Origin of the sequence: Sporosarcina sp. 179-K 3D1 HS, assembly GCF_047228905.1 — a bacterium.
GTDB lineage: Bacteria > Bacillota > Bacilli > Bacillales_A > Planococcaceae > Sporosarcina.
In genome coordinates this window covers 1-57,671 of sequence record NZ_JBFEGI010000005.1, presented here as the reverse complement: position 1 = coordinate 57,671, position 57,671 = coordinate 1, and the positions used below count along the sequence as shown (strand labels likewise).

Here is a 57,671-nt window from a genome sequence, read left to right as displayed (position 1 = left end):
AGCAATGGACCCACCTACATTCTTAAAAAACGGCGACGTAGTACGAATTGAAATCGACAAAGTTGGTGTACTTGAAAACCGTGTAGCTTTACAAGAAAAAGCAAGCTTAGTGTCGACAGCTACAGATTGATCCTATTTTGCTTGGGTCAATAACAATTGAAAATGGAAAGGAATGTGAAGAAGATGGCAGAACAAAGCGTGGATGTTCAAGAGTTCATGAAGAGTGATACGGTGAAAGACTTTACGAGAGATATCCAGCAATATAATCTCGGCCCCTTGTGGGAAGCAATTCCTGAAATTATGAATAAAACCCCGAAGCCGCATGCAGAAGCGTACCTATGGAGCGCGGAGCTATTGCATAAAAAATTGATGGAAGCTTCGGAGATCTTTACGCCAGATCGCGGAGGAGAACGCCGTGCAATTTATTTCCAAAATCCGGGCTTGACGTATCGCCAGCCGTGGGGATGGGCATCGACGACCCAAACTTTGTATGCGGCAGTCCAATTGCTTCTTCCGGGGGAGGAAGCGCCATCCCACCGCCACTCGCAAAGCGCCCTCCGTTTTATCTCGGAAGGGGAAGGGGCGTATACAATCGTTCAAGGCGAGCGAATTTATATGCAGGAAGGGGACTTCCTCATAACGCCGAAAAACTTGTGGCACGGGCATGGCCATGTGGGTGACAAACCGATGATCTGGATGGACGCTTTGGATATTCCGACGATCTATTCAATCGGTGGAACGTTCTTCGAGCCGTACGAGGATGGCCTCCAACAACCGAATGTGCCGGACAACTTCTCGGAACTCCGTTATGGCGGCGGCATGGTCCGCCCAGTCGGCGATGACAAATATACGGTGGCACCGCTTGCGAATTACAAATGGAGCCGTACGGTAGATGCGATCAAAGGCTTGATGAAGTTTGATCCGGATCCGAACCACGGTTTTGCAATCGAATATATTAATCCATCAACCGGGAAATCGGCAAATCCGACGATGGGCTCGCGGATGCAGTTCCTGCCGAAAGATTTTCACACGAAAGCTCTTCGCCATACGCATTCAACGATCTATCATGCTCACCAAGGTTCCGGTTACACCGTGATCAACGGCATACGCTTCGACTGGAAAAAAGGCGATTATTTCGTCGTGCCAAACTGGGCTTGGTATGAGCATGTTGCGGCAGAGGATTCCTATCTATTCTCCGTCAATGACTTACCGATCATGGACCGGTTCGATCTGGAACAAGAAGAAGTGTATGAAGCGAACAATGGTTTCCAAGAAGTGACGGGCGAATTCAAAGCAGCATTCCGATAAGGCATTCTAGATTCCCCGGGGAGGTCCCTTGTAAAGACAGGTGGACCCCCTTCTTTTTATTCAACATTTAGCATGGTAACTAATTTTAACAACTTGGAGGTTAACCCCATGGGAAATAGTAAAAGCAATCCATTCATCGTAGTCGGGGGAGGAATTGGTGGACTGGCCACTGCACTTGGTCTTGCGCAAAATAATCAATACGTGAAAGTGTTGGAACAAGCGCCTGGTTTTTTGGAAATCGGAGCAGGGATCCAGCTGGCGGCAAATGCAACCAATGTGCTGCAGCGCCTCGGTGTAATGGAGCGTATTCACGATATCGCAGTCTTCCCGAAAAGGCTCGTATTGATGGATGCGTTCACTGGTGAAGAACTATCCGCATTGGATCTAGGGGATGTATATAAAGAGCGCTATGGTGCTCCGTATATCGTTTTGCACCGTTCGGACCTTCATAAAGCACTGTATGAAGCTTGCTTGGAAAACCCTTATATCGAATTGCATACAGACCATTCCATCGTTAAAACCGAGCAGGACGGCGAGCAAGTGACTGTCACAGCGGCAAACGGCAATGTCCATACGGGAATGGCAGTTGTCGGCGCAGACGGCATCTGGTCCAAAGTTCGCCCGCTGTTCAGCGATGACGAGCCGGTCTGTTCGGAATACGTTGCATACCGTGGTGCTATCCCAATGGAAGAGGTGACAAATATAGGAAATTTGGACGATGTTTATATGTGGATCGGACCGAATCTTCACCTCGTTCAATATCCGGTTCGCCGCGGCGAGCTGTATAACCAAGTGGTTGTGTTCAAAAGTAAACAATACCGCAAAGAGATCGAGAAAACGGACGACTGGGGCACGCCGGAAGAAATGGACGAAGTGTTCTCGGGAACTTGCGAGCTTGTGCAAACCGCGATTTCCTTCATCCAACGTCAGAGAAGATGGCCGATGTATGACCGTGTTCCGATCAATGACTGGACAGATGGCCGTGTGACGCTATTAGGCGATGCTGCACACCCGATGCTGCAATACTTGGCGCAAGGCGGTTGTCAAGCGTTGGAAGACGCTGCCTATCTAGCTGATATGGTCGAGGAAAGCAGCACTGTGGAGGAAGCTTTTAAGAAATATCAAGAGGAGCGTATTCCAAGAACAGCCTACGTTCAGAACAGCGCCCGCATGTGGGGCGAAATCATCCATGCGGAACAACCGGAAACGATCTTGCTGCGCAATACCATTTTCGAAAACCGCACGTCTCAAGACTTTACGTTTATCGATCAATTCCATGGCTACAAAAACTATAAAACAAAAGTGAACAACAAAGGATAGCCAAAGCTTAGTACTATTCCTGATTCGAATCATCGGGAATAGTCTTTTTATTATTCGGAAACATGTTACACTAAATTGTGAGAATAGACGGAGAGTGGTGACTATTTCATGTCTGGAATTGTCAGGAATAAAGTCATACAACGATTAGAAAATCATTTACGGACCACTTCACGGCAATTAATCAAAATCGATACGGAAGAAGAAGCGATCCAGTTCTTGCTCAATTCATTCAAAACGGAATTATACTGTGATTTTGTCGGCGTCATCCTCGCCGAATCGGGAGAATTCATTCCTAAAGCATGGGCGGGGGAAGTGGGGGATATCCGGTTGTCGTTCCCGCTTCGGATTGAAGACTGTTCGTCCCGGCTGCTTACGCATAGTACGAAGGATAAGGAAACGGAAGGGCCGGAAACTTGTGCCTTGACCAAAGTGTTGAATGGATCGGAAGTGAAAACTTGGTTCACCGTCCCTTTGATTGATGGGACCAATAAATACGGGTTTTGCATCATCGGTTTTTTTACATACATTCCCCTCTTGGAAATGGATACGATTTTCGACGAATTCGGAAAGGATGTTGCCGTCTCGATCGGGCTGGCCAGAGCCAAGGACCACCAACTGAAAAAAGTGGAAGGGATCGAATGGATCAGTAAGAACTTGTCCATTAATAAGTCTTTGGAAGACAATATCCTGGAATTTACACTCCGTGCAGCGAAAGGGACGGATGCCGCCTCGGCCTGCATTTATTTATACAATGATAGTGAAGGGTGTTTCGATCTCCAATATCCGGTTTTTGGATGTTTTGCCCATACGAAGAAAATCGATATACGAGATAAAAACTTCTTGAAAGAATATTTTCCTTTTTTGGAGCAAGTGGGCGGATTGCAGCTGAGTATTCCAATCGTTGTCGATTTAAAGACAATCGGAGTCTTGCACGTCGAACATAAAAAAGGGGACTTGCTGTTCACGGAGGACGATGTGCAATCATTGAAGCTCCTAAGCGACCATATTGCCATCTTGCTCAAAAACGCCCAACTGTACCAAACTGAAAAAAATCATCGGGAACGATTGCAAGTCCTGCTGGATTATCAACAGGCGCTCGTCAAGGAAACCGTAGTCAATGATGGTTTCCAAGGCGTCGCGGATATGCTCGTCCAGTTATACGAGGACTCTGTCATATTATTGGACCGATTTTTCCGCCCGTTGTTTTATAGAATGGAAGGTTCTTCTGAAGAGGTCTTGGAACAATTTATGGAGGCGGCGGAAAGCAGACGGAGCACGGTGGAAGGTTTCCAGGTGACTCTTTCGGGTGGAGAGCATTTTTCCATTTGGCCAATCAATGGCGTCAATGCGTTATTGGGATATTTGGCGATTCAGATGGAGGGACAGGAGCTGGATGAATTCGACCAATTGACCATTGAATTGGCTCGCAATATCTGCTCCATTCAATTTATTAAACAAAAACTCGTCCTGGATGCCAATGAACAGGCGAAAGATACATTCATGGGCAAGTTATTAGTGGAAACGATTGAAGACGAAAAGAGTATCTTGCAATATGCGAATCTATTTCAATGGGATATGTATCAGCCGCATCGTGTCGCGACTTTGTCGATCACATTGGACGAGGATGAATTGGAAGGTTCTAATCTGCTGGAACAAAAAGCGAAAAAGACGTTGGCGTGGGAATATATCATGGATCGGGTTACGGCTAAATACCGGGGCATCCTGACCGCCACGTTCCATGAGAATTATTTATTCATCGTCCCGGTGGCGGAAGAGGACAACCGCAAACGATTTTGGAGAACCTTCTATAATAATGTAGAAGAAGCGGCTGCCAAAAGTCCGACCCACTGCACAGTCCATTTGGGAGTCGGAAGCAAAGTGTCCGAGGTCGAACAATACTACATTAGCTATGAACAGTCTCTCCAAGTGTTGAATGTCGTCCAGAATCGTTTCCTGTCCATTGGCTATTCGCTGTTTGAGGAGTTGGGGTCCTACACGCTTCTTTATCACCTCGACCATCCCGTCGTCGATATCTTCATGGACAGCCAACTCGGTGTTCTGCTCGACTACTCGGAAAGCAAGAATATCGACCTATTGAATACGTTGCGCGTCTATTTGCAAAACAACGGCAACGCCAAAAGCACTTCCGAAGAACTATTCATCCACCGCAGCTCGCTCATCTACCGGCTGGAAAAGGTGGAGGAGCTCCTCGGCGTTGATCTGAACGACTCCGAAGTCCGCTTTAACTTAATGATGGCGTACAAATTGTATGACATGAAGCGACAGGCGCTTTAGGAATACTAGACAGGCCTCTCTATGCGATGGCATTTCGGAGCATGCCTGTCTTTTTTCGTTGAAAATGACGGGAAAGCGAGATTGTATTCCTACACTTTGTAGATACTATTCGAATTGATTGAATTTTATAATGAGTATACAAATTAGAAAATTGAGGTGTATATCATGGCGATTCAAACAATTGGGATAGTCGGAGCAGGTTCCATGGGAAGCGGTATTGCCAACTTGGCAGCGCTGAATGGTTTTAATGTGATTTTGCGGGATATCGAAGACCGCTTTCTGGAAAATGGCATGAAACGGATCGCAGGCTTCATGCAGAAGAGTGTAGAGCGCGGCAAAATGACGGAAGACGAAAAAGAAGCGACGCTTGGTAGAATTCGAACTACTACAAACATGGAAGATTTCAAGGATGCTGATCTCGTCATCGAAGCCGTCATCGAAAACATGGACTTGAAAAAAGAGGTCTTTCAGCAACTGGATGAAATTACGCGGGATGAGGTCATTTTGGCAACGAACACTTCTTCCATGTCCATCACGGAAATCGCGGCGGCCACGAAACGCCCGGACCGTGTTGCCGGCCTTCATTTCTTCAACCCTGCACAATTGATGAAATTGGTCGAAATCGTTCGTGGCTACAATACAAGTGATGAAACAGTCGAGCAGTTGAAAGCGGTTGCAGAACAATTGAAAAAAGAATCTGTCGTGGTGAATAAAGACACACCGGGATTCATTGTGAATCGAGTCATGATTCCTCACTTCATCGAAGCTATTCGTCTGTTGGAAGAAGGCGTCGCCTCCGCGGAAGATATCGACAAGGCCGTAAAATTTGGATTGAACTATCCGATGGGACCTTTCGAACTTCAAGATTACGCGGGTGTGGACATCGGTTATTACGTCATGGAGTATTTCCAAAAAGAATTTGACGATACCCGTTTCGCACCGCCGTTGTTAATGAAGCAAATGATGCGGGCCGGCCGCGTTGGTAAAAAAGCGGGAGCCGGATTCTACGATTACGAATGATAAAGGAGTGCAGAGAGATGACATACGAACATTTATTGGTGGAAATCAAAGATTATGTGGCAACAATCACGATTAACCGACCTCCAGTCAACCCGTTGAACAGCGCGGTATTCAAAGAACTAGGTGATTTGATTGACCAATTGGATCAGAACGACGAGGTACGGGCTATCGTCTTGACAGGTAGCGGGGAAAAAGCGTTCGTCGCGGGTGCCGACATTAATGAAATGGCATCGTTGGACCTCGCGGGTATCAATCAAATGAATAAAATCTCACGCACCGTCTTTACGAAAGTCGAACAATCAACGAAGCCGATCATCGCGGCCATCAATGGATTGGCACTCGGTGGGGGCTTGGAGTTGGCACTTGCCTGCGACCTCCGCATCTCGACGGAACGCGCAAAATTCGCATTTCCGGAAGTGGGCCTCGGTATCATCCCGGGAGGGGGCGGCACGCAACGTCTCCAAAAAATCACGGGCATGGGTGTCGCAAAGGAAATGCTGTTTTTCGGTGACATGATCAGTGCGGAACGGGCGTATCAATTGAATCTCGTCAATAATGTCGTCCCGCAAGAAGAGCTACTCGCGACCGCACAAGAGTGGGCAGCCAAATTGGCTGCGAAGCCGCCGATTGCGCTTCAAATGGTGAAGGTGGCGGTGAATACGGGGAGCAATACCGATATCGACTCCGGATTGATCGTGGAAGCAGCTTGCTTCGGCAATGCCTTCTCGACCGAGGATCGGAAGGAAGGGTTGACGGCCTTCGTTGAAAAACGCCAACCGGTATATGCGGGTCGCTAATTAATCTATCGGCGGGTGACTGTGCTTTTGGATATCCAGCCGCCCGCCGTGTTTCATTTATAGCAAGCCTTGGACCAATAGATCTGAAAAAGGGGCTGGTACCGTTGGAAAAACGAGATGATGTAAGTGTATACGGTTTACTCGAATATGTAAGCAACGCAATGCCTGATGTCGAAGCGATCTATGATTTCATTACTCCCCGCAAGACATATAAGGAGCTCAAACAGGACGTTGATCGGTATGCGGCTGTATTAGTGAAAAAAGGAATCGAAAAAGGGGATCGCATCGCAGTTTCTTTGCCAAATTGGTATGAGACGGCTGTCTTGCTGTTCGCAGCCGGAAAGGTCGGGGCGATTACCGTGCCTTTTAACCCGGGGTACCGTTCGCATGAAATTACATATATTTTAAGAAACTCCACACCGAAAATTCTTTTTATTACAGATAAATTCCAAGATAACATGTCATATGAGGACGCGTATAAGATTGTTCCGACCATTGTGGGAGTGAAATTCTGGGACGAACGCATCGATTGCCTTGGGGACTGGCTTCAGGAAGAAATTCCAACTGTTCCGGAAGTGCCGATCGACCCGGCGGAGGATGTCTATCTCATCCTTTATACGTCCGGGACGACCGGCGATCCGAAAGGCGTCATGCTGACACATCGCTCTTGCGTCATGTCGGGTAATGTCGGGGCAAATCAGCTCCAATGCACAGAGAAGGATGTCTTCATCATTTCAGCACCTTTGTTCCATATTTTCGGCATAGCCATGAATTTATTCACCGCGACGGCGGCAGGGGCCCGGATGGTGCTGATCGAAAAATATAATCCGAAGCTCATTTTCGAAGTGACGGAGAAGGAAAGAGGAACCATCAAGCAAGCGGTGCCGACCATGTATTTGAAAGAGCTGGAATTCGAGGAATTCGACAAATACGATCTGTCTTCGTTACGGGCGGGCGTCGTGGCGGCTTCCCCCATTTCTCCAGATAAAGTGAAAGAGATCCGGAAAAAGTTCAATATCAATCTAATCCAAGCATTCGGCACATCGGAAACGGCCACAACGACAGTAGGTGCACTGGATGATCCGGAAGATAAAATCCTCAACACGTTAGGTCGTCCGATCAAGGGTGTGGAGATTAAAATCGTCGATGCCAACCGTGTGGAAGTCCCTGCAGGCGAAGTCGGTGAAATTGCAATTCGCGGCGTGACGAATATGAAAGGATATTACAACATGCCCGAACAGACGGCCAAGGTGGTGGACCACGAAGGCTGGTACTATTCAGGCGATTTAGGTAAGGTGGATGAGGAAGGCTATCTCACTTTCGTGGGACGCCAGAAAGAATTGATCATCCGTGGAGGGTTCAATATTTACCCGCAGGAAATCGAGAACCTCATCATGCAGCACCCCGCAGTCGGCACAGCCATTGTCATCGGATTGCCTGATAAAGTGCTCGGAGAAGTGGTTTGCGCAGTCATTAAATTATTGCCGAATGAAACCTGCACCGAGCAGGAGATTTTGGATTATTTGAAGAGTAAAATCGCGACCTATAAGCTGCCGAACCATGTCCGTTTCACGGACGAGTTTCCGCTGACCCCGAGTGGGAAAATCCAGAAGATGCGTGTGAAAGAGCAGATCTTGAATGAAGGAAGCATCCGCGTATAAGGAGGAATGAAAATGGCGATCGACTATAGATTTAAAGTGAGATGGGGAGACACCGATCCGGCAATGATCGTGTTCTTTCCTAATTTTTATCGCTGGATGGACGAAGCGACCCATGAATTTTTTGAGGCCATCGGTTATCCTACATTGGAATTAATGGAAACAGAGCAAGTCGGCGTTCCGTTGCTGGAGTCCAAATGCCAATTTAGAACACCGCTCCGTTTCGACGATGAGGTTGTCGTGAAGACGGAAGTGGCGGACTTGCAAAACCGGATTTTTAAGCTGTCGCACCGTTTCTATAGAGGGGAGACGTTCATCGCGGAAGGCTATACATTGCGTGCCTGGACATCCTTTGCGGGAGAAACTCCGAAGGCCGTCCCGATTCCTGACTCCATCCGTGAGAAGCTGGCTGCCCATCTGGAAGGAGTGGAATCCATATGACCACCGCTTTAAAGCATATCAATGATTTCATAATAACTGATGAAAACACACCAGCCTTCTTTACCCCGGAAGATTTCACGGAAGAACACCAAATGATGAGAGATGCCCTGAATAAATACTTGGAAAACGACCTGGTCCCTATCCTGCCTCAAATCGAACAGCAACAGTTCGAAGAGACGAAGAAAGCGGTCAAGAAAGCGGGCGATGTCGGCCTGCTTATGGCGGACATTGAGGAAGAAGACGGCGGCCTGGGTCTCGGGAAAATCACGGCGGCCATCATAAATGAAGATATCGCCCTCGGACGCTCCTTCTCCATTACATTCGGCGGCCAGACAGGCATCGGGGCTTTGCCAATTGCGTATTTCGGCAATGAAGAACAGAAGGAGAAGTACTTGCCGGGCTTGCTATCAGGCGAGAACATTGCAGCGTATGCACTGACAGAACCTTCTTCGGGAACAGACGCAATGAGTTTACGGACCACCGCCAAATTATCCGACGACGGAACGCATTATATTTTGAACGGGGAAAAGCAATGGATTACCAATTCCGCATTTGCTTCCGTCTTTATCGTCTATGCCAAAGTGGATTCTGAAAAAATCACGGCCTTTATCGTCGAATCGGACATTGAAGGCGTGTCCACCGGAGCAGAGGAAGACAAGATGGGCTTAAAAGGCTCTTCCACGCGCTCGCTCATTTTGGAAGATGTGAAAGTGCCGGTTGAAAATGTCATCGGCGAAATCGGCCGCGGCCATATTATCGCATTCAATGTCCTTAATCTGGGACGCCATAAAATTGCATTGACTTCGCTCGGAACGGCAAAACGGGCTTTGGAATTAGCGATCACGTATGGAAATGAGCGGAAGCAATTCAACCGCCCACTGACGCAATTCAATTTATTGAAAAATAAGATTGCCGATATGACCATCCAGTCCTATGCAAATGAAAGCCAGCTATACCGAACGGCAGGCACCATGAATGAAGCATTCGAACAGCGCAAGAAGACGGGCGGTTCCTATGCCAAAACGATTGCACCTTTTGCTGTCCTCTGCTCCATCAATAAAGTGTTTTCTACGGAAGTGCTTGATTTCGTAGTGGATGAAGCGGTCCAGATCCACGGCGGTTACGGCTATATGGCTGAATATGAGGTGGAAACCTTATACCGGGATTCCCGGATCAACCGGATTTTCGAAGGGACGAATGAAATCAATCGGATTCTCATCGCTTCCACTCTATTAAATGGTTGCGAGAGCACAGAGGAAACAGAATTCGGGTCGGATGGCATCCTGGCCACTGAACGGCAAAAGCTGAAGTTGTTCCGGAAGCTATTCCATGAAATGGTGAAAGCCATTAAGGCCACGGGATTGGAGCAGTTAAATGAAGAGCAGGAAATTGCCGCATTCCTCGCAGATTTGGCGATTGCCATTTACGTGTCGGAAAGTGTCATCTTGCGGACGGAAAAGGCGATCCATGCGCAAGGCGAATTGAAAAATGAACAGAAAATCGATTGCACGAAGGTTTTCATTCATGAAAAGGCGCAGGAGATCGGGACGGCGACATTGAATATCGTGAATTTCTTTAAAGACGGGGAGGTTTTCTCCAATATTGTGTCCCGTCTCATTACAAGCAGCCCGATTCATATCGTAGAAACGAAACGGCGCGTGGCGGATCGGGTTATCGCGGCAGAAAAGTATATCGTATAAATGAGGTGTAAACATGAGAGAAGTAGTTGTCCTGCAAGGGGCAAGAACACCGTTTGTGAAGTTCATCGGGGCGTTTAAGGATGTACCGGCTTCTGAACTAGGGGCTATTGCTGCAAAAGGAGCCATTGAAAGATCAGGCATCCCGGTGGAGGACATCGACCAAGTCGTATTCGGGAATGCGCAGCAATCCTCCAAGGATGCACACTATTTCGCCCGCCATGTCGGGTTGAAAGCCGGTCTTAAACAAGAAACGCCGGCTCTCACCGTCAACCGCATTTGCGGAACGGGAGTCGAAGCGATTTTGACAGGTGCCCGTTATATTTTGACAGGCGAAGCCGATGTCGTATTGGTCGGCGGCGCGGAAAGCATGACGAACACTCCGCATGTATTGCCGGGCGCACGCTCCGGTTACTCGCTTGGCGGTCCTCAGGTGGAAGACTGGCTTTGGGATGGATTGTACGACACATACGCAGGCTGCACAATGGCAGAAACCGCCGAAAATTTAGCAGCAAAATACAAGATCCCGCGGGAAGAAGTGGATCAACACGCGCTTTCCAGCCAACAACGAGCCTATGAAGCACGGGAAAAAGGCTATCTGGCCGAAGAAATCGTGCCGGTTTCCGTGAAAACCCGCAAAGGCATGGTGGAAATTGCGGAAGATGATCATATTCGGGAAACGAACCTGGAACAACTGGCGAAACTGCCTGCCCGGTTCGTCAAGGACGGGGTCGTCACACCGGGGAACGCCAGTGGAATGGTGGACGGGGCAGCGGCGCTCGTCATCGCGTCAAAAGAGTATGCGGACAAGCACGGACTTAAACCGATTGCGCGCCTTGTTTCTTGGGATGTGGTCGGAGTGGAGCCGAAGTATATGGGTATTGGACCGGTCCCGGCCATCCAAGGGGCGTTGAAGAAAGCCGATTTGACAGTGGAAGATCTTGATTTGGTTGAAATCAACGAAGCCTTTTCTGCACAATACTTGGCTTGTCAGAAAGAATTGGGCTTCGATTTGGAAATCGGGAATGTCAACGGTGGGGCCGTGGCAATCGGCCACCCGCTAGCCGCTAGCGGGACGCGCATTTCCTTGGCTTTGATCAATGAATTGCGAAGACGCAATAAAAAGTATGGGGCTGCCGCGGTATGTATCGGTGGCGGACAAGGAATAGCCGCTATCTTTGAAGCATTGTAAGGCGGGGGACCGTATCTCGGGCATAATTGCAGCTCGGGGTACGGTTTTTTATTGCAAAGAGGGGGTGGAACGCTCATAAGGCTTACGTGGGCGCTCATAATTCGAGAGGAACGCCCATAACCTGCCCGGACCGCTTATAACTATGGAGGAGCGCTCATATTCCTCTGCAAGCGCTTATATTTCACGAGAACCGCCCATAACCCTCCGGGCGCGCTCATAATTCGTGAGAAACGCTCATATCCCACGAGAAGCAACCACTCACCCACCCCTCTTAATATCAATTTCCTATGATTTTTAGACATATAGTGATGTAAACTAGATATAGTAACTGGAGAAGGGGTGGATAAATGAGGAAATATAGCAAGGAAGAAAATAGCTGGATGATGTATGACTGGGCGAACTCGGCGTATTCGGTCATCATTACGACAGCGGTATTTCCGCTGTATTATAAGTCGGTTGCGACGAAAGCGGGAGTGGGCCTTGCTGATTCCACGGCGTATCTCGGGTATACGGTCGCCATTGCGACGTTCATTTTGGCGATGATTGGCCCGATTTTGGGTACGATTGCGGATTACCAGGGGATGAAGAAGAAGTTTTTCCTCTTCTTTTTCGCCACGGGAACGATTTCTACTGCATCGCTTGCTTTGGTGCCAACCGATAAGTGGCTGCCGCTACTGATTATTTATACGTTGACTGCCGTCAGTTTCCACGGGGCGAACATTTTCTATGATGCTTTTTTAGTGGATGTGACGACTGAACAGCGGATGAATATGATTTCATCCCGCGGCTTCGGATTGGGTTATATCGGGAGCACGATTCCATTCATTATCAGTATCGCCATCATTATTCTAGCGGGGGCAGGGATGATTCCGATTTCCACATCAGGAGGCAGTCGTATTGCTTTCCTCATTACCGCGGTATGGTGGTTCATGTTCACTATTCCAATGGCGAGGCATGTACACCAAATCCACGCAATCGAGCGGGAACCTCGTTTGTTGGCGGGGAGTTTCCGCCGTCTCGGGAATACATTTAAAGAAATTCGTGCGTATCGTTCTGTCTTTTTATTTCTGCTCGCTTACTTCTTTTACATTGACGGTGTCGGGACAATCATTTCCATGTCGACTGCGTATGGTACGGATCTCGGGATTGGCGCGACGAGTCTGCTGATCATTTTATTTGTCACGCAAGTGGTGGCCGCCCCGTTTGCCATCCTCTACGGAAAATTGGCGCAGAAATTCACCGGGAAGAAGATGCTGTATGTCGGGATAGTCGTGTATATGATCGTTTGTTTTTATGCGTTCTTTATGAAGACAACGCTGGATTTCTGGATATTGGCGATGTTGGTCGCCACGTCGCAAGGGGGCATCCAGGCATTAAGCCGCTCCTATTTTGCAAAGCTCGTACCTAAAGAGAAGTCGAATGAATTCTTCGGATTCTATAATATTTTCGGCAAGTTTGCTTCGGTCATGGGGCCGTTGCTCGTTGCCATGACCGCCCAATTGACGGGAAGCTCTGCGTACGGTGTGTTCAGTCTTGTCATTCTTTTCATTATTGGAATCATTGTGTTGAAATTTGTGCCGGAACCTGCTCCGGAGATGGTCGGGCCAGATGGAAGCGGAAACGCTTGACGATGTGTCTGACTGTGCCCTTTCATCCTTTATTGTGAAATTACATTGTGGTAGGGGGAGGATCCAGCTTATGGAGATGCTTAGCGTAGATGCATTGTTAGACGTGATCGGAGAGTTGTTTTCAGATGAAATCTCGATCGCGGTTTCCAATACGGAAGAGTATGTTTATTATCGGCCTAGCAAGCGGATTGATTTGAAAATTAGACCGGGTGACCCGGTCCGGGAAGGGACGATCGCCTACAAAGCGATCCGGGAGAAGCAAAAAGTCTCCGAGTTCATCAATCGGGATGTATTTGGAGTACCGTATCATGGGATGGCGGTGCCGTTCCAGCAGGATGGTAAGCTGGAAGGCTGCGTCACTGCCATCTATCCGGCGTATACGGAAGGCAAATCAGTCATTACGGTGAAATCCCAAGATGGCTGGGTTCCTGTGCCTTTTGCGAAGGTGCAATATATAGAAGTGAAGGATCGAAAAACGCTTGTCGTGTCGGATGAAATCGTCGGCGTCCATAAAAATTCACTGCAAAGCTTTGAGTATTTATTACCACGGGATTCCTTCGTGCGTTGCCATCGCTCGTACATCGTGAACGTCAATCATATTAAAGAAATCTATCCGGACACTCATTCCACGTTTGTCCTGTCGATGGAAGACGGCACCCGGATTCCGGTCAGTCAATCGTACTCCAGTTATTTTAGAAAATTATTAGGCTTTTGACTTCAGTCAGCGTAATTGATTAAGAACTGTCCCAAACCCAGGAGTTGCTGCCTCGGTTGTGATTTGTCCTTTTTAATTCATGAATTGTCTTTTGTGAAAGCGTTTTAGATAGAATTGTCTAAACAATACAAACGAAAGAGGCAGATAGCATGGACAAGCAACTAGAGCGTATCCAATGTAAAGCGTTACAAAATTTGATTGTCACGCCCGAAGAGGCAGCTTCCTGGATTGAGGATGGCATGACGTTGGCGTTAAGCGGTTTCACGCGTGCAGGTGATGCGAAGGCGGTTCCGATGGCTTTGGTGGAACGTGCGGAACATGAAACCTTTCAGGTGAATGTATATACAGGCGCATCCCTCGGCTCTGATATCGATAAACTCTTTGCAGAAGCCGGCATCGTCCATAAGCGGCTTCCTTTTCAAGCCGACCCGACGATGCGTAAAAAAATCAATGAAGGCGCCCATTTATTTGTAGATCATCATCTATCCCATACGGCGGAGCTGCTCCGTGCGAAAGTGATTGATCCGATTGATTTCGCCATTCTGGAAGCGGTTTCAATTACGGAAGATGGAATGATCATCCCGACAACTTCCGTCGGAAACTCGCTAACGTTTGCCCAACATGCAAAATCGATTATTGTGGAAATTAACATGGCCCACTCTGAGCTCTTGGAGGGCATCCATGACTTATATGCACCGGGACAGCAAGGTGAACGCGACCCGATCCCATTGACAAAAGCGGACGACCGAATCGGCACGACTGGTATTCCGATTGATGTGGAACGAGTGAAAGGCATTGTCTTTACGAATCAACTCGATTCTCCGTCCACAATCGTTCCGCCCGACGAGGAAACGGAAATTATGGCACAGCATTTGTTGAGTTTTCTCCGTGCGGAAATCCAAGCCGGCCGCTTGACCGAGAAATTAGCACCTCTACAATCCGGTATCGGATCTGTTGCCAATGCGGTTCTCCACGGCATGGTCAATTCAGAGTTCGAGGATTTGGAAGTCTATTCCGAAGTGTTGCAGGATGCGGTATTTGACTTGATTGATGCAGGTAAAGTGCGCTTTGCTTCCTGTGCGTCTATTACGGTGTCCGAGGAAAAATCAAATCAGGTGTTCCAGAACTTTGAAACTTACCGGGACAAGCTAATCATGCGTCCTCAAGAAATTTCGAATCACCCGGAGATCATTCGCCGGCTCGGCTTGATTTCCATCAATACGGCGTTGGAATTGGATATTTACGGCAACGTCAACTCGACTCATGTGTCCGGAACGAAAATGATGAATGGCATTGGCGGTTCCGGGGATTTTGCACGAAACGCCAGACTTGCGATTTTCGTTACGAAGTCTATCGCCAAAGGCGGGGTGATTTCAAGTGTCGTCCCGTTCGTCACACATGTCGACCATACGGAACATGACGTCGATGTCATTGTAACGGAACAAGGTTACGCTGACTTGCGCGGGTTAGCTCCACGGGAACGGGTGGAGTTGATCATCGAAAACTGCATGCACCCGCTGTACCGCGAGCAAATGCGGGAGTATTACAATGAAGCGCTGCAACGTGGCGGTCATACGCCCCACGTTATTGAAAAAGCGTTCTCTTGGCATACCAATTTGGCGACCCAAGGAACGATGCTTCAAAAGGTGGCACAGCCTGTTTGATTTAAATAAAAGCTGCCCTCTCTGTCTTGAGATGACAAGAAGGGCGGCTTTTTTCTTGAGTTAACGCTGGAAACCGGTATCGTTAAGGGAAGAAGGAGGCGTTTATTCAATGAAAATTGCATTATTTGGCGCAACCGGCCGGGTCGGGAGCGAAGTGTTGCGACTTGCCCTTGCTGACGGGCATGAAGTAACGGCGCTCGTCCGGTCACCTGAAAAATTGGCACCCCATGAACGGCTTCAAGTGAATGAAGGGGATGTTCGTGATTGGGATACGGTGAACCGTACGATAGAGGGGGCAGACGTCGTTTTCAGTGCTCTCGGCACCGATCGGACGACAACTTTGACAGAAGCGACTCCCCATTTCATCCGGGCGATGGAGCAGTCGGCAGTCCGGCGAATCGTCACCATCGGAACGGCGGGCATCCTGCAAAGTCGGACGACTCCCGATTTACTCCGCTACGAAGCAGGGGATTCCAATCGACGGTTGACCTTTGCAGCGGAGGAACACCATAAAGCGCTTGAGCTGTTGCAAAATTCCGGGCTGGATTGGACGATTGTCTGTCCTACCTACTTACCTGATGGCCCGCCCACCGGATCCTACCGCATCGAACGGGATGTGTTGCCGGATGAGGGCAAGCAAATATCGGTCGGTGACACGGCAGAATTTGCTTTTGCAGAATTGTTGGCGGGCAGCCATATCGGTTACCGGGTCGGCATCGCCTATTGATTCAAGTCAATTTGGACAGGAACATCGTGGCAATTCCAAAATAAATGAGAAGAGATAAAATGTCGTTGACCGTCGTGATCAAAGGCCCCGAGGCCACCGCTGGATCGACTTTGAATTTATTCAAAATCAATGGGATGACTGTTCCGGCAAGTGTCCCGATAATTAACGTCGCCAATAGCGAGGCACCTACGACGAGACCCAGAATGAAACTGCCTTGCCAGACGTAGGCGATGATGGAAATGACAACTGCACAAGTGATTCCAATCAATACACCGACAACCAACTCACGAAATAGCAATTTCAGCGATTTTTTCATATCGACATCTTCCGACACAAGCCCACGGACAACGACGGCCAGTGACTGGGTCCCGGTGTTCCCGGTCATTCCCGCAATCATCGGCATGAAGAAGGCAAGTGCGACGACCGCTTCCAACGTCTCTTCAAACTTCGAAATGATACTTCCGGATACGAGGCCGATAAAGAGTAGGAGAAGGAGCCATGGCAGCCTACGTTTGGCCGCCACAAGCGGTCTCGTTCTGAAATCAATCGATTTACCCGATGCCAAAAGCATTTCTATGTCTTCATTCGCTTCCCGTACGACGATATCCAAGACATTCTCGACGGTGATTGCGCCAAGAAGAACATTGTTTTGATCGACGACCGGGACCGATTCGAAGTCATATTTCCCAATTAACCGGGCGACCTGTTCCTGTTTCATCAAGACGTCGGCTTTCACGAGTTTCGTCGTCATAATCTCGCTGATCCGCGATTGGGGATCGGACAATATCAGGTCGCGATATGAGACGACTCCTACTAACTTTCTGTCCTTATTGGTGATATAAATATAATTCAGGTATTTGGCGAGTTGCTGGAATTTTTTCAGCTCTTGTTCCGCCTCTTCCACGGTAGCGTCCGGCCGCACCGTGATATAGCGGTTGTTCATAGCCCGCCCGGCCGTTTTGGGCGGATAGTCCAGAATGTGCAAAATCTCTTCCATCTGCTCTCGTTTCATATGGGCGATCAACCGGTCCACCTTGGACTTGGAAAGCCCGGTAAAAAGAAATGCGAGCTCATCGCTCTGCATTAATTCCAAAATGTCGGTAGCACGTTCGTACCCGATCATTTCAAGGACACTCAATTGTTCATCTTGGTTTAAATACTTTAATAAAGTGGTCAATTCCTCTATCGTCAAAAACTCCAAAAACAAGGGACGGCGTTTTTGGGGCAAATCTTTATACTGCCTTGCGATCTCATAAGAATCCAGCTCTTTTATAATATCGTGGAAGGTATCTTTTTTTCCTTCTTTCAGTACTTGTATCAGTGCACGTGCTACTTCAACTTCATCCATTTTAGGCTCCAATGAATCCACCTCACTCGTCAAGTAAACAAGATTCCCTTAATAGGTCACTCTCTCTTTGTATTCCCCTAAATTGGTTGGAAGAAAACAAAATAGACGAAGTTAAACGATTTTCCATGCCATGAGAGTTTCGGGCGAAGCCATGACAGTTCAGGTATTTGTCCTTACAGTTAGCAGGATTGCCCTTAGAGTTTCCTCGAGCCCTTACAGTTTTGTCCCGGGCCATGACAGTTCGGGAAGTTGCCCTTACAGTTCGGGGGATTGCCATTAGAGTTCCCCGGGGCTCTAATAGTTCCACTATGGTTCCATAAATAAAATGAGACCTCTCCCAATGTAACAGGAAAGGTCTCATAATCAGCTATCTTTTTGGCGTATAGTTCAACATTTTGAACATCGTATCCAATTCCGCTTTTGTCAGATCCCGCCATTGGCCTACGGGCAGGTCACCGAGATGGATATTCAAGACCCGGATCCGCTGCAGCTTTTGCACATGATAGCCCAACGCAGCACACATGCGGCGGATTTGGCGATTAAGCCCCTGTGTCAGCGTGATGTTGAACATGCGGGGGCCGAGTTTTTTCACTTTGCATGGTTTGGTCGTTGTGCCGAGAATTTTGACGCCCGACTCCATTTTCTTAATGAATTCCGCCGTAATGGCATGATCTACGGTGACGATATATTCTTTTTCATGCCCATGTTCTTCCCGCAAAATTTCGTTGACGATGTCGCCGTCATTCGTCAGCAGCAGAAGGCCTTCCGAATCTTTGTCCAGGCGGCCAATATGAAAAATCCGCAACGGATGGTTGACAAAGTCGACAACATTGCCTTCAATATGCCGCTCGGTCGTGCTGGTGATGCCGACGGGTTTATTCAGCGCAATATAGACCAGCTGCTCTTCCGTTTGAACCGGCTTGCCATCCACCCGTACTTCGTCGCCCTCTTCCACCCGACTGCCGAGTTCGGCTAGCTGCCCATTGATCATCACGCGGCCGTCCTCGATCCACTTATCCGCTCCACGTCGGGAAACGATACCCGCTTCGCTTAAAAATTTATTGATTCGCATGCCTGTCATCCTATCTGTGATGGTTTAATCCCATTGTACCGGCACTTCTGTCCATTTTCAAAATGGAGCAATCGGGAAATCCCTGCATATTGATGCCGAGTTATATTGCCTGCCGAATTGTGTTAGGACAATTCATACCAATGAGTAAATTGAATGATTATTCATTCAATTATATGTTACGATAGATGTAAAGAACAGCAGGGAAGAGGAGAGTGATTCAATTGTTTCAAGTATATGATAGAGAAGACGTTACCTGTGTGGAAATGACTACTTTGAGGAAGAGCAAAGTGTTTACTTTCTTAGTGGACGGCATGTTGATCGACACCGGACCACAACGATTTGAATCTGAATTAATTCCCTTCTATCAAAAGGCCTCGTTTGACTTAGTAACCTTAACCCACAGCCATGAAGACCATTCAGGCAATGCTCCATGGATTCAAGAAAATCTCAAAGTTCCAATCTATGTCCATTCTAATGGGATCGCTGTATGTTCACAGCCGACTCCATATCCGAAATATCGACAAGATACTTGGGGGACCCGAAGGGAATTTAAAGCGTTGCCTGTCTCGTCGTCCATCCAGTCCCGGGAAAAGGAATGGGAAGTGATTTATACGCCTGGGCATGCAGACGATCATATTTCACTGTTTCATCGTGGAACGGGAACACTGTTTACAGGTGATTTATTTATCTCTCCCAAAACTAAAGTGATTATGAGAAGCGAATCGATCCCTCAGACTATGGCTTCCATCCGGAATCTCCTCACCTACGACTTCGGTTCGATGTTTTGCTGCCACGCCGGCTATTTACCGGATGGGAAAATGAAGATGAAGGAAAAACTCGAGTATTTGGAAGGTATTTGTGAAGAAGTGAAAACACTTTATGAAAAAGGACATTCCATCACAGAAATCGACCAACTAATATTCGGCAAGAAATATCCGATTACTGCTATTTCCGAGGGTGAGTGGGATTCATTGCATATAGTTACTTCTATTGTTTTGGATATATAGTTTTAGAAGGTCAGACGATATCCAACTTGAAGGACATCATAATAATGGATTCAGTGTTTATAACTCTTCTATAATCAAATTAAATTGAATAACAGAAGAGGTTGACAATTGCGGCATTTCATAATAAGATAAGTACAACTTTTTTGTTCGGTCAACGGGTAGAAGGTGCCGGGAGCGGTGCCGCCCACAGAACAGATGAGTCGAGATGAGAAGAGCATAGCTGAGAAATTGATGAATAAGAAGAGTAGCACCAGTATGCGCTTGTAGAGAGTCAGTGGGTGGTGGGAACTGATACGCAGCGGGTGTGAATGGACTTAGGAGAGTCACCGATAACAACTGGTTTCGGTTTGTTAAAGGTGGACGTTGATCCCGCGTTACGGGATACGTGCACGCTTTTTCAGCGATGCATTCGAGAGGGAGCGAATCGGCTCCAATATGAGGTGGCAACGCGGTTAAATCCGTCCTCTGCTAATGGATATTTCTGTCCATTGGCAGGGGGCTTTTTTATTTCCATTAATTGAAGAGCAGAGGAGAGACGATGATGAGTGCAGAAAAGACGAGTTTGCGGATGACGATGAAGAAATTGGAGGGGGATTCACTGACGCCCATCCTTATTTTTAGGAGATTGCAAGGCAAGCGGAAGTTCTTGTTGGAAAGCTCCTCTCTCCATGACGGACCGGGCAGATATTCCTTCATCGGAGTGGAACCGCTGAAGTCGTACCGAGGCGGGGACGGGCTAATCGAGGAAGTCATTTATGGATCTGATAAACAATACGTTCACGAAGGAGAGTTATACACCCTATTAAAAAGACTGATGCCCCGGGTGACCAATGATTTGGATTTTCCTTTTACCGGTGGCGCGGTCGGTTACGTCAGCTACGACGCCACGCGGCAGCAGGCGAAACCAGGGCTTGGGACCCCGGATGTCAACTTCAATATTTATGACACCGTCGTCATTTTCGACCACGTATTGAATGAAGTGACACTCCTGCATACGCAAATTAATCCCGAGCATGGAACGCCTGACCTGGAGGCGCTCGCTGAACAGATTTTGACGGGGGCGGTCGAAGAGGAGACGGGGTTTTCGCTATCGGAATACCAGAGCGATACCTCTCAGGAAGAGTTCGAGGAGCTGGTCCGCCAATCCATCACGCATATCAAACAAGGGGAAATAGAACAAATTGTCCTATCAAGGAGGATGGAAGCCGATTTCGAAGGGGATCCGTTCTCCATTTACCGGAAATTAAGAAGACGCAACCCTTCGCCCTATATGTACTTCATGGAATTCGACGATCATACGGTGATTGGTACGTCACCGGAAAGCCTGGTCAGCGTATCAGGCGGTACCGTGATGACAAATCCGATTGCTGGTACGCGTAGACGGGGCCGGGATGAAGCGGAGGACCTCGCGCTTGAAAAGGAATTACGCAATGATCCGAAAGAGCTGTCCGAACATGACATGTTGGTGGAACTGAGCAAGCGGGAGATGGTAGATGTATGCGACCCGACGAGCATTGAAATCGCAAATTATATGAAGACCGTCCGCTATGAGCACGTCATGCACCTCGTATCGGAAGTGGAAGGCAACTTGGCGCCGGGATTGCACGCGTTGGATGCGTTGAAAGCGACATTGCCGGCTGGTACGGTTTCGGGCTCGCCGAAGCGACGGGCCATGGAACTGATTGATGAATTGGAAAGCACGAGCCGCGGCATTTACGGAGGGGCGATCGGGTACATCGGCCTCAATGGAAACATCGACTTCGCTTTGACGATCCGCACGATGGTCATCAAGGACGGAAAAGCGTATGTCCAAGCGGGGGCTGGTATCGTGGAGGCTTCCATCCCGGCATTGGAGTATAAAGAAACGGTGAATAAAGCACGATCCCTTTTGGAAGTTGTAAAGTGACACCGAGTATAGAACAGCAGAGAAGAGGAGAGATAGCAATGAAGAGATTTTTGAGCATAGTGGAGAACAATCGGAACTTGACGTTTGAGGAAATGACAGAGGCTGCAAAGTTATTATTTGATGAAGAGACGGATGTCCAAGAGATGACCGATTTTTTAATTGCACTATCCCGGAAAGGCGAGACCGCGCAAGAAGTGGCGGCGTTGGCGATGGTCATGAGGTCATTGGCAGTCGACCTTGGTGTGCCATACGGAAATTATTTGGATAACTGCGGCACCGGAGGAGATGGATCAAACAGCTTCAATATCAGCACAACGTCCGCTTTCGTTTTGGCGGGTGCGGGAGTGCGGATCGCCAAGCACGGCAATCGGAAAGTGTCCAGTGCTGCGGGAAGCCATGACGTGCTGGATGCACTCGGCATCCGTTCGGATTTTAATCCAGCTGAAATCAGGGAACTGCTTCGTAACGAAGGAATCGCCTTTTTATTCGCCCCGCATGTCCATCCGAAAATGAAACGGATCGTGGGGGTGCGGCAACAAATCGGCAAGCCGACCATTTTCAATCTGGTCGGTCCGTTGACCAATCCGATTCACCTGAAAACTCAATTCACGGGCATCAACCGTCCGGATTTCGTCATGGAGTACGCTTCGGTGCTGCGCATGCTTGGCAGGGAACGCGCGATTGTCGTGTCGGGAACGGGTGGAATGGATGAGGCATCGCTTGCGGGGCAAAACGCATTTGTCCTGCTCGATAAGGGGGACTTGATTCCTTTCGCCTTGAGAGCGGAAGATGTCGGGTTGACCCAAGCAGACCCTTCGGCTATTCGCGGGGGTGATGCACAGGAAAATGCGGCGATCATCTGGTCGGTGTTGGGTGGTGAACGGGGGCCTCGATTCGATACGGTCGTGTTCAATGCGGGAATCGGATTATTCGCCAACGGGCAGGCGGCTACGATACAGGAAGGTGTCGACAAGGCGATTGACAGCATCCTATCTGGAAAAGCGATGGAGAAGCTGGAAGCGATCATTGCCTATAGCCAAAATGAACAGAAAGCGGTGGCGAGATGACAATTTTAGATAAAATCTTGATGAAGAAGCAACAGGAAGTCGAAGAAATGCTGGCAGCAAACGTAGAGTTTCCAAAAAATGAAACGGTACGGCCTTCCTTATATGACACTCTAAGAAAGGCAGAGCAATTGCAAGTCATTTCGGAAATGAAACGAGCGTCCCCTTCCAAAGGGTTGATTGCCGAAGGCGCGGATCCGGTGAAACAGGCAAAAGCGTATTACGAAGCAGGGGCGGCCTGCATTTCGGTGCTGACGGATAACCCGTTTTTCCAAGGTAGCTTCGAAGACTTGGCGGCAGTGGCGGAAGTTGTGCCAATTCCGTTGCTTTGCAAGGATTTCATGATCCATCGGGTGCAGATTGATAAGGCCAAAAGCGCGGGGGCGTCCGTCATTTTGCTGATTGTAGCAGCATTGGATGACGAAACGCTTGCGGATCTCCATTCCTATGCGGCTTCACTTGGCTTGGATGTGTTGGTGGAGGTGCATGATGTCGATGAATTGGAGCGTGCGTTGTCAGTGGATGCCAAACTGATCGGCGTCAATAACCGCGATCTGCGGACGTTCGAAGTGGATCTGACCCAGACGGAAGCAGTTGCAGCACGGTTCCCATTCGATGAAGAGCGAGTGTTGATCAGCGAGAGCGGCATTTGGGGGCCGGAAGATGCGATCCGTGTCGCCAAAGCCGGAGCTAGCGCGGTATTGGTCGGCGAATCGTTGATGCGCAGTGATTCTGTGGAGTCGGCGCTGCGTTCGTTACAAGTGGCGAAAGCGGGAGTCGCGGAATGACGAAGGTGAAGATTTGCGGCCTCATGGAACGTGAGCACGTCGAGGCTGCAGTCGAGGCAGGAGCCGATGCGATCGGCTTCGTCTTCGCGCCGAGCAGACGGCGTGTGACCATTGAAAAGGCGCAAGAGCTGGCAAGCCTCGTTCCGGAAGGTGTACTAAAGATTGGCGTTTTCGTTGACGCGGTGGAGGAGGAATTAAAGCGCGCTTTTACGGAGGTGCCGCTTGATTTCATTCAATACCATGGAGACGAAAAACCTGATTTCATTCAACAAATGGGATTGCCGGCGATTAGAGCGGTATCGGTGCATAGTGAAGGGGACGTACGGCAGGCGAGCCGATATGATGTCGATTACTTCTTGTTCGACACGCCGGGGACTGAATTTAAAGGCGGCAGTGGCAAGACGTTTGATTGGACTTTGTTGGAAGAGGCTGGGGTGCATCCAGAGCAATTGATCTTGGCAGGCGGGCTGACGGTCGACAATGTCAGAGAGGCCATCGAGCGTGTCAATCCATATATGGTGGATGTCTCTAGCGGAGTGGAAATCAATAAAAGAAAAGATGTGGGCTTGATCCGCGGCTTTCTGGATACGGTCAAAAAGAAGGAGAGATAGAGATGGGGCAACAGACGAAGACGAAAGGGCGCTACGGGAAATTCGGCGGCCAGTATGTGCCGGAGACATTGATGACAGCTTTATTGGAACTGGAACAAGCGTATGAGGAAGCGGTGGCGGATCCTTCATTCCAAGAGGAGCTGGATTATTATTTAAAAGATTATGTAGGCCGGGACAATCCACTTTATTTCGCGGAGCGGCTGACGAAAGAGCTCGGCGGGGCAAAAATCTACCTAAAACGGGAAGACTTGAACCATACGGGCGCACATAAGATCAACAACTCCCTCGGGCAGGCGCTCTTGGCGGTGCGGATGGGGAAAAAGAAAATTGTCGCCGAAACGGGCGCGGGCCAGCATGGCGTAGCGACAGCGACAGCTTGCGCATTGCTTGGTTTGGAGTGCATCGTCTTCATGGGGAAGGAGGATGTGCGGCGGCAGGAGCTCAATGTGTTCCGGATGGAATTGCTTGGCGCGACAGTTGTGTCGGTCGATAAAGGTCCTGGCACGTTGAAGGATGCCGTGAATGAAGCGCTGCGCTACTGGGTCGCGAATGTGGAAGATACGCATTATATCCTTGGCTCGGCGCTCGGACCTCATCCGTTTCCGCGCATCGTCCGGGATTTTCAACGGGTCATCGGGGACGAGACGCGGAAACAGATACTAGAAAAAGAGGGTCGGTTGCCGGACGCTGTTGTGGCGTGTATCGGCGGAGGTAGTAACGCGATCGGTATGTTCCATCCGTTTGTGGACGATGAAGAAGTGGCGTTGTACGGCGTGGAAGCCGCGGGCAGTGGAATTTCCACGGGCCAGCACGCGGCGGCAATCGCAGGCGGACGGGAAGGTGTCCTGCACGGCGCCTATATGTATATTTTGCAAGATGACAATGGGTTCATCCAGGAAGCGCACTCGATTTCCGCTGGGCTGGATTATCCGGCTGTCGGTCCCGAACATTGTCATTTGCACGATATCGGTCGGGTGAAATATGAATCGGTGACCGACGCGGAAGCGCTGGAAGGCTTGCAATTGCTGTCGCGGATCGAAGGGATCATTCCGGCATTGGAAAGCGCCCACGCAATCTATTACGCGGCGGAGCTGGCGAAGGAAATGAAACCGGATGAAGTTCTCGTCATCTGTCTGTCGGGCCGCGGAGACAAAGATGTACAAACGGTACGCGATGCACTCGGAGGTGTGGCAAAATGACGAAAGCAGATTTGAGCAATTCGATTCTTCGTAGCACGGAGCGAGGCGAGAAGGCGTTCGTTCCGTATATCATGGCGGGCGACGGTGGACTCGGTACGTTGAAAAATAATATTTTATTCCTGCAGGAAGCGGGTGTGGCAGCCATCGAGGTCGGCATTCCGTTTTCTGACCCTGTGGCGGACGGTGAAGTTATCCAGGCCGCGGGGGAACGAGCTCTTTCACACGGCGTCAACTTGCGTGCCGTGATGAAGGAACTTGCTTCATTCCAAGGTGAAGTGACGGTGCCTCTTGTCATCATGACGTACTTGAATCCGGTGTTGAGCTATGGGGTGGAGGCGTTCGCACAAGATTGCGGGACGGCCGGAATCAGTGGATTGATCATCCCCGACTTGCCGTTGGAGGAAAGTGATCTCGTACGGGAGGCGCTGAACGGCACGGACGTTGGGCTCATCCAGCTTGTCTCCTTGACAAGTCCGCTGGAGCGCATCCGCACTATCACGGCTGCGGGAGAAGGGTTCATTTACGCAGTGACAGTCAATGGGATCACAGGTGTCCGGAACGAATTCCGTGACGACCTCGGCACCCATTTGCAGCAATTAAAAGAAGTGAGCCCCGTGCCGGTATTGGCAGGATTCGGCATTTCCACTCCTGGGCAAGTCCGGTCCATCGGGGCGCTGGCAGACGGTGTCATCGTCGGCAGTGCAATCGTGGATGCGTTCCACCGGGGGGATTTGCAAGCGATCGAGGCGCTTGTGCAGGCAGCCAAAGAAACAGTGTATAATTAAAAAAACGCCTTCCTCATGCAGTTTTGACAGAGGAAGGCGTTTTTTAGGATTCAGACTCTTTGTCAGTTTGGCGCCGTACCGCAATCCAGCCTGTCCCGAAGCGGATCAAAGGCTGCATTGGGATGATTTTGCAATTCGCTTGTCCGAGCTTTCGATTTTGTACGATGCCAGGGTTCGCTGTTTCAAAAGCAGTTCCTAATTCCGGAAAGACGCCGGAGTCGACGTCGACCATTTCGTATGTAGCCCAAACCCGTTCGCCATCTTGCATCATGGCGGAGCCTTGAGAGATCATTGGTGGTCGATGTGCCAAATATTCACTTAGATGAAGGGCCGTGCAAGAGTCATATCCGACGCCAATCAGCACAATCTTCACATTTCCATCCAACAACTTTCCGAGCGGCGAGCCTTTCCCGAATGAATCATCGAGCGGGTGTGTTTTCATCCATCCTTCGGCATGCTTGCCCCACGCCATGAACGAGTGGGCGGGATGTGGGCTGCGGATCGTCTCCGGATGCCGGTGGAAAGTGTCCGCAATCTTTCCCATTTCTCGCAAATGAGTCAAACGGGGATCGTATGCGGGCATCGTTTGTCGGATCGGTTCATGCCAATCTTCCGGTACAGCTGGCATCATCCAATACGATGGATCCGAATTGTCCGTCGATTGGGCAGCCATGACAATCGTCCCTTCCGGCGTGACGGTTTCCATCAATGCCTCCACGACCGCCTGCGCACCACCGGCAACCCAACCGATCGATTTCAATGAAGAATGGACCATGATGGCGTCGCCCGGTTGTATGCCCATCTCCTGCAGATTGGACTTCAATGTTTCTTTTGATTGGAACGAGGTTGTACGTAAAATGACTTCAAATTCCGACACGGTCATCACTCCTTATGAACAGAATAGCAAGTCAATGGAGTTTCGCCAACCCGTCCTGAAACTTTTCCCACTCCGAATCGTACATATAGGAAAGGGGGCGTTCGGATTGGATACGAATCGGATTAAACAAGAAGTCGAACTGACCTATGGTAAAGTGAAGTCCTTGGCGGGGTGGGCGGTGGATAAGAATATCGTGCTGACCATTACATCCTATTATGTGACATCGGATCGGGAATTTGATGCGGTACGATTGAACCGTTTCATGGATGCGCTTAAAAATCGGTCTGGTTGGTTTTCTCCGCTTCGTGGTAATTTGCTGCCCATGATTTCGGCACTTTTAGATCGTCCCGGGTGTGATATCGAACAAGAAGTCGATCGTTTATTTGCAAAGCAGCATGTGCTGAAAAGTGCGGGATTCCGTAACACGATCCACTCTTATCTTGCTGCTTTGCTCATGACGGATGACCCGGATGTTCACGAGATAGAGGCCCGGCAAGCCAAAAAGCTGTATGATGCCATGAAAAAGCAACACTTTTTCCTCACTTCGGATGATGATTATGCCTATGCGCTCCTTCTCGGAAAGCGGGAAGCCGATCCCATTGAGCATGCGAAAGCGATGCGGACCTATTATGATGCGCTCCGTGTAGCAGGTTTCAAGTCGGGGAATGAACTGCAATGGCTCTCCCAAGTGATGACCTATATACATATTGATTTCGACGAAAAACTCGTGGCGCGGGCGGCTGACATACTCGACCGGTTCAAGCGGGATGCGAAAGTGCGGCCTGTCCACTATCCGATGATCGGTTTCTTGACTGTGTTCGAAGTGACCGATGCAGATCTGGAAACGATTGTTGACTTAACCGTGGTGTTGGAAACGTCAAAGCCGTTGAAGTGGAACCGGGAAATGGCATTATCGATTGGGGTCGGTTATGTCATGCATAAATTGGTTGACCCCGTCCGTGTGGAAGAAACGAGCGTCAGTCTAGTGACTTCCATCGAACTGATTATCCAGGCACAGCAAGCTGTCATGGCCGCCACCATCGCCGTCATGGCTGCTTCCTCCGCCAGCAGTTCATCCGATACATGAGAACGTGCACGCATTTTTTTGGTGATGTGAACCGTCCCGTATGTTATTTTATTATTGCTTTAAAGCCCCACTCGCTTCTGGGATGTTATCCATGTCAATGGCATTCATTTGACAGAAGTATTCCAGAAGATTTTTTGATTTTTTGATGTGCTCATCATCCGTTTGTAATGCAATGATGTCCTGTAAGATTTGAGCGGTCCAAACATTATCGAAATAACGATGTTTACCGGAATTCCATGTAGTGCGATGCGGGTAGTTCTGATTGATATAGTAATTCCAGAAAAGCATTTTCTCTGCTTCTTGTTCCGTGAGCTCAATCCGGAACTCTGCATGCGACGGAATCATTCCGTTATCGCCAAGATTGCCTGAATACGTTTCCTCCACTAAGTAGAGGCCGAGAATCCGTCTTTCTGTCTCTGGTTGATCGGACTCTCTTGCGGTCAGAAGAACTGCGCTGTTCGGTCCCAAACGAGCTACTCTATTCGGCTGGCCTTTATTTTTGCCGCTTTGAATCATGCCGGTGGATACTTGCCAGTCGGTAAATACATTTTGTTGCTCTTCTTCATCCAGCCAGAAAACAAGTTGCGAACTTTCATGGATCTTATGGTTCTTCAGTCGTTCCCTGCGTTGCTGTTCAAGTACCTGTCGCTCTATTTTTTCTGCACGTTGCCTGTCAAGTTCTTCTTCTTCCATTTCCTTTTTCAAAAGGATTTTCTTTAATGATTTGGCAGTATTGCGGTCATTGAGTGTAATGAATTTTCCAAAAGCATCAGGATACACGAATTTTTTTATATCCTCATTAAAATCAATGGTGATGATAGAACCTTCATGATCCACAATATTTCCTTCGCCGAAGACTTTATGAGTAATTTCTTCATTAATTAAATTCACTAACTGATTCTCCTTATATAAAATATTTGGGTATTGACGCCTAAGTTCATTTGACCGAATGGAAGTTTAAGAATGAAAAAATCGCACTCAATTTCTGTTGGGAAGAAGTTGCGTACGATTAATCAAATACTGTCTCAAAACTGTGATAACTCTATAGTACCATATAATTTAATAAAACGCAATTTTGTTGTTGACAATGGTGTGTTGACTATCGTATAATATTGGACTTTTTAAAGTAAGGTAATCAGAGTGACGAAGAAAATGGGAATTTCTATCGATGACTAGACCAAACAAGTGGGCCGGGGTTGTTGAATAGAATTAAAAAGGCCAGTTCTGTTACGCACCGGCCGGAGTTTTTCACTATAAGAGAGGATGATTATAAACATGAGAATACGACCGCAACGTTTGCAAATAGGGGATACGGTTGGCATCATCGCCCCATCCAGCCCGCCGAATCCAGAGTCGCTGGAGCGCTCGCTCGGCTTTTTGGAGCAGCTCGGTTTGAAATGGAAGTTCGGAAAACATCTACACAGCACAAACGGCTATTTGGCCGGGACCGATGAGGAACGGATGGAGGATCTGCATACTATGTTTGCCGACCCATCCATTCAGGGGATTTTCTGTGCAGGCGGCGGGTACGGGGCCGCGAGGTATATCGATCGGCTTGACCTGCCTTCCATGAATGAAAACCCGAAAATTTTCTGGGGATTCAGCGATATCACCACCCTCCACACAGCCATTGGACAATATTCGGATCTTGTCACATTCCACGGGCCAATGCTCGCGTCATGTGTCGGAAAGGAAACCTTCCATGAATTATCGGCCAAGATGTTCCAACAGTTGTTTGAGCCGATGGAACTTCATTACACCGACGCCATTTCACCGCTTTCTTCGATTAGCGGTGGAGCAGCGCAGGGTGAGTTGGTCGGGGGGAATCTTTCTTTATTGGCAAAGACGATCGGTACGAAATTTGAAATTGAGACACGCGGGAAACTATTGCTTATTGAAGATATCGGAGAGGAGCCATACCGTGTGGATGGCCTGTTGAATCATATGCGGATGGCCGGAAAGTTCGATGAAGTAGCAGGGATTGTAGTCGGGGATTTTGCAAAAGCGGAGCCGAAAAATGAAAATGCGTCCTTATCACTAGATGAAGTATTCAATCATTATTTCAGACGTCTTGGAAAACCCGTCGTGAAAGGATTCAAGATTGGCCATTGCGAACCGCATTTTGCTGTTCCACTTGGCGTAGAAGCGCGGCTCGATGCAGACAACCGAACGCTCACTATTTTACCGGGAGTGGAATAACGGATGAAAATCCTGTCCATCGAAACATTTCCGATGGCAGTCCCATTAAAAAAACCGTTTAAAACAGCACTCCGAACTGTGCATATAGTGCATGCCATCTATGTGAAAGTGAGGAGTGATGACGGGCGTGTTGGATGGGGAGAGGCCGTTCCAACACATGTCATCACAGGTGACTCACTTGGCAGCATCACTTATGCGATCCAGGAAATTATTGCTCCGCGGCTCATGGGATTGGATATCCGGAAGCGGGAAGAGATGTTTCAGGCGCTTGACCGATCAGTGATCGGTAATACGAGCGCAAAAGCGGCCGTTGACATGGCAATCTATGATCTGTTGGGTCAACTGGCAGGAATGCCTCTTTATCAACTACTGGGCGGTTACCGTCAGGAAGTGGAAACGGATTTTACGATTAGTGTCGATGATCCGGAGAAAATGGCGGAGGACGCTGAACGTTGTGTTTCGGAAGGGTTCTGTACATTAAAAATAAAAGTGGGAATCGGGGATATCGGCAAAGATCTTGAACGGATCCGGACCATCCGGGAACAGGTCGGCACCAAGCCCAAAATCCGGCTCGATGCCAATCAAGGCTGGCAGCCGAAAGAAGCGGTCCGTGTCATTCGTAAAATGGAGGACGCTGGACTTAATATCGAACTGGTCGAACAACCTGTCCATGCCGATGATTTGGAAGGGCTTAAATATGTAACGGACCATACCATCACCCCGATCATGGCCGATGAAAGCATGTTTTCCGCTAAGGACGCCCTCCGTATATGTCAGCAACGAGCGGCGGATCTGCTGAACATCAAGCTGATGAAAGCAGGCGGCATGCGGGAAGCGTTGAAAATTAATGCCATAGCGGAAGCACAAGGTATCGGGTGCATGGTCGGCAGCATGATCGAAACCAAGCTCGGCGTTACGGCAGCCGCTCATTTCGCGGCAAGCCAACCGAATATCACCCGTTTCGATTTTGATGCGCCCTTGATGTTGGCGGCTGATCCGGTTTCCGGTGGCATACTCTATCATAAAAGTAAAATCCATTTCTCAACCAGTCCTGGATTAGGCGTCGATCAAATTAAGGGTACAGCGTAACCAAAATCGAGGCGAGGTGCAAAAGATGGCAGTTCCTACATGGTATTGTAACGTTACCGTCGCAAACGTCTGGACATCACCCGATTCAGTACGACCCCAAGACGAACCGAGTATGTCGAATCCGGCCCGCCCGCGGGAATGGCTTGGAAACTTAAGCTTGGCGGACCGATTGGAATTAAGTGAAGAAAATCGGATTCAGACCCAATTAGTATACGGAGAACCCGTCATCGTGGATGAAATGCAAGGGGATTGGGCGAGGGTATGTGCTGTTTGGCAGACAACGAGCAAAGACAGTCGGGGGTATCCGGGCTGGGTGCCACTTCGGCAATTGAAGCAAGCACAACCGATCAGCGCGGAAGGATTTGCAAAAGTGACGGCGGGCAAGGCGCAACTGTGGAATCCGGATGGTTCCCCTTCTCTTGTCTTGCCTTTCAATGTCATCTTGCCCTATTGGTACGTGCTGGACGGGGAGATCCATGTATGCACGCCGGAAGGGGATGGAATTTTACAATTAGATGATGTGGAGTTGGCCCCCTCGGTTCACCAGTTCCTGAAATTGCCCGTGGAAACGGCGGTTGAGCGCGGGTTGGCATTTTTGGATTTGCCCTATCTCTGGGGTGGTACATCATCGTATGGGTATGATTGTTCAGGCTTTACGTATTCTATGTATAAAGCGTGTGGCCATTTCATTCCCCGTGACGCGGCCGACCAAGCCCGGCAAGGCATTGCCATCCCGACAACGGACCCGTCGAACTGGCAAACAGGTGATTTACTGTTTTTTGCTTCGGATGAAGGGCAAGGGAACATCCGGCATGTCGGATTCTATTACGGAGACGGATTGCTTTTCCACGCCCCGTCAACCGGAAAATCGATTGAAATCATCAAGCTGGCTGGCACACCATATGAAAGAGAGCTCTGTGCGGTTCGCCGACTAGGTTTTGATTCGACAAAGTAGGGAAACGGGTTTACGATGGGTTAAAGGAGAGATTCCATTGGAAAAGAAGCCTATGAGTGCATCCCGCACCATTCAAACGAAAATCATCCTGCCTTCGGACATCAACCACTTGCAGACCATTTTCGGTGGGCATGTCTTGGCATACATCGATGAAATCGCAGCCATCACCGCCATGAAACATGCGAAGACGGCTGTCGTTACGGCATCCATCGACTCTGTTGATTTCCTCTCGACAGCGCGTGTCGGGGAAGTGTTGGACCTTGAAGCGGTCATCAGTTCTACAGGGCACACATCGATGGAAGTGTTCGTCTCAGTTCATTCCACCAATTTGCTCACCGGGGAATCGAATCTGACGACAGAATCGTTCCTCACGATGGTCGCCATGGATGAAAACAATAAACCGATCCCCGTGCCAGGTATCTATCCGGAAACCGAAGCTGAAACAAAACTGTTCGAATCGGCGCCCGCCCGCAGAGACCTTCGGAAGCAACGGAGAAGCATGAGACACTAGGTGAGTAACGTTTTTTAAAATGAATAATCGGGACTATCCAGGAAGGGTAGTCTTTTTTTCTATATTGCCTTAGGGTAAGCGTTCATAGTTTTTCGCGGGCGCTCATAAATCTGCGTCAGCGCTCATAAGTCCGTCCACTTGCTCATAAGCCCCCTCACAACCTCGTAGAATTCGACAGATTTTTCCTCAGAAATTAAAAATTGAATTGCCTTCTCTTTCGATAAGACCTATAGTTAAGATAGCGCTATTTACTTACTTTTCTCAAAGTTAACAATAGCCTATTGGCCTATTATAGTGTTTCATAAATAATAAAAAAGATAGGGCGCGGCGGGGGAGAATAATGCGACTAAATTCATTATCTAAAAAATTATTTTTCAGTTTTTTCTCTATTATTATTCTATCGGTGATCGTAGGGGCAGTTGGGTTTTATTCGGTCAAACAATTGAACAAGGAATATTCCCAATTGCTTGACGAAAATATTAAAAAAGTCGATTTGGTCGATGAGCTGATTAATCAAAACCGAAGTATCTCTGCCAATCTTTATAGTTATGTATTGTTCAAAGAGCAACGGTACGTAATGAATATCACGGATGAAGCGGAGCAGTTCAACCAAAAATTTGAAGAATTACAGACATTGCTGCAAGGCAGCTCAGCCATGGGAACTTTGGAGGAAATGGCAGAACGAAATGAAAATTATATGAACATTGTCCGAGCAAGTATTGACAGTTTCATTAAAAGGGACGAAGCTGAATTGGATAAAAACGTGCGGGGTTCTAGCACGGCGTTAGTCTTATTCATGTCGTTGGCGGAAGGCCTTAAAGAGACGCAGCATGCCGAGATGGATGATACACGGCAAGCGCTGAATCAATTGGCCGATACTACTTATCTCATGATCACGATATTAAGTGGGCTAGTCGTTCTGGTTAGCGGGCTAATCGCCTATTTCATCAGCAGAAATATTGCGCGCCCGGTTAGGGGCATCACGGCGGCATTGGAGCAAGTGGCTGAGGGCAATTTACAGGTGGAGAAAATGAACATTAAAAATAACGATGAAATCGGGACGATGGCGTCAGCGTTTAATAAAATGACGGATGACCTGCGTCAAGTAGTCGTACGATTGCATGATTCCGCTATCCGTCTTGCTGCTCAATCCGAACAATTATCTGCTAGTTCCGAAGAAAGTGCCGCTTCCTCCGCGATGGTGGCCAATGTGGCAGATGAAAATCTAAGGGGAAGCGAACAGCAATTGGAGCTCGTCGGCGAAACAGTAGCTTCTATGGAAGAAATGTCTGCGGGAATCGAGCAAATTGCGGAGAACAATGCCAATATGATGCAAGCTTCCAATCTTGTGGGCTCCCTTGTGGAACAAGGGGCAGTCACTTTCCATCAAATGGCGGATCAAATGAAGGACATTCGTACTTCAATCATTGATGCCACTTCGAGTATGAAAGTGCTGGAAGAAAATTCGATCAGCATTCAAACAGTAACCGCGTTAATTACCGATATTTCTGAGCAGACCAATTTACTAGCGTTGAATGCTGCCATTGAAGCCGCAAGAGCTGGTGAGCATGGCAAAGGGTTTGCCGTGGTAGCGGAAGAGGTCCGCAAATTGGCGGAGCAATCCAAACAATCGGCTTCTGAAATCGAACATACTGTAAAATTGATCCAAAGCGATACGGAGAAGGCGTCCCTGTCGATTCAGGCGGGCAGCGACAAAGCCGAGGATGGGCTGGAGTCCGTCACGAATTCGTTACAGTTGTTCGAGCAAATAGAAGGGGCCGCCAAGGAGACGAGCCAAAGCGTACGTCTCGTATCGGCTGCGATTGAAGAAATACAATCAAGGACGGTCACCGTCATGGCGGGTTCATCGCAAGTCCGAAATTTGGCGGAACAAGCCGCTGCCAGTGCCAATGAATCGAGTGTATCGGTCCGCGAACAACTAGCTACGATGGAAGAAATCACGGAAAGCATCCAGTCCTTGGCGTTGTTGGCGGAAGATTTGCAAATGGAAGTGAGCAAGTTTAGGATTTGAGTGGAAAATCAGGCTACTCTCGAACGACATAAGGAAGGAGGCGGCTTGCGTTCGAATTTGAACGGAAAGCCGCCTTTCGTTGTTTCATTCAACCCAAAAAGGGGCGGCAACGGAAAGTTCATGCATTGGTTCTGACTTGGAAAGGAATGTTTTCACGAGCCGATATTCTCCTGGTATGAGTATGATGCCAAGAGCCTCGACTGAAAATGTCTGTTGGGCTTCACTCCCAGCCGGCAAGACATTCCCGAAATCCCGGAAATGAGGATTCTTTAAAAATATGGCATCTGAATAGGTGATGATGAACCATTCCCCTTTCCGATTCACTTCGATATGGTAAAACTCCCCCAATTGAACATCACGTTGGCTGTCATTCCGGACGACAGTATGGATAACGGTTGGGGATTCGACGAAATGGTCTTCGGCGAGCACCAAGGTTAGCCCTTCCTCGAAAGCGTTCATTTCTTGGTCGGGTACCGGGTCGGGCAGTGTTGGAAGAGTTGCTGTATTTCCACAGGCTCCGAGCAAAAGGACAAGGCTGAGAATCCATGCTGGTTTCATGACGTCCCACCTCCACACTCAGCATACCGCGTCCGGTCGGAAGTGACCTTGACCGCCGTCAAGGATTGAAACTTTATTTCCACGAGTCCGTAAAATAGGAAAGGGGTGAGAGAGATGCAACAAGACATCCATAATCGGCAATTGACACTTACGATGATTCGAAACGAGCGAAACCGGGTGCAACGGCGACTACAAGGGGCCGAGCAACATTTGAAAGAAGCTGTTCGGCTCCGGGATCAGCTCCGGACGCAATTATCAAAAGAGCAACAAGACGTTATCAAACTCGGGAAATTTTCCTTTATGAATAAAATTAAGGAATGGACCGGGAAATGGGACGAAGAGATGGATCGGGAAATGCGGGAAGTCACCGAAGCGGAGTTGCGCTACAACGAAGCGGAAAAAGTGGTAGCGGATATGGAAGCGGAAGTGACAGAGTTGCAGAATGAAATGAGCAACCCCGACTTCACTTATATAGAAGAAGAGTGGGAAGATTTCCTGAAGGAGAAAGCGGCATGGATCCGGCAGCATGATTCCATCGCCCATCAGACGTTGCAGAAAATTGCTGACGACCGCGTGCGGCTCCGCTCGTTGCTAAGGGAAATAGAGGAAGCCTATGATTATGGGAAAATTGCCATCCATGCACTAGATAAAGCGATGGACAAACTGAATTCCGCGGAAGGCATGTCCATTTGGGATACCTTTTTGGGAGGGGGCTTGGTCGCCTCCGCATTGAAACATTCGGAAATGAGCGACTCCGAGGACCTCGTTCACCAAGCACAGCGGGCACTGCGCCATTATCGGACGGAGCTGATGGATGTCCAGAACATGGCCGCGGAGTCTTTCACGATCAGTCAAAATGATATCTTTGCTTTCACGGACCTTTTTTTCGACAATTTCTTCTCCGACTGGATGGTCCATTCCCGGATCACCGATGCGCAAAGCCAGATTCATGAAGTGCTGCAGGATGTACGCCGGGTGCAAGATCAACTGGCCCGCAAGCGTGATGAGGCGGAAGAAGAGTTGAACCGGATCAACCAGCAGGAGAAGGATATTATCGTTTCTTGAAGGAGGCGGGAGACCAACCGCTCATCCGCCACGCTTCATTCCGAATGAAATTCCAAGAACTCGATCCGATTGCCAAAAGGGTCATGCGTGAAAAAACGGGAACGGCCATCAATCGGAGGTTCCTCGCTAATCACATAGCCCGCTTGTTCAAGACGGGTTTTCAATTCATCCAGCGCGTCCACGCTAAACCCGGGATGCGCTTTTTTGGCTGGAATAAAATCCTGCTGAATACCGATATGCACCTCTTGCAATCCACAACGAAACCAGCAACCGCCTCGTCCTATCAAGTTCTTGGGCTTCGGAATTTCCTCCAGTCCCAACAGTTCTCCGTAAAATTGCCGTGCTTGTTCCTCGGTTCCTGCGGGGGCTGCGAATTGAATATGATCGATTCCTTTAATGAAAGAATTCATGTTGTGTCCTCTCCTTTATGTCCCCCATTATACGCTATACAAGCACTGTTATTGCTTCATATCTTCCAAGCCTTCTTTATAAGCACAGCTAATTGGCCGTCTAAAAAGCAATATCTACAAGTTCATCCTTTACATAATCTTTGCATATAGTGTATTATGTAACTAATACACCGGTACAGGAAGGGGTTGTCCACGTTGAAGCAATGGAATGGGTTGGTAAGGAAAGAGTGGGCTTCGATGAAATGGGCGTTGCTTGCAATGGGGATTATAGGGATTGTCGTCCTATCCATTTTTCCATTTTTGATTCGGCAGATTTTTGGATTGGATATCCATTTTTATGAGATTACGTTAGTCATTAGCTTTTTGTGGGCGCTTGCGAGTGTCCTTGCGCCCGTTGCCACGTTATTTGTCTTGCTGGAGCGGGAAATGAAGCGACCCGATGTGTGGCTGCATTCCACGGCTTCGATTTTCAAGTTGGTCGGATCAAAAATGGTCTTTGCTGTATTAATTGGCATTCTCAGTTTATTCATCCCGACTACGATGTTAGCGATCCAGTATACTCTCGTGTCCGCTCCGATTTTTACGATGGAAGAAATGGTGCGATTTGGTGTCGGGTTTCTGGTCACCTTATTTTTTTCATCCATCGGTATCATGGCTATAGGCTTTTTCTTCTGGGTGATGTACCGATTAATCAAACCGGCAGTAAAAGGGTTTGCAGTGCCGTTAACTCTATTGTTGTTTTTCTTCAGCACTTGGTTAATTACAAAAATCACGCTTTCCGATTCATACCAGCGAGTTGTGATGGTCGGAAAAGTCGATCTATCGAAACTGGAAGCGATCCGTTTGCCGTCTGGAGGACGGTTTGAGATGGGGCCATCGGAAATTTACACCGGGGAAATTGTCGTGGACGTCTTAATTACATTTGCGATGGTTATCGGGGCGGCTGTTTTATTTGAGAAGAAAGTACGGTTATGAGGAGGTCGTGTGATGAAAAGTTGGCGGGGGTTACTTCGGAAAGAATGGATGATGCTGCGGCGGAGCGTTACAATTCTGGCCATTTTATCTATTCTGATCGTGTTAGTTGGGCCGTCCGTGGTGGGGCAGCTGTTTGATGTTCCAGGAGAGTACGCAGCCCACGCATTTATACTGGGTGGGACATGGATTGGCTTTCAACTGTTTTTAGGCGTGTCCATCCTCTTTATGAGCTTGGGGAATGAATTGAAACGGCCGGATATATGGCTGCATTCGCCGATTTCCATGTACGGACTAACTGGGGCAAAGGTGGCGTTCGCTGCGATAGTAACGGCTGGGTCAATGGTATGGAGTGGCATGCTGCTTGGAATCGCATTTATTTTGTCAGGAGAGGGCGGCTCCATATCATTTGAGAATGGCGTACTACCATTGCTTAATACGATCTGTGCTCTCTTTCTTCGATCGCTTTTCATAATGGGCGTCGGATTTTTCTTTTGGTCGGTCTATCAAGTGTTACGTTCCCGTTATGGCTCTTTTTTATCCACCATCATGACCTATATTGTCCTAGCACTAAGTATGGTTGTATGGGAAAAACTTAGGGTGACAGGAATTTTTGAGCCGTTGAAAACATTCATGCCTGTCAAATGGACAGATGTTGACTTTTATCAGGAATCCCATAGCTATTTTTTGGCCGGCTTAATCCCCGGGAGTGTTATTTTTTCGGTGGGCGGTTTATTGCTGTATGGAGCAGTAACCGTTGCCTCATTCATGGCCGGTTCGGTTTTATTTGAAAAGAAAGTGAGGTTATGACGATGGGCATTGAATTTCTACCAGACAAACCGATTTATCAACAGCTCATCGATCGCATCATCGGCGAAATCATCCGGGGCACTTTACAGCCAGGGGAAAAACTGCCTTCTGTCCGCGACTATGCGGTGGAGGCCGGCGTGAATGCCAATACGATGCAACGCGTGTATAAGGAGTTGGAGCAAATGGAAATCACCGAAACGAGAAGGGGTCAAGGGTCATTTGTGACAGAAGACGTGACGAAAATTGCGAAAGTCCGGGATGCGATGAAAGATCAATTGATCTCGTCCTTCATTCAAAGTGTGGAGGCCTTCGGATTTACGACCGAGGAAATGATTCATCATTTACAAGAGCGGGGTGGGAGTCATGATTGAGCTGAAAAATGTGTCGAAAAAGTACGGTGGTCGCAGGGCGCTAGATGGAATGACGCTCGCTCTGCCGACCGGAAAGATCATTGGATTGGTCGGGGAAAACGGGAGCGGCAAGACGACGTTATTGAAGCTGGTTGCGGGGCTGCTGACACCGAATTCAGGCAGTGCCGAGTACAACGGTGAAAAGATAACGCGAAAGATCGCCGCTTCGGTTGCGTATATGCCGGATGCGGATTTATTCTACCCGTATTTGACGGTGGAGCAGCTGTTTGACTTCTACGAATCGCAGTTCTCCGATTTTAATCCGATCAAGGCGAAGGAGATGGCCGAGTTTTTGAATATCGGGCTGGATGCGAAAATCAAAAACTTGTCCAAGGGGAATCGGGGGCGCGTGAAAATTGCGGCAACGCTTGCACGGGAGGCGGACTACTATTTGCTGGATGAGCCGTTTTCCGGGCTTGATCCCATGGTGCGGGAGGATATTGCTAAAGGGCTCATCCGATTCACGGACACGGAACGGCAAACAATCGTCCTGTCCACACATGAATTGAAGGAAGTGGAGCCGTTGCTGGATGAAATTGTCGTGTTGCGAGGGGGCCGTCTGCTTGCGCATGAGGCAATTGATGAAATTCGGGATGTCCACGGAATGGATGCGACCACTTGGATGGTATCGTTGTTTAGGGAGGGGAATTGAAGCAGGGATGAAACCGATTTGTTGGCGGAGACTTTGATTAAACCCAGCGGCATGAAAAAAGCCCTCCGGTGTCGGGGGCTTTTTGCGTTAGCTTACTTATGTGCACTGAACGTACGAACAAGACCTAGAATTGTGCCGATTGAAATAAATGCGAATAAAGTATACATGATGTATAAGAACCACATGTGAACGTCACTCCTTTTATACAGAATCCTCTTTCCATTGTAACACCTTCAGGAAGGGGTGGCAACGCCGTCCTGGTAAGGTGCGGGGGAATTGTGTCGAAATGGTTGCGGTTGGACGCTGTGCAAGGAACTTGGCGGGGAGTGCAAGCAATTGCGAGTGGTGTGCAAGGAACTACCCGTTGAGCGCAAGGAAATCCCGGTTTAGTGCAAGCAACCCGCGTTTGATTGCAATCAAAAAAAGTCGAAAACGAACGAGTACACCTCAAGTAAAAGCGTATAAAACCAGCCAAAATCTGAATTTGAATGGACAGAAGAGTTGATTTATCTCCCGAATTCTTGATTTTGCCCCTTAGCAATAGAGAGCTAACGTTAATAATAGGGTCAAAATACAACTTTCAATTACCATATGGTTTCCAGTTGAGGTATATGATACGCTCACCTTAGGAGGTGAATGGACAGTTGATAGTCAAAAATAAGTCTATTCCGTACAGTTTATTTGGAATGAAAGCAATGCAGCAGAGGATTTCAACCACACACCCATTTTCAGAGAAGCTAAAAGAACGGATTCGAATCGCTCAAGCGGGTGCGAACGGTGAAAAGTTAGTAGATCAAATCTTTTTGAAGTACCAATTTGGTTTTGAGCACTATATTTTTCACGACTTGAATTTATCTTCGTCAGGAAAATTTCAATTGGACACGTTATTTCTATCTTCGCAAGGTGCATACATCTTGGAGATCAAAAATATTGCGGGCCGAATCCATTTTCCGGAGGAGTGGAATCAAATGGTCCGCGTATTGGAAAATGGTCAGATGGATGCATTCGAATGTCCTTCCGTCCAGTTGGAGCGCAATCACTTTCTATTGGAAGATTGGTTTCATTCCCGAAATCTATCGGTTCCTGTTGCAGGCGCTGTCGTCTTCACCCAATCCAGACAGTTGATCGAGAATTCCAGACCTCATTTGACCATGCTTTTCCCATATGAACTCCCGAATGTTCTCCGTAAACGAGAGGGAAGATCCCCTATACTAGACAGCAAAACCCTATCAAAGATAGTTATTGAACTATCGAACGGGCATTTTGATTACAATCCGTTTCCACTATGCACCACCATGAATATAAACCCACACGATATAAAAAGCGGCGTCCAGTGTGAGAAATGCGGAACGCTTGGTATGAATAAAATATCCCGCGGTTGGGTTTGCACGAGTTGCTGCCAAGTTAGTCGACGGGCGCATCGGCGTGCCATCCATGACTGGTTCATGATAGTTAGTGAAACGATGACGAATCGGGAATGCAGGGAGTTTCTTCATGTCCCGGCGAATTACACTGCCACACGTTTGCTAGGTGAGTTGCCTCTTGAGCATCTTGGGATGAGCAGGGGCAGATTTTATCGCTTCCCATTGGAGAAGATGAAAGTGGAGTGTGAGAATAGTCCTAATTTGCAAGGAAACTCGCGATGAGTGCAAGCAATTGTCGGTTGAATGCAAGCAACTCCCGGCCAAGTGCAAGCAAAGTGGGTTGGAGTGCAAGCAAAGGTGAGAGGAGTGCAAGGAATGCCAACCCCATGACCATTTCACCACCTGCCCCTGTCTTTCCGCTCTATTTTGGACCATATTGAAACCGCCAGCTGGCTCAACCCGTATACGTAGCAATTGAAACGGGGGTGATCGGATGAGAAAGATGGTTGGTGTTTTGATGGCCATTCTGTTTTTCCTTCTGCCGGCTTCTCTTGCGGAGGCAAAGTCCTATACGATTGACCGGGCGCAGATCAAAGGGTGGCTCCAGCCGAATGGGGATATGATTGTGAACGAAATTTTCACGTATACGTTCGATGGCGAGTTTACGCAGTTGCACCGCTCTCTTCCGCGGAAGCATCATCCGCAGGTCGATACGTTTGAGGCATATTTGCTGGATCGCAACGATGCTGTGGTTGGCGAAGTGACGAAGGAGATGGTGACGCCGGCTGCCGTGAAGCCAAATGGCTTGACGCGGACGACGGCCATCCAGGCAAAAGACCAAACCATTTCCGTTTTCTACATCTACTATTTACGGAATGCTGTTCATTCCACTGATACATATAGCGATTTGAATATTACTTTTTTTGAAGAAGGGTCGAATCATGACCAAGACATCCAAAATGTCAGTATTGCCTATGTCTTGCCCGGTGCTGTGGGCGAATCAAACCTGCACGGATTTCTGTACGACCGGAACGGAAGGGTGAGCCATCTATACGAGGATGGTATCATCTTTACGACACCTGCGTCCGAGGCACGGACATTGACCGCTACACGCGTTCTGTTTCCATCCCATATCATGACGGAACAACAGAAGACGGGCGGTTCCCTGTCATTGGATGAAGCCGTTGCCGAGGAAACGAAGACCTGGGAGGCCTATCACAAGAGAGTGAATCGTATTCCGGTCATTGAAGCGGCGGTCAAGGGAGGCGCGGTCGTCTTCGTCCTCCTCGCAGGTTTGTTGTTATTCATGCGCCAACGTTGGTTCGCGCCTTTTGGCAGTATCGATTTCGTCCTTCAGACCGATCCCGTCTATTTGGCGTATATCGATCGGAACGGAGGGTATCAATCAAGAAATTTTCTGTCCGGACTGCTCTCGCTGGCGGAGAAAGGCCATATAAAAGTCATGACAGAGCCATCCGCGGAACGATTTAAGAGACACCCTTCCGCTCCCGAGAAAACACTTGCGTTTCAATTGGTACCAAGCGATCAACCGTTATTGCCTCATGAAAAAACACTGGTCTCTTGGCTATTCAAAAGCGGTTTGAAAAATAGGATCTTCCATTTGCATGACATTGCAGGACAGGCCAAAGGGGAAAAAGAACGAAAGATGCTATACCTTCGAAGGTATTACGCGTTCGATAAAAACCACCATGCCTGGCATGAAGAAGTCAAAACACTTTTGAAAGAGGCGGGTACGTTATCCAACAAACTGCCGACTGTTCTCGGCTGGATCACATTCATCTTCACAGCGCTACTAATGTCATTGGCTTATTATGTGAACAATCCGAGCGGTTGGACCATTGCGCTTCCGCTCATTCTGTTAGTCATTGCCCTAGCAGGATTTAGAAAGAACCGTATTGTTCCGATCCTCTATTTCGGTGCTTTGTATTTTATTTCAAGAGAATGGGTACCTAGCGACTTGCAAAATGCTACCTTTTTTCTTCTCCTAGCAGGAGCGATTTTCATTGGTAGTCTTTCCAATTCCCTCATTGTTTCAAAGAGTGGGCTCCATGCAAAAATGAGTATTCGTAAATTCCAATCGAGCCTTTCCAAAGGGCTTCCATCCCATCTTTCGACAGAGGACCAGAATCGTTGGCTGGCGCGTGCTTATTTATTAAATAAAGAGAAGAAAGCTCTTCCAAAACTCCATGCTACCGTTTTACCGACCGTGCCTATGGCCGTATTGTTTGCATTGGAAGAAGACCCGATGCAGTTCATCCGTTCCACTTGGAGCTCGATGAATATCCCGACGGGTGGCGGATCGGGCGGCAGTTCGTACGACTCCGGTGGTGGTAGTTATGGAGGAGGCGGAGATGGCGGTGGAGGCGGTGCGGGAGCGGATTGAGTAGAAATGAAAAAGGACAACTCAGGGAGCTGTCCTTTTTTAGATTCGCTTTTCTTCTTTCAATAAATCACGGATTTCCTCGAGAAGGGCTTCCGTTTTATTCACTTCGACCACTTCCTCAACCGGTTCTTCTTTCTTTTTAAATTTCAGTAGAAAGCGGATGACGAGAAAAATCGAAAAGGCGACAATGAGAAAATCAATGATGGATTGTAGGAACAGTCCGTATGTAATGTTGGTTCCTCTGATTTCTATATGGAGGCTGGATACATCGATCTTTCCTGTAAGCGCCACGATAATCGGCATGATGATATTTTCAACGAGGGATGACACGATCTTCCCGAAGGCCGCCCCGATGACAACAGCGACTGCGAGATCGAAGACATTCCCTTTAAACGCAAACTCTTTAAATTCTTTCCACACTACGATTCTATCCCTTCTTTTATGAGAGTTCTTCGGCATCCAGGGGAAACCAGCGGTACACCGCCAGATCCACTTTGCCGTTAGACGTGAATTGGACCCCTTCCACTTCCAGCAAATCCCGCTGGCGGGCTCCTTTTGCTTCAGCGTCTTCGGGGAATGAAATGCCGCCCTGCGCGTTGATGATCCGATGCCATGGCAACTCGTGCTTGGCGCTCATCGAATGCAGGATCCGTGCCACCTGCCTGGCCCCACGCGGATTGCCGGCGGATGCCGCCACTTGCCCGTATGTCATGACGTACCCTGCAGGAATCTCTTTTATTATTCGGAGTACACGTTCGGTAAATGGATTCATGACGGGTTCCTTCCCCTTTGTTGGCCTGATTCTGCCTTTTTTCGCTGGAATGCACCATAAACAGATGCGCAAAGGATCAGCCAAATAGCGCTGATACTCAGGCCGCCCAAAACATCGCTCGGATAATGGACGCCGAGGTAGATACGGCTTGCTCCAATTACCAATATCATGAAGACTGCCACCAGTAGGAGAAGCACGCGGCCGGCCGATGTTTTAATAGACCTCCATAAGACGTAAGCGAGAACGCCATAAAGGCTCATTGCCAACATGGCATGTCCACTTGGAAAGCTGTAGCCTCCTATGTCTGAAAGGCGGTGTATGGTCGGGCGCTCCCTTACGAAAATCATTTTCAGGATTCGATTCAAAGCGCCGCTGCCGATCACAGCTGTCAATATCAATATAGCTGTCTCCCGTCTTTTTAGAAAGCCGAGGAAGACGGAAAGGATGATGGTAATGGGCATGACGACGGAACCGGATCCGATTTTCTCCAGTAGTTTAGCCCAGGTCGTCAGCCAAGGCTGTTCCATTCCTTGGATGGCGGCAATGATCGGATTATCAAAATGGCTAATTGCATTGTAGCTGATGGCTGTTGCTAAATAAGCAAAGAGTCCGCCGAGCAAAATACATGAAACAAATGCCCAAATAAAGCGTGTTGAGAAATCACGCATGAAATCCTTCCTTCCTTTCTTATGCCAAACATTGTACCGTGAAGTGGAAATGACATCAAGAAGCTTTCTGCCTCGCCGGCTTATATCCTAGCATGTCCGTTTTCAGCCCACAAAATGATTGGAGCTGAAGTTTACCGTATTCGCAGCCGGGAAATGTATGATTAGGATGAAAGGAAGTGGATGGTAATGAATGAAATACAGACAAGTCAGGAATGGAGCGAAGCGTTGGAGCAATCCAAGGAAACTCCGCAATTTATAATGAAGCATAGTTCAACTTGCCCGATCAGCGCAACCGCGTTCCAAGCTTTTCGCGCAGTGGAGACGGACGTGCCAAAGCAATACTTGGTCGTGCAGCAGAGCAGGGCTCTATCCAATGAAATCGAAGCGGAACTCGGCATCCGGCATGAATCGCCCCAATTATTCTTATTGAAAGATGGCGGGGCGGTCTGGAATGCCTCGCATTATGATATTAGCGAATCAAAAATCAAGCAGGCGCTCCAAGAATACTGCTGAGAGGGACCGGGTAACCTGTTATGGAGGTTGCCCGGTATTTTATTCCAACGAAAAAGGTCGTTCGCCCGTCCTGGGTTGTGGGAGGGGCACTATGATAGAACAGGGCAAATGAAAATCTGAAACGAGAGAGAGGATGCGAATTGCGCTTACAGGATAAAGTGGCCGTCATCACAGGCGGTGCCAGAGGAATCGGCGGGGCCGCTGCTTCGTTGTTTGGAAAAGAGGGGGCTCGCGTTGCAATTCTCGATTTTAATGAAGAAACGGGTCGTAGCAAAGTGGAGCAACTTCTAGGAGAAGGCATCGAGGCGTCTTTTTTCCAGGTGGACGTAGCGAATTATGAAAACGTTAAGCAAGTGGCGGAACAGGTGATGGAGACATTTGGGAAAGTGGACATCCTTGTGAACAATGCAGGGATTACGAAAGATGCCATGACGTTGAAATTAAGCCCGGAACAATTTCAACAAGTACTTGATGTAAATCTAACCGGCGTTTTCAATTGCACGCAGGCATTCTTGCCTTCCATGCTTTCCCAAGGGAATGGCAAGATCATCAACACTTCTTCGATTTCAGGGACCGGCGGCAATGTCGGGCAGACAAATTATGCCGCGTCCAAAGCAGGGATCATCGGGATGACCCGAACGTGGGCAAAGGAATTTGGTCCAAAGGGGCTTAACGTCAATGCAGTGGCTCCTGGTTTTATTGAAACGGAAATGATCGACAGCATTCCGGAGAAAGTGTTACAACAAATCCGGGCGCTTACCCCGTTCCCGCGGTTAGGGAAACCGGAAGACATCGCTCATGCCTATCTATTCCTTGCGTCTAACGAGTCGAACTTTGTCAATGGAACCGTTCTGGAAGTGGACGGCGGCATGCTGAAATAATGAAAATGAGAAGGAGAGCCCGTTCAGGTGGAGCGGGTCTTTTTTTATGCTTTCAAAACAATGAAAGTTTACGGATTGCCATGGTCTTAATTGTGAAAAAATTCACGAGATATGACATTTATCATCTATCATGTCATGACGTTTATGTCTGTTGTAAAAGAGGAACTACTCTTATGATTAAGTCATGAACTTGATCGAGATTAATTTGTTGGAATAGGAGGATTCACATGAGTAAAGAAAAAACGAAGAAATTGCATCAAGACGTTGCTCCTTTTGCGAAGTCGGATACTAAAAAAAGTGTATTACAACTATTGAATACGATTCCGCCGGTGTTCATCCTGTGGTTTTTGGCTTATCAGAGTTTGGACGTCTCCATCTGGTTGACGCTTGGCCTTTGTGTAATTGCTGCTGGATTTGTTGTGCGGACGTTCATCATTTTCCATGACTGTACGCATGGTTCCTTTTTCAGAAATAAAAAAGCGAATGATGTAGTCGGAACGATGACCGGCGTGCTTACTCTGTTTGCCTATGAAAAATGGAAACGGGAGCATTCCATTCACCATGCTACGAGTTCCAATTTGGATAAGCGGGGCGTTGGGGATATTTGGGTCATGACGATTGAGGAATACGTCGAAGCTTCCAAATGGCAGCGTTTGGCGTACCGTTTTTACCGGAATCCGCTCGTTATGTTCGGACTGGGGCCATTATACCTCGTTCTCATCTCTAGCCGCTTTAATCGGAAAGATGCCCGGCAGAAAGAGCGGTTGAATACGTACTTGACGAATGTGATCTTGGTCGCCTTGTATGCAAGTCTCATTTTGCTTGTCGGCTGGCAGTCGTTTTTGCTTATCCAAGGCACGATTATGTTTGTCGCGGGAATGTTGGGTATTTGGCTGTTCTACATTCAACATACGTTCGAGGATTCTTATTTTGAGGAAGAATCCGAGTGGGATTATGTGAAAGCAGCGGTTGAAGGCAGCTCGTACTATAAATTGCCGCGTGTTTTGCAATGGGCGACTGGCAATATCGGGTTCCACCATGTCCACCACTTGGCGCCGCGCGTTCCGAACTACAATTTGGAAATGGCGCATGAATTGACGCCGCCCCTTCAACAGGCGACAACCATTACCATTAAAACAAGTTTAGAGTCCCTTAAATATCGTCTTTATGATCCGGCTCGCAAGACATTTGTCACCTTTAAAGACGTGAAGCATCTTGTCCAATCTAAAAGCAAGGGTGTGTCCCTTGATCTGAAAACGAAACGAACCAGTTTGGATAGTAAATAAATAATCGAAGGGGCTGTTCGAGATGTCGGACAGCCTTTTTGTTTTTGGCGAAGATGGCAATGCGCGGCTGTGGGAAGATATGAGCGTTTCGCGCGGCTAATGAGCGCCTGCAATAGCGAGCTCGCCCGAAGCGGTTCGTTTTTGAATCCAGATGCAATTACTCCGGAACGCATCATAATATTTGGTACAATAGAGAAATCAGATAGGCGGTGAAGGCGAAGCATGCAAAGTTGGTACAGTATATTTCCGCGAAACCCATGGCTAAGTATTTACGCTTGGGTCATCTTTTGTTTATTGCCGTTCTTTTTTATTTTCCGATCTTCTTCCCCGATTGAGATTGCGGTCGGAATTTCGCTGTTATTCCTTTTTTTCCTATCGTACCGGTTTTCATTCAAATCGAAAAGCGGGCTTGTGTATATGTGGATCAGTTTCGAGATGGTCATCAATATTGCGATGACGCTGTTATTCGGATATGTGTATTTGTCTTTATTCACGGCTTTTTTCATCGGAAATATACGCAACCCCGTCGGTTTTTTCATCATGTATGGACTGCATATCGCCTTTACGATCCTTGCCATTGTGGTGGGCTTTTTTCTGGAAATCAACCTCTTCCTTCCGCATGTCCACTTTATCCTCATCACGGTGATCGGCGTCGTTTTGTTGCCCTTCAATTTGTATAACCGGAACAAGCGCGAGAAGTTGGAAGACCAGCTGGAGGATGCGAAGGAGAAGATTTCGGAGCTCATCATTTTGGAAGAACGGCAACGGATCGCCCGTGATTTGCATGATACGCTTGGACAGAAGTTGTCGATGATCGGCTTGAAGAGCGATCTGGCGGCCAGGCTGGTGACACGGGATCCGGCGGCTGCAAAGAAAGAGCTGCAAGAGATTCGGCAGACGGCTAGCATTGCATTGAAAGAAGTGCGGGAGCTGGTTGCTGATATGCGGACAGTCAAGTTGGAGGATGAATTGATCCGGATCCGTCAAATCCTGAAAGCGGCTGAAATGGATTGTACCATTGAAGGGGATCCCGTGTTCACCAAAATCCCGACCATTGCGGAAAATGTCTTGAGTATGTGCCTGAAAGAAGCGGTGACGAATGTCGTGAAACATAGCTTTGGGACCGCTTGCCATATTACGTTTGCGCAATTACCGAATGAGTATGTCATTACGGTGGAAGACAATGGGATCGGGATAACGAGAGGCGGCGAAACTTCGCCAGGAAGCGGATTGAAAGGGATGCGGGAGCGTCTCGAATTCATTAACGGCAGCCTGCATGTAGAAGGCGGAGAGGGTACGAAGTTGTACATCCGGGTACCCGCGGTTCTTAAACAAATCGTGGAGGTGGATTAAGATGATCCGAATTATTATTGCAGAAGACCAGGGGATGATGTTGGGCGCGTTGAGTTCTCTTTTGAACTTGGAAGAGGATATGGAAGTCATCGGAAAAGCGAAAAATGGCGAGGAAGCGGTCGCTCTCGTGAAGGACCTTCAACCGGATATCTGCATCATGGATATTGAGATGCCTGTGAAGACCGGGCTTGATGCGGCGGAGGAGCTGCAAGGCGAGAGTTGCAAGATTATCATCCTAACAACCTTTGCCCGGACCGGCTATTTTGAACGTGCTCGGAAAGCCGGTGTGCGCGGCTATCTACTGAAAGACAGTCCGATCGAGGAGTTGGTCAGTTCAATCCGGACCATTATGGACGGTCGCCGAATTTATGCCCCGGAACTCGTAGACATTGCCTACGGCGATGACGATGATACGGAAAACCCGTTGACAGAGCGCGAAAGCCAAGTACTCAGCCTTGTGGCAGAAGGAAAAACGACGAAAGAGATTGCGGGTGAACTCTTTTTAACCCCTGGAACGGTCCGAAACTATATTTCGACCATACTTGAAAAGCTTGGAGTTGGAAACCGCATTGAAGCAATCTCTCGCTTTAAGGAAAAAGGGTGGTTTAAATAAAAAAGGAGGCCTTCGAACCGGGCCCTCCATCCTCGGCTGCAGGGAGATACCCTATCTATCTCCACTGCAGCCGTTGTTATATCGAAATCTTCTCCAGGTGAATCTTCCTTAACTCTCCGCCTTTCATCCGAAGAAGGGCAGGCTGAATATTGTTTTCCTCTATTGTAAAATGTCCCATATTGTTCCCTGTCTCCACAATGGAGCGTCCTTCATTCATCGATACATAATACAGTTCTTCCTGCCATTTGGCGCATGTCGACTCTGTTCCGCTATTCAGTATAGTGAAGGAATCATCACAATGGCGACAGATCGTCACACCTTTCCGTTTGTTGCTATTCCAACGGATGACGGTTCGCATCAGAAACCCCCAAAGTCCCGAAAAGCTCATATTGTTGGAAGGGCTGCTCGTCAATTGCAAGATATTTGCAATAAACCCATTCTTCCACTGGATACGGGAGTGGACGGCAGAGGCATAATGGACATCCCCCGATAAGATGATGCACCGGGAAGGGCGCCACTTCACGATATGGCGGAGAAACTCATTAAACGCTTTTCCGTTATATTTCCATGCCTCCAGATCGATCATCTCATCGATAGGAATGCCGACTGAACGCAATGGAAAGACGTAGGAATGAAGAAAAGATTCAATGATGCCTATTCCGTAAAGCGGTGTTGGGGAAATGATGGTGAGCGGATCACCCCGTTTCCACCCGGAAGCATAAAGCGTTGTCGAAATTGCTTTCCATCCAGCCGTACCGATCAAACGGGGGCTCCGGATATTTTCCTTATAGATTCGCCCAATCTTTACTGGTAACGGTTCCGCATCGTAGAAACGCATCGTGCGTGTATTGAGGAACAATGCCGCTGGTCGGGTAGGGGCGACGAAATGCCAGTGACGGAATGACCCAATTCGGTTCATCCAATCTTCATGGGCGGGTGTGCCGGCAATGAACCCGTCGAAGTAATTTCTCATCGACTGAAGGAACGCCTCCTCGTACCGCTGCGGCTCATTGCCCCAACCTTGAAAGGCCCAATATGCACATAAACCGTTAGTCACGACATGCTTTCCGAGAGGTGATTGAGAAACGCGATCCTGCCAATCAGCCGTTATATTCCAATCATCTGTCACCTCGTGGTCATCAAACATCATATACGTCGGCATATTTGCAAAGAGTTTTCGAATCCGATGTATATCCCCGATTGTCTGCAGAAGATCCTCCGTTTGCCGTTCGTAATTGCGCCTCTGCTGTGCTCTTTCCTTTTCATCGTCCGGAAAAACAAAATGAATTTCATCCCGGTCCAGTAGTTCATCGAAAGAGGGCAAGGCGAGATGTTCCCATAGGGCGGGGCTCCATGACAGTAAATACAAGGCTGCATATTCGCCAAAGGACATTGCATGATTTTTCAAGTTGAGTGATGTGAAGCGGCAAAACTGTTCCATGATGAATTGCCGTCCGTTCACTTGATACTGCGTGCGATGAAAAGGAGCTTGCGCCAACCGATGATCCAACCGGGACAGCTCTTCATCACCGATGAAAGTTGAAGCCACCGTACGGATGACTGGAAATAAGGGGGATGCCACGTCATCCGCATATATTTGATCGCCTACGAGGAAGAGGGCGCTTGGACGTTCGAGTAAGCAGTTTGCGGTTCTTTGCAGGAATTCATCACCTGCTGCGAGCGAATCTTCTCCTTTCCCATGTAGTTTACGGCAGGATGCGTAGAGGAAGTTCGGAGTTGACGATTCGGGGAGATAAAAGGAAGGATACGGGATGCCGGGATACACAATGGACTGTGCGTCCTGCTCGGTAAGGTAACCGAGGCTTGCTAAATCATGGAGTTCCCCATGTCCGGAGAATGTAACATCATAGCCTAGAAGAGTGTCCATCGGTAAATCCCCGTATACTTGTACGAGGTGAATGATACAATTTTCTCCGATCCGAATAGATTCCGTTTCAGACGAAGACGGTAGAACCGAGTTATCGGTCAAGTTAAAAAGAGTTGCTTCTATTTTGAAAGGCCGACTTGTGGCCACCCATATGGACACCGAGTTTTTCTCAACCCGCCGTAAAATTGGTCCAGCCAACACAATGAGATTCTCCATTGAAACTCCACCACCACTACGATTGATTACTGTAGCGTATTCGGATAGGGGGAAGGGGGTGTGTGCGTAAGGACCGGGGGGAAATGTTAAGAAATTCTTCAGAATTGCAATAGCCGATTCTTCAAGATTATGCCGTATGCTGAGAATAGTGAATCTTACAAAGGCGTGATGATATTGTTGAAGAGATGGGGATTGATTCTACTTATTCTGGTAGGCAGTGTGACTTGGGTTTTTCAGAAGGAAGCTACCTTTACAAAGGAAGCCGTCTCGCTGAGCGTTCCCGCAAAAGCCGTCCTAGTGATGGAAGCGGATTCGGGAAATATCCTATATGAGGAAAACGGTTCGGACTCGTTGCCGATTGCCAGTATGACCAAGTTAATGACGCAATATCTTGTTATGAATGCGGTGAAGAACGGGAAGCTGTCTTGGGACAGCCTCTATGTGCCCAGTGAATCTGTATTGCAAATGACCGGATTATCCGGGGCGGTCAAGCTTGGTTTGGAGGCAGGAGCCGAGTATAGTGTCCGCGAGCTTTTCACCGCAATGACGGTCATTTCAGCAAATGATGCCGCAGTCGCTCTTGCTGAAATGGTGGCAGGGACAGAGGAGGCGTTTGTCGAAATGATGAATGCGCAAGCCCGAGCATTCGACTTACAAGAAACCGCTTTTTATAATTCTACAGGCTTGGATGGCGAGTATATAGGCAGAAGCGCGGAGGAAACGAATCATTCTTCCGCTCGGGATGTCGGTGTCATCGCGAAAGAATTGATTGCACGACATCCAGCAGTGCTGGAGTATACGAGGATTCAGAATATCACAACACGCCAAGGGGTCGACATGTGGAGCACCAATCTGATGTTGGACGGAATGCCACAGGCGATGTCTGGAATCGACGGATTGAAAACAGGATATACGGAAGCAGCCGGCTCTTGTTTTTCCAGTACAGGCGTTTTTGACGGTAGACGCGTCATTTCCGTCGTCATCGGGGTGGAAGCTGTAGAACAGGACACGATCCATCCACGGTTTGAACTGACACGGGAACTAATTGACCGTTTCGTGTTGAATTAACAACCCGATCGAGTCACATGCTATACTATTGCTACTACTTTTCTGAAAAGGAGTGGATGGTACATGATGAATCCGAGGGAAGTGGGAGTGTGGAAAGAGAAAATCCCGCAAATCGGGCGGATGATGGAAGGGGAAGAGATTGTCTGGCTGAATCCTCTTCTGGAATCGACGGCAAGTGGACTGGCTCAAACCGAATTGACGGCAGAGGACGTCCGGGACGCAGCGGACCGCCTTCACCGTTTTGCTCCCTATATCAAACGGGTTTTTCCAGAAACTGAAGATTCGGAAGGTTTGATTGAATCTCCGCTTACGGCAATTTCAAAGATGAAAGAAGCACTATCAGCCCGGTACGGAGTTTCAATGCCGGGTCAATTGCTTTTGAAACAGGATGATAGTTTGCCGATCTCCGGTTCGATTAAGGCAAGGGGCGGAATTTATGAAGTGCTGAAGCATGCTGAAACGCTCGCTCTTCAACATGGATTGATTTCCGATGGAGAGGATTACAGCCGATTTGCAGAGCCGGAGTTCCGCAATCTGTTCGCCACCCATAAAATAGCGGTCGGCTCGACAGGGAATCTGGGCCTGAGCATCGGGATTATGAGCGCAAAGCTCGGATTTAATGTCACTGTCCATATGTCGGCGGATGCAAAGCAGTGGAAAAAAGACCTGTTACGCGAAAAAGGCGTCACCGTTGTCGAATATGCGGATGATTATAGCAAGGCTGTCGAGGAAGGGAGACGCCAGGCGGAATCAGACCCTCTTTGTCATTTCATTGACGATGAGAATTCGACAGACCTCTTTTTAGGGTACGCAGTGGCAGGCGAACGGGTCGCCAAACAGTTGAAAGAACGGGGGACTGTCGTTAACGCACAGCATCCTTTATTCGTCTATTTGCCTTGCGGCGTTGGAGGTGGACCGGGAGGCGTTGCGTTCGGTCTGAAACTAGCTTTCGGCGATCATGTCCATTGCTTCTTCGCCGAACCGACGCATTCACCTTGTATGACACTCGGTATGATGACAGGACTGCATGATGCCGTTTCAGTACATGATTTCGGACTCGACAATAAAACCGCAGCGGACGGATTGGCGGTCGGAACAGCGTCGGGGTTTGTCGGGAAAACAATGCAGCCATTCATGGACGGCTGTTATACCGTATCAGACAAAACATTGTTCGATTTATTGAAGCTGTTGGCGGACAAGGAGGACATCCATTTGGAGCCTTCCGCACTCGCAGGGATGCCTGGTCCGGTGAACAGCATCCATGCAAAAGTAGAGAAGGCAGGGTCAACCGAGGCCACTCATATTGTCTGGGCAACGGGCGGTGGCATGGTTCCTGAGGAGGAAATGAATCTCTACTACGGGAAGGCAGGGAAATAATTCGTTTTATTTCCCGGGAAATCGACAGCAAACGGGAAATATTCGAAAGCCATTTGTCTATACTAGTGAAGAAAATGAGCGGTGGAGGGATGACTGTGAGTCAAGACGGGATGAATTCAAACATATCGTTGCAACAGATTATACCGATCGGGGATTCTTTTGGGGTCACTCTTACCGAGATAATGCTTGCCCATCTGAGAGTAGTCGAATGGGAAGAGGTCCAGGTGGAAATGAGAAAGGATGAATTGGTGATCACGAGAATAGGCTCGCCAAGCTCACCGGAATCCATGAAGCAGGAGTTCTTCGAAGTGTATAGCGAACCGTTGGATAGCGTAAGACCGACGATGACAAATGTAAAAAGCGAATAACCACCAAAAGAAAGCCGTCCACCCACTGGACGGCTTTCACTGCATTTCTTTATGGGAAAACGGACATTTTCCGACAATCGGCTCACTATCGTCACCGATAAAAAACTGTTTCCACTCATTATGATTGGGATCGCCGTAATGGCTAATATCAGGATGCTTTGGCAACTGATCCCATACTTCGACACGTTCCCGGACTTTTTCGCGAGACATGATCCCGCCTTTTTCCGTCCCCTTCAACCCTTCGAAAATTTTTCTGGGTTGAAAACCAATGACCATGGCATTTCCCAAATCACGGGTTTTTCTATGCTTATAAGCGGGTGCATTACCAAAAGCGAAAATCGGTTCCCCGTGGAAATGGAAATCCCATAAGTAATGGTCCGGATTTCGCGGGCTATCTGCCGGCCAGTCGATTTCATCCACATCATGCAAGTATTGCAAGATTGCCCAAAATTGCTGCCGATACGCCTCCAATGTCCCTTCCACTTCAAATGGCTCCACAAAAACAAATAACCCATGCCGTTTATGCTGAGGGTCTTCAAAAAGCTGTAGGAATGATTCGAGCGCCTGGGGCAAGTTGGACCAGTCGTCCTGCGTTACATACGCATAGCGCAATTCCCCTTTAAGCTCTCCATTCATGCCGAAATAGCAAGGAAATGTTTTATCGGTAACCGTTTTGTGGAAAGTTTGATACTCTCTCACCAACCAATCCGGCAAATCCGCACGCCTTGTAAAGTCCTCTTTTGTCAGTAACGCATCCTTTTTGGTGATCAAATTGACAACCTCCATTTCCGCCTATACTCTCAAATTCCCTGAAAGGGAGAAGATGAAACTTGATCGGTCCCTATTAGAATATGAAATTTCCCGCCGATTCATTAACCGTGAACCAAAGCCTTTCCTCTTTTCATGGAAAACGGTATGATAGAATTTGTTATCGAAGATTCAGATTATATATGGAAAGAAGTAATCCTAACATGGGACAGACAATCGTTCTCCGCAATCAAATGCGGACGACAAAAATCGAATATCGAGGCATTTTGGCAATTCTATTAGTCGTGAATTACATTTTGATCCAATTTTTGGATAATCAGTTGATGCGGAATTTTGCCAGTGTCTATACTTGCTTCTACATCTTGCTCTCGCTTCCTGCCTTGAGAGGGATGGTCGCCCGGATAACGTATGTCCTTCTCCTCTCTACGGTCGCTTTATTGGTCGGTCAATCCGATTTTCTTCATGTCTTAATGGAGGGGGCGATCACCAATTTATCGATTGTTTGCATTTTAGTGCTGACCCCCTTGCTCGGCATTCCGGTACGGACAGGGGATTATATCGAGAGCCTGCAACGGATGCTGGCCAAATTGGGAAATCGGACAGGCATCTCCTATGTGATGTTCCTGTTGCTGACCCATCTGTTGTCAGTTGTCTTGAATATCGGCTCCATCGTCATCAACCTGCATTTGATATCCAGTTCCACCCTACAATCGAAGCGATTGATCGCCAGCATTCTCGTTCGGGGCTATACGACCATCACGACATGGTCCCCATACATGGCCATCATGATTTTGGTGATCGGTCAACTAGGAATTCCCTGGAGTTCGTTGGCAATCTACACAATCGGATTTGCACTTACTTCGCTAATTGTTGCCGTAGTGATGGAAAGTAAAGCGCTTCGACGTGAAAAATCCTTGATTCGCGAAAATGGCCTACTAATGAAGGAAAAGGATGTCCCGCAGAAAAAGACAGCATGGAAAATAGTTGAATTGGTTGTCGTTCTCTTCCTGTCGACAGGGCTTGTCTTATGGGTAATGCAGGCGACCGATATCGGAATGGTCATGTCCATTTCGGCAGTCTCTGTCCTATTCCCGTTCGTTTGGTGTCTGTTAAAAGGGCAATCCAGAGGATACGTGGAAGAAGTGAGACGGCATACGACGAGCGCCATACCGAATTTGCAGGGAGAGTTTACGCTATTTCTCGTTGCGGGGATCTTTAGTTATGTATTCGTGCGTTCTCCGTTAAGTGACCAGTTTGTCAATCTATTACACTTGGCATTCGGATCGTCCACGTTACTATTGGGCATCGTTCTATCGGTCACGATGATCGGGGCAGCGGTCGCCGGTCTTCATCCGGTCGTCTTGCTGACCGTGTTCGTCACGACGATAGATCCAGCTGTAATCGGCTTTTCCCCGATTCAATTCGCTTTTCTATTATTGGGGAGCACAGCCGTAGCCAACACCATTTCCCCGAGCACGGCTGTGAATAATTTATTATCCAAAGAACTTCGCGTCGATCTGTTCACCATCTCCTTCCGATGGAATTGGCGGTACGCTACCGTGCTGTTTTGTATTCTTCACTTGTTTTTGCAGGTGACGGGGGTGTAAAGGTGTATGCGCTCATAAATCGATCAAGTCCATATAATTGTGTAAATAGGAAAAGGCCTTTTCCATCCCCTGTGATAAAATGTTTTCAACCACGATAAACATTTGGAGGAATGGAAAATGGCCCAACTTAATTTTAACCTAGACATGGATATTTTAAAAGACTCTGTGATGAATTCAAATATTGATGCTGTTGTCAAATCGACCATCGTCCTCGTGCTGAACGAATATATGGAAAAGGAGCGGGACGAGTATTTAAAGGCGGCCTCCTACGAGCGCTCCGATGAACGCATCGACTACCGCAACGGCTATTACGAACGGGAATACACGATGAGCCTAGGAAAGCTGACATTGAAAGTGCCCCGCACACGTCAAGGCGATTTCGCGCCTTCCGTCTTCGAAAGGTATGCAAGATGCGACCAGGCGCTCGTCCTTTCCATGCTCGAGATGGTGGTGAATGGTGTATCGACAAGGAAGGTCACCAAGGTGGTGGAACAGCTATGCGGCGAGAGTGTCTCCAAATCCTTCGTCTCCTCCCTGACGGCCAAGCTCGATCCCATCGTCAACGAATGGGCGAACCGACCTTTGAACACAAAATACTATCCCTACTTATTCGTGGACGCCATGTATATCAAGGTCAGGGAGCACAACCGTGTTGT

General features: G+C 48.3%; 55 protein-coding genes and 1 other annotated feature (1 of these 56 running past the window's edge). Of the genes, 44 read left to right on the top strand and 11 right to left on the bottom strand.

The genetic code is table 11. The annotated features are described in order from the left end of the window. The 14 genes from AB1K83_RS08680 to AB1K83_RS08615 form a co-directional block, all read left to right on the top strand. Positions 1 to 130, top strand: partial view of a fumarylacetoacetate hydrolase family protein gene (locus AB1K83_RS08680; RefSeq protein WP_413057788.1) — the final stretch only. 839 nt of this gene lie to the left of the window's left edge; 130 of the gene's 969 nt are visible here — the last part of the coding sequence; its start codon lies beyond the left edge, outside the window; its stop codon occupies positions 128 to 130. Positions 131 to 183: 53 nt separating this feature from the next. Next, on the top strand, positions 184 to 1,308 hold the full coding sequence (locus AB1K83_RS08675) for a cupin domain-containing protein (RefSeq protein ID WP_413057787.1): 1,125 nt from the start codon (positions 184 to 186) through the stop codon (positions 1,306 to 1,308). Between the two features lie 108 nt (positions 1,309 to 1,416). Further along, positions 1,417 to 2,628, top strand: coding sequence for an FAD-dependent monooxygenase (locus AB1K83_RS08670; protein WP_413057786.1), 1,212 nt, complete (start codon positions 1,417 to 1,419; stop codon positions 2,626 to 2,628). Positions 2,629 to 2,736: 108 nt separating this feature from the next. Beyond that, on the top strand, positions 2,737 to 4,923 hold the full coding sequence (locus AB1K83_RS08665; protein ID WP_413057785.1) for a helix-turn-helix domain-containing protein: 2,187 nt from the start codon (positions 2,737 to 2,739) through the stop codon (positions 4,921 to 4,923). Between the two features lie 165 nt (positions 4,924 to 5,088). Continuing rightward, complete coding sequence (locus tag AB1K83_RS08660; protein WP_413057784.1) at positions 5,089 to 5,943, top strand: 3-hydroxyacyl-CoA dehydrogenase family protein; 855 nt, start codon at positions 5,089 to 5,091, stop codon at positions 5,941 to 5,943. A 17-nt stretch (positions 5,944 to 5,960) separates the two neighbouring features. After that, a complete protein-coding gene (locus AB1K83_RS08655; RefSeq protein WP_413057783.1) occupies positions 5,961 to 6,740 on the top strand; it encodes an enoyl-CoA hydratase-related protein in 780 nt (259 codons plus the stop codon). A 104-nt stretch (positions 6,741 to 6,844) separates the two neighbouring features. Then, positions 6,845 to 8,401 carry a class I adenylate-forming enzyme family protein gene (locus AB1K83_RS08650; RefSeq protein ID WP_413057782.1) on the top strand — a complete coding sequence of 519 codons (1,557 nt, stop codon included), beginning with the start codon at positions 6,845 to 6,847 and terminating at the stop codon, positions 8,399 to 8,401. Between the two features lie 12 nt (positions 8,402 to 8,413). After that, positions 8,414 to 8,839, top strand: coding sequence for an acyl-CoA thioesterase (locus AB1K83_RS08645; RefSeq protein WP_413057781.1), 426 nt, complete (start codon positions 8,414 to 8,416; stop codon positions 8,837 to 8,839). Continuing rightward, a complete protein-coding gene (locus tag AB1K83_RS08640; RefSeq protein ID WP_413057780.1) occupies positions 8,836 to 10,539 on the top strand; it encodes an acyl-CoA dehydrogenase family protein in 1,704 nt (567 codons plus the stop codon). Before AB1K83_RS08645 ends, AB1K83_RS08640 begins: the two co-directional genes overlap by 4 nt. A gap of 13 nt (positions 10,540 to 10,552) precedes the next feature. After that, positions 10,553 to 11,728 (top strand): acetyl-CoA C-acetyltransferase, encoded by a 1,176-nt coding sequence (locus tag AB1K83_RS08635; RefSeq protein ID WP_413057779.1) that lies wholly within the window; start codon positions 10,553 to 10,555, stop codon positions 11,726 to 11,728. Positions 11,729 to 12,075: 347 nt separating this feature from the next. Beyond that, positions 12,076 to 13,356, top strand: coding sequence for an MFS transporter (locus AB1K83_RS08630; protein WP_413057778.1), 1,281 nt, complete (start codon positions 12,076 to 12,078; stop codon positions 13,354 to 13,356). 70 nt (positions 13,357 to 13,426) lie between these two features. Next, the gene (locus AB1K83_RS08625) at positions 13,427 to 14,071 is read left to right on the top strand and encodes a LytTR family DNA-binding domain-containing protein (RefSeq protein WP_413057777.1); all 645 of its coding nucleotides are present in this window, start codon (positions 13,427 to 13,429) and stop codon (positions 14,069 to 14,071) included. Positions 14,072 to 14,220: 149 nt separating this feature from the next. Next, positions 14,221 to 15,735, top strand: a complete 1,515-nt coding sequence (locus AB1K83_RS08620; RefSeq protein WP_413057776.1) for an acetyl-CoA hydrolase/transferase family protein — start codon at positions 14,221 to 14,223, stop codon at positions 15,733 to 15,735. Between the two features lie 109 nt (positions 15,736 to 15,844). Beyond that, positions 15,845 to 16,462, top strand: coding sequence for an NAD(P)-dependent oxidoreductase (locus tag AB1K83_RS08615; protein WP_413057775.1), 618 nt, complete (start codon positions 15,845 to 15,847; stop codon positions 16,460 to 16,462). A 1-nt stretch (position 16,463) separates the two neighbouring features. On the opposite strand, the gene mgtE is transcribed toward AB1K83_RS08615, so the two are convergent. Next, a complete protein-coding gene (gene mgtE, locus AB1K83_RS08610; protein WP_413057934.1) occupies positions 16,464 to 17,831 on the bottom strand; it encodes a magnesium transporter in 1,368 nt (455 codons plus the stop codon). Between the two features lie 346 nt (positions 17,832 to 18,177). Beyond that, entirely contained in the window at positions 18,178 to 18,882 is a 705-nt protein-coding gene (rluF, locus tag AB1K83_RS08605) for a 23S rRNA pseudouridine(2604) synthase RluF (protein ID WP_413057774.1), read from the bottom strand. A gap of 212 nt (positions 18,883 to 19,094) precedes the next feature. Here rluF and AB1K83_RS08600 point away from each other — a divergent pair, with 212 nt between their 5' ends. The 7 genes from AB1K83_RS08600 (at position 19,095) to trpA (ending at position 26,242) form a co-directional block, all read left to right on the top strand. Continuing rightward, on the top strand, positions 19,095 to 19,889 hold the full coding sequence (locus AB1K83_RS08600) for an MBL fold metallo-hydrolase (RefSeq protein ID WP_413057773.1): 795 nt from the start codon (positions 19,095 to 19,097) through the stop codon (positions 19,887 to 19,889). Positions 19,890 to 20,111: 222 nt separating this feature from the next. Beyond that, positions 20,112 to 20,358: a binding site (T-box leader), on the top strand. A 69-nt stretch (positions 20,359 to 20,427) separates the two neighbouring features. Continuing rightward, complete coding sequence (locus tag AB1K83_RS08595; RefSeq protein WP_413057772.1) at positions 20,428 to 21,795, top strand: anthranilate synthase component I family protein; 1,368 nt, start codon at positions 20,428 to 20,430, stop codon at positions 21,793 to 21,795. A gap of 38 nt (positions 21,796 to 21,833) precedes the next feature. Then, a complete protein-coding gene (trpD, locus tag AB1K83_RS08590; protein ID WP_413057771.1) occupies positions 21,834 to 22,862 on the top strand; it encodes an anthranilate phosphoribosyltransferase in 1,029 nt (342 codons plus the stop codon). Next, a complete protein-coding gene (gene trpC, locus AB1K83_RS08585) occupies positions 22,859 to 23,647 on the top strand; it encodes an indole-3-glycerol phosphate synthase TrpC (RefSeq protein ID WP_413057770.1) in 789 nt (262 codons plus the stop codon). Before trpD ends, trpC begins: the two co-directional genes overlap by 4 nt. Beyond that, positions 23,644 to 24,258, top strand: coding sequence for a phosphoribosylanthranilate isomerase (locus AB1K83_RS08580; protein WP_413057769.1), 615 nt, complete (start codon positions 23,644 to 23,646; stop codon positions 24,256 to 24,258). Before trpC ends, AB1K83_RS08580 begins: the two co-directional genes overlap by 4 nt. Positions 24,259 to 24,260: 2 nt before the next feature. Continuing rightward, positions 24,261 to 25,457: a tryptophan synthase subunit beta gene (gene trpB / locus AB1K83_RS08575; protein ID WP_413057768.1), complete on the top strand. Its 1,197-nt coding sequence runs from the start codon at positions 24,261 to 24,263 to the stop codon at positions 25,455 to 25,457. Further along, entirely contained in the window at positions 25,454 to 26,242 is a 789-nt protein-coding gene (gene trpA, locus AB1K83_RS08570) for a tryptophan synthase subunit alpha (RefSeq protein ID WP_413057767.1), read from the top strand. The genes trpB and trpA overlap by 4 nt, the downstream gene beginning before the upstream one ends. 43 nt (positions 26,243 to 26,285) lie before the next feature. Here trpA and AB1K83_RS08565 read toward each other — a convergent pair whose 3' ends face one another. Next, on the bottom strand, positions 26,286 to 27,119 hold the full coding sequence (locus AB1K83_RS08565) for an aminoglycoside N(3)-acetyltransferase (RefSeq protein ID WP_413057766.1): 834 nt from the start codon (positions 27,117 to 27,119) through the stop codon (positions 26,286 to 26,288). On the opposite strand from AB1K83_RS08565, the gene AB1K83_RS08560 reads away from it, so the two are divergent. After that, positions 27,100 to 28,206: a DUF4003 family protein gene (locus AB1K83_RS08560; protein ID WP_413057765.1), complete on the top strand. Its 1,107-nt coding sequence runs from the start codon at positions 27,100 to 27,102 to the stop codon at positions 28,204 to 28,206. The genes AB1K83_RS08565 and AB1K83_RS08560 overlap by 20 nt on opposite strands. Positions 28,207 to 28,257: 51 nt before the next feature. On the opposite strand, the gene AB1K83_RS08555 is transcribed toward AB1K83_RS08560, so the two are convergent. Further along, positions 28,258 to 29,097 (bottom strand): malate synthase, encoded by an 840-nt coding sequence (locus tag AB1K83_RS08555; protein WP_413057764.1) that lies wholly within the window; start codon positions 29,095 to 29,097, stop codon positions 28,258 to 28,260. 384 nt (positions 29,098 to 29,481) lie between these two features. Between AB1K83_RS08555 and AB1K83_RS08550 the strand changes: the two genes are divergently transcribed. The 5 genes from AB1K83_RS08550 (at position 29,482) to AB1K83_RS08530 (ending at position 34,992) form a co-directional block, all read left to right on the top strand. After that, on the top strand, positions 29,482 to 30,405 hold the full coding sequence (locus AB1K83_RS08550) for a S66 peptidase family protein (protein WP_413057763.1): 924 nt from the start codon (positions 29,482 to 29,484) through the stop codon (positions 30,403 to 30,405). A gap of 3 nt (positions 30,406 to 30,408) precedes the next feature. Beyond that, positions 30,409 to 31,494 (top strand): mandelate racemase/muconate lactonizing enzyme family protein, encoded by a 1,086-nt coding sequence (locus AB1K83_RS08545; RefSeq protein ID WP_413057762.1) that lies wholly within the window; start codon positions 30,409 to 30,411, stop codon positions 31,492 to 31,494. 25 nt (positions 31,495 to 31,519) lie between these two features. Continuing rightward, positions 31,520 to 32,449: an NlpC/P60 family protein gene (locus tag AB1K83_RS08540; RefSeq protein ID WP_413057761.1), complete on the top strand. Its 930-nt coding sequence runs from the start codon at positions 31,520 to 31,522 to the stop codon at positions 32,447 to 32,449. Between the two features lie 52 nt (positions 32,450 to 32,501). Then, a complete protein-coding gene (locus AB1K83_RS08535) occupies positions 32,502 to 32,960 on the top strand; it encodes an acyl-CoA thioesterase (RefSeq protein WP_413057933.1) in 459 nt (152 codons plus the stop codon). Between the two features lie 340 nt (positions 32,961 to 33,300). Next, positions 33,301 to 34,992, top strand: a complete 1,692-nt coding sequence (locus AB1K83_RS08530; protein ID WP_413057760.1) for a methyl-accepting chemotaxis protein — start codon at positions 33,301 to 33,303, stop codon at positions 34,990 to 34,992. 84 nt (positions 34,993 to 35,076) lie between these two features. On the opposite strand, the gene AB1K83_RS08525 is transcribed toward AB1K83_RS08530, so the two are convergent. Beyond that, positions 35,077 to 35,550 (bottom strand): immunoglobulin-like domain-containing protein, encoded by a 474-nt coding sequence (locus tag AB1K83_RS08525; protein WP_413057759.1) that lies wholly within the window; start codon positions 35,548 to 35,550, stop codon positions 35,077 to 35,079. A gap of 114 nt (positions 35,551 to 35,664) precedes the next feature. Here AB1K83_RS08525 and AB1K83_RS08520 point away from each other — a divergent pair, with 114 nt between their 5' ends. Continuing rightward, positions 35,665 to 36,615: a hypothetical protein gene (locus AB1K83_RS08520; RefSeq protein ID WP_413057758.1), complete on the top strand. Its 951-nt coding sequence runs from the start codon at positions 35,665 to 35,667 to the stop codon at positions 36,613 to 36,615. A 35-nt stretch (positions 36,616 to 36,650) separates the two neighbouring features. Here the strand turns inward: AB1K83_RS08520 and AB1K83_RS08515 are convergent, their stop codons facing one another. Further along, positions 36,651 to 37,025 carry a VOC family protein gene (locus AB1K83_RS08515; protein WP_413057757.1) on the bottom strand — a complete coding sequence of 125 codons (375 nt, stop codon included), beginning with the start codon at positions 37,023 to 37,025 and terminating at the stop codon, positions 36,651 to 36,653. 195 nt (positions 37,026 to 37,220) lie between these two features. On the opposite strand from AB1K83_RS08515, the gene AB1K83_RS08510 reads away from it, so the two are divergent. The 6 genes from AB1K83_RS08510 to AB1K83_RS08485 all read left to right on the top strand — a co-directional run bounded on the left by AB1K83_RS08510 (position 37,221) and on the right by AB1K83_RS08485 (position 43,637). Further along, on the top strand, positions 37,221 to 38,000 hold the full coding sequence (locus tag AB1K83_RS08510) for a hypothetical protein (protein ID WP_413057756.1): 780 nt from the start codon (positions 37,221 to 37,223) through the stop codon (positions 37,998 to 38,000). Between the two features lie 12 nt (positions 38,001 to 38,012). Then, positions 38,013 to 38,807, top strand: a complete 795-nt coding sequence (locus AB1K83_RS08505; RefSeq protein WP_413057755.1) for a hypothetical protein — start codon at positions 38,013 to 38,015, stop codon at positions 38,805 to 38,807. A gap of 2 nt (positions 38,808 to 38,809) precedes the next feature. Continuing rightward, positions 38,810 to 39,178 carry a GntR family transcriptional regulator gene (locus AB1K83_RS08500; protein WP_413057754.1) on the top strand — a complete coding sequence of 123 codons (369 nt, stop codon included), beginning with the start codon at positions 38,810 to 38,812 and terminating at the stop codon, positions 39,176 to 39,178. After that, complete coding sequence (locus AB1K83_RS08495) at positions 39,171 to 39,869, top strand: ABC transporter ATP-binding protein (protein WP_413057753.1); 699 nt, start codon at positions 39,171 to 39,173, stop codon at positions 39,867 to 39,869. Before AB1K83_RS08500 ends, AB1K83_RS08495 begins: the two co-directional genes overlap by 8 nt. 644 nt (positions 39,870 to 40,513) lie before the next feature. Next, a complete protein-coding gene (locus AB1K83_RS08490) occupies positions 40,514 to 41,515 on the top strand; it encodes a nuclease-related domain-containing protein (RefSeq protein WP_413057752.1) in 1,002 nt (333 codons plus the stop codon). A gap of 211 nt (positions 41,516 to 41,726) precedes the next feature. Beyond that, positions 41,727 to 43,637 carry a DUF2207 domain-containing protein gene (locus AB1K83_RS08485; protein WP_413057751.1) on the top strand — a complete coding sequence of 637 codons (1,911 nt, stop codon included), beginning with the start codon at positions 41,727 to 41,729 and terminating at the stop codon, positions 43,635 to 43,637. Positions 43,638 to 43,676: 39 nt separating this feature from the next. On the opposite strand, the gene mscL is transcribed toward AB1K83_RS08485, so the two are convergent. Genes mscL through AB1K83_RS08470 form a run of 3 tightly spaced genes read right to left on the bottom strand, consistent with a single transcriptional unit; the run spans position 43,677 to position 45,077 of the window. Further along, on the bottom strand, positions 43,677 to 44,057 hold the full coding sequence (mscL, locus tag AB1K83_RS08480; RefSeq protein WP_413057750.1) for a large conductance mechanosensitive channel protein MscL: 381 nt from the start codon (positions 44,055 to 44,057) through the stop codon (positions 43,677 to 43,679). 19 nt (positions 44,058 to 44,076) lie between these two features. Then, positions 44,077 to 44,409, bottom strand: coding sequence for an MGMT family protein (locus AB1K83_RS08475; protein WP_413057749.1), 333 nt, complete (start codon positions 44,407 to 44,409; stop codon positions 44,077 to 44,079). Then, positions 44,406 to 45,077 (bottom strand): phosphatase PAP2 family protein, encoded by a 672-nt coding sequence (locus tag AB1K83_RS08470; RefSeq protein WP_413057748.1) that lies wholly within the window; start codon positions 45,075 to 45,077, stop codon positions 44,406 to 44,408. Before AB1K83_RS08470 ends, AB1K83_RS08475 begins: the two co-directional genes overlap by 4 nt. Before the next feature lie 186 nt (positions 45,078 to 45,263). On the opposite strand from AB1K83_RS08470, the gene ytxJ reads away from it, so the two are divergent. The 5 genes from ytxJ (at position 45,264) to AB1K83_RS08445 (ending at position 49,723) form a co-directional block, all read left to right on the top strand. After that, a complete protein-coding gene (gene ytxJ, locus AB1K83_RS08465) occupies positions 45,264 to 45,590 on the top strand; it encodes a bacillithiol system redox-active protein YtxJ (protein ID WP_413057747.1) in 327 nt (108 codons plus the stop codon). A gap of 140 nt (positions 45,591 to 45,730) precedes the next feature. Then, complete coding sequence (gene fabG / locus AB1K83_RS08460) at positions 45,731 to 46,471, top strand: 3-oxoacyl-ACP reductase FabG (protein ID WP_413057746.1); 741 nt, start codon at positions 45,731 to 45,733, stop codon at positions 46,469 to 46,471. 227 nt (positions 46,472 to 46,698) lie between these two features. After that, the gene (locus AB1K83_RS08455) at positions 46,699 to 47,757 is read left to right on the top strand and encodes a fatty acid desaturase (RefSeq protein ID WP_413057745.1); all 1,059 of its coding nucleotides are present in this window, start codon (positions 46,699 to 46,701) and stop codon (positions 47,755 to 47,757) included. A gap of 222 nt (positions 47,758 to 47,979) precedes the next feature. After that, on the top strand, positions 47,980 to 49,110 hold the full coding sequence (locus tag AB1K83_RS08450; RefSeq protein WP_413057744.1) for a histidine kinase: 1,131 nt from the start codon (positions 47,980 to 47,982) through the stop codon (positions 49,108 to 49,110). 1 nt (position 49,111) lies between these two features. Next, a complete protein-coding gene (locus AB1K83_RS08445) occupies positions 49,112 to 49,723 on the top strand; it encodes a response regulator (protein WP_413057743.1) in 612 nt (203 codons plus the stop codon). A 76-nt stretch (positions 49,724 to 49,799) separates the two neighbouring features. On the opposite strand, the gene AB1K83_RS08440 is transcribed toward AB1K83_RS08445, so the two are convergent. Further along, positions 49,800 to 51,827, bottom strand: a complete 2,028-nt coding sequence (locus AB1K83_RS08440) for a hypothetical protein (protein ID WP_413057742.1) — start codon at positions 51,825 to 51,827, stop codon at positions 49,800 to 49,802. 174 nt (positions 51,828 to 52,001) lie between these two features. Between AB1K83_RS08440 and AB1K83_RS08435 the strand changes: the two genes are divergently transcribed. The 3 genes from AB1K83_RS08435 (at position 52,002) to AB1K83_RS08425 (ending at position 54,640) form a co-directional block, all read left to right on the top strand. Then, positions 52,002 to 52,895 carry a D-alanyl-D-alanine carboxypeptidase family protein gene (locus AB1K83_RS08435; RefSeq protein WP_413057741.1) on the top strand — a complete coding sequence of 298 codons (894 nt, stop codon included), beginning with the start codon at positions 52,002 to 52,004 and terminating at the stop codon, positions 52,893 to 52,895. Between the two features lie 66 nt (positions 52,896 to 52,961). Beyond that, entirely contained in the window at positions 52,962 to 54,272 is a 1,311-nt protein-coding gene (locus tag AB1K83_RS08430; RefSeq protein ID WP_413057932.1) for a D-serine ammonia-lyase, read from the top strand. Positions 54,273 to 54,367: 95 nt separating this feature from the next. Beyond that, positions 54,368 to 54,640, top strand: a complete 273-nt coding sequence (locus tag AB1K83_RS08425) for a hypothetical protein (RefSeq protein WP_413057740.1) — start codon at positions 54,368 to 54,370, stop codon at positions 54,638 to 54,640. A gap of 36 nt (positions 54,641 to 54,676) precedes the next feature. On the opposite strand, the gene AB1K83_RS08420 is transcribed toward AB1K83_RS08425, so the two are convergent. Next, positions 54,677 to 55,426: a YqcI/YcgG family protein gene (locus AB1K83_RS08420; RefSeq protein WP_413057739.1), complete on the bottom strand. Its 750-nt coding sequence runs from the start codon at positions 55,424 to 55,426 to the stop codon at positions 54,677 to 54,679. A gap of 185 nt (positions 55,427 to 55,611) precedes the next feature. On the opposite strand from AB1K83_RS08420, the gene AB1K83_RS08415 reads away from it, so the two are divergent. After that, positions 55,612 to 57,015: a hypothetical protein gene (locus AB1K83_RS08415; protein ID WP_413057738.1), complete on the top strand. Its 1,404-nt coding sequence runs from the start codon at positions 55,612 to 55,614 to the stop codon at positions 57,013 to 57,015. A gap of 117 nt (positions 57,016 to 57,132) precedes the next feature. Further along, positions 57,133 to 57,671 (top strand): transposase (locus AB1K83_RS08410; RefSeq protein ID WP_413057737.1); only part of this gene is annotated, 539 nt, incomplete at its 3' end.

Bases quoted from the DNA above. Each gene is read 5' to 3' on its own strand.
- AB1K83_RS08645 (WP_413057781.1), top strand. From the start codon at position 8,414: ATGGCGATCGACTATAGATTTAAAGTGAGATGGGGAGACACCGATCCG.
- AB1K83_RS08450 (WP_413057744.1), top strand. From the start codon at position 47,980: ATGCAAAGTTGGTACAGTATATTTCCGCGAAACCCATGGCTAAGTATT.
- AB1K83_RS08505 (WP_413057755.1), top strand. From the start codon at position 38,013: ATGAAAAGTTGGCGGGGGTTACTTCGGAAAGAATGGATGATGCTGCGG.
- AB1K83_RS08455 (WP_413057745.1), top strand. From the start codon at position 46,699: ATGAGTAAAGAAAAAACGAAGAAATTGCATCAAGACGTTGCTCCTTTT.
- trpD (WP_413057771.1), top strand. From the start codon at position 21,834: ATGAAGAGATTTTTGAGCATAGTGGAGAACAATCGGAACTTGACGTTT.
- AB1K83_RS08495 (WP_413057753.1), top strand. From the start codon at position 39,171: ATGATTGAGCTGAAAAATGTGTCGAAAAAGTACGGTGGTCGCAGGGCG.
- trpB (WP_413057768.1), top strand. From the start codon at position 24,261: ATGGGGCAACAGACGAAGACGAAAGGGCGCTACGGGAAATTCGGCGGC.
- ytxJ (WP_413057747.1), top strand. From the start codon at position 45,264: ATGAATGAAATACAGACAAGTCAGGAATGGAGCGAAGCGTTGGAGCAA.
- rluF (WP_413057774.1), bottom strand. From the start codon at position 18,882: ATGCGAATCAATAAATTTTTAAGCGAAGCGGGTATCGTTTCCCGACGT.
- AB1K83_RS08500 (WP_413057754.1), top strand. From the start codon at position 38,810: ATGGGCATTGAATTTCTACCAGACAAACCGATTTATCAACAGCTCATC.
- AB1K83_RS08635 (WP_413057779.1), top strand. From the start codon at position 10,553: ATGAGAGAAGTAGTTGTCCTGCAAGGGGCAAGAACACCGTTTGTGAAG.
- AB1K83_RS08630 (WP_413057778.1), top strand. From the start codon at position 12,076: ATGAGGAAATATAGCAAGGAAGAAAATAGCTGGATGATGTATGACTGG.
- AB1K83_RS08540 (WP_413057761.1), top strand. From the start codon at position 31,520: ATGGCAGTTCCTACATGGTATTGTAACGTTACCGTCGCAAACGTCTGG.
- AB1K83_RS08615 (WP_413057775.1), top strand. From the start codon at position 15,845: ATGAAAATTGCATTATTTGGCGCAACCGGCCGGGTCGGGAGCGAAGTG.
- AB1K83_RS08670 (WP_413057786.1), top strand. From the start codon at position 1,417: ATGGGAAATAGTAAAAGCAATCCATTCATCGTAGTCGGGGGAGGAATT.
- AB1K83_RS08655 (WP_413057783.1), top strand. From the start codon at position 5,961: ATGACATACGAACATTTATTGGTGGAAATCAAAGATTATGTGGCAACA.
- AB1K83_RS08485 (WP_413057751.1), top strand. From the start codon at position 41,727: ATGAGAAAGATGGTTGGTGTTTTGATGGCCATTCTGTTTTTCCTTCTG.
- AB1K83_RS08550 (WP_413057763.1), top strand. From the start codon at position 29,482: ATGAGAATACGACCGCAACGTTTGCAAATAGGGGATACGGTTGGCATC.
- AB1K83_RS08640 (WP_413057780.1), top strand. From the start codon at position 8,836: ATGACCACCGCTTTAAAGCATATCAATGATTTCATAATAACTGATGAA.
- AB1K83_RS08420 (WP_413057739.1), bottom strand. From the start codon at position 55,426: ATGGAGGTTGTCAATTTGATCACCAAAAAGGATGCGTTACTGACAAAA.
- AB1K83_RS08530 (WP_413057760.1), top strand. From the start codon at position 33,301: ATGCGACTAAATTCATTATCTAAAAAATTATTTTTCAGTTTTTTCTCT.
- AB1K83_RS08440 (WP_413057742.1), bottom strand. From the start codon at position 51,827: ATGGAGAATCTCATTGTGTTGGCTGGACCAATTTTACGGCGGGTTGAG.
- AB1K83_RS08475 (WP_413057749.1), bottom strand. From the start codon at position 44,409: ATGAATCCATTTACCGAACGTGTACTCCGAATAATAAAAGAGATTCCT.
- AB1K83_RS08560 (WP_413057765.1), top strand. From the start codon at position 27,100: ATGACTTCAAATTCCGACACGGTCATCACTCCTTATGAACAGAATAGC.
- AB1K83_RS08430 (WP_413057932.1), top strand. From the start codon at position 52,962: ATGAATCCGAGGGAAGTGGGAGTGTGGAAAGAGAAAATCCCGCAAATC.
- trpC (WP_413057770.1), top strand. From the start codon at position 22,859: ATGACAATTTTAGATAAAATCTTGATGAAGAAGCAACAGGAAGTCGAA.
- AB1K83_RS08520 (WP_413057758.1), top strand. From the start codon at position 35,665: ATGCAACAAGACATCCATAATCGGCAATTGACACTTACGATGATTCGA.
- AB1K83_RS08545 (WP_413057762.1), top strand. From the start codon at position 30,409: ATGAAAATCCTGTCCATCGAAACATTTCCGATGGCAGTCCCATTAAAA.
- AB1K83_RS08675 (WP_413057787.1), top strand. From the start codon at position 184: ATGGCAGAACAAAGCGTGGATGTTCAAGAGTTCATGAAGAGTGATACG.
- AB1K83_RS08525 (WP_413057759.1), bottom strand. From the start codon at position 35,550: ATGAAACCAGCATGGATTCTCAGCCTTGTCCTTTTGCTCGGAGCCTGT.
- AB1K83_RS08660 (WP_413057784.1), top strand. From the start codon at position 5,089: ATGGCGATTCAAACAATTGGGATAGTCGGAGCAGGTTCCATGGGAAGC.
- AB1K83_RS08445 (WP_413057743.1), top strand. From the start codon at position 49,112: ATGATCCGAATTATTATTGCAGAAGACCAGGGGATGATGTTGGGCGCG.
- AB1K83_RS08625 (WP_413057777.1), top strand. From the start codon at position 13,427: ATGGAGATGCTTAGCGTAGATGCATTGTTAGACGTGATCGGAGAGTTG.
- AB1K83_RS08470 (WP_413057748.1), bottom strand. From the start codon at position 45,077: ATGCGTGATTTCTCAACACGCTTTATTTGGGCATTTGTTTCATGTATT.
- trpA (WP_413057767.1), top strand. From the start codon at position 25,454: ATGACGAAAGCAGATTTGAGCAATTCGATTCTTCGTAGCACGGAGCGA.
- AB1K83_RS08620 (WP_413057776.1), top strand. From the start codon at position 14,221: ATGGACAAGCAACTAGAGCGTATCCAATGTAAAGCGTTACAAAATTTG.
- AB1K83_RS08515 (WP_413057757.1), bottom strand. From the start codon at position 37,025: ATGAATTCTTTCATTAAAGGAATCGATCATATTCAATTCGCAGCCCCC.
- AB1K83_RS08580 (WP_413057769.1), top strand. From the start codon at position 23,644: ATGACGAAGGTGAAGATTTGCGGCCTCATGGAACGTGAGCACGTCGAG.
- AB1K83_RS08595 (WP_413057772.1), top strand. From the start codon at position 20,428: ATGATGAGTGCAGAAAAGACGAGTTTGCGGATGACGATGAAGAAATTG.
- AB1K83_RS08535 (WP_413057933.1), top strand. From the start codon at position 32,502: ATGAGTGCATCCCGCACCATTCAAACGAAAATCATCCTGCCTTCGGAC.
- AB1K83_RS08415 (WP_413057738.1), top strand. From the start codon at position 55,612: ATGGGACAGACAATCGTTCTCCGCAATCAAATGCGGACGACAAAAATC.
- AB1K83_RS08665 (WP_413057785.1), top strand. From the start codon at position 2,737: ATGTCTGGAATTGTCAGGAATAAAGTCATACAACGATTAGAAAATCAT.